The following is a 49,293-nucleotide window of genomic DNA, read 5'->3' as shown; positions in this document are numbered from 1 at the left end:
GCGGCCGCGCCGGGATCCGACGCGTGCTGTACATGGCCACATGGAGCGCCATCCGCGCCCAGCCAGCCCTCAAGCAGCGCTACCAGGACCTGAGAGCCCGCGGGAAATGCGCCAAGGTGGCCTTGGTTGCCTGCATGCGCGCCTTCCTGGGACAGCTCAACGCCATGCTCAGGGACGGCAAATCCTGGCAGCCAGCCTTGGACTAATCAAAGACAGTTGCTCCCACAGGAGTTATCGGTCGCACAGGATTCACGCAAAGAAAGCTTCCGCTCTATTCCGCCTAAATCCGCGGCCCATCCGCGTGAATCCTTGGCAAAAAAGCTCTCCCCCACCCGCCACAGCCACCCGACGCAAGCGATCAATGCACCCCGTGGCACACCGACGTCGGTCCGAAGGACTCGCCGAAGCGGTTGCCGTGACCATGGTGCTGCCAGTAGAACGTCGGCGCCGGTACCGCCTGGTTGCCGATCTCGGCCATGTCGGCGGCGACGTCGAACAGGCGGCCATCGACCATCACGTAGCGCGTGTCGGCGGTATGGCGGATGTTCTCCAGCGGGTTGCCGTCCAGCACCACCAGGTCCGCGCGCTTGCCCACTTCCAGCGAACCCAGCTGCGATGACATGCCGAGGTAGTCGGCACCATCGATAGTGGCCGCACGCAGCGCCTCGAAGTTCGAGAAGCCGCCCTGGGTCAGCATCCAGGTCTCCCAGTGCGTGGCCATGCCCTGCAGCTGGCCGTGGCCACCCACCTGCACCTTGACCCCGGCGTCGCGCAGCTTCTTCAAGGACTTCGCCACCTCGATGTGGTGGTAGTCCCAGTCCGGCGCGGTCTCGCGGCGGATCGCGCGCGCGTCGAGCGTCTCGCGCGGGAAGAAACGGTTGAGCTTGGGGTCCTCCCAGACGTTGTCGCGCGCGTACCACCAGTACTCGCCCGACAGTCCGCCGTAGCTCACCACCAGGGTCGGCGTGTTGCGCACGTCGGTTTCCTTCCACAGGTTCACCACGTCCGCGTACAGCGGCGCGACCGGCAGGTTGTGCTCGATGCCGGTGGCGCCGTCGAGGATCATGGTCATGTTGTGGTGGAAGGTGGAGCCGCCCTCCTCCACCACCAGCATGCCGAGCTCGCGCGCGGCCTGGTTGACCTGCTGGCGCTGCGCGCGCCGCGGCTGGTTGTAGCTCTTCACCGAGAACGCGCCGTGCGCCTGCATGCGCCGCAGGTGGCTGCGGGCGTCGTCGAGCGAATCGATCTCGGCCTTGAAGCCGCCGTCGGCGCCATAGAGGATCGTGCCGGTGGAGAACATGCGCGGGCCGACCATGCGCCCGGCCTGCAGCAGCTCCGACTGCGAGTACACGAACTCGCTGGTCGCCGACGGGTCGTGCAAGGTGGTGATGCCGAAGGCGAGGTTGGCGTAGTAGGCCCAGTTCTGCTGCGGCACCACGCCCTGGCCGAAGTTCGAGGCGTGCGCATGCACGTCGATGATGCCGGGGATGATGGTCTTGCCGGCAACGTCGACCACGCGCGCGCCCGCGGGCACCTGTACCGAACCCGCCGCGCCGATGGCGGTGATGGTGTGGCCGTCGACGACGATCGTGCCGCCCTCGATCACCTCCCGCGCGGTCTCCGCGTCGCGCATGGTGACGATGCGCGCGTTGGTGAACGCGACCACGTCGCGCGGCGCGTACACCGGCGCGTCCAGGCCGACCGGCGTGCCGCCGCCCGGTGCCGGCTCGGCAATCCCGGCCGGCGCGCCGGGCAGGAAGGCGAAGGTCTGGTCGAGCCGGCGCGAGTGGTAGCGGTCGCCGACCATCCAGTGCAGCGACTTCGAGTCGGCCGCCCAGTGCAGGTAGCTGCCGACGTCGGCGCTGACCGCGCGCACCGGCACCGCCTTGCTCTTTCGGTCCAGCGCGATGCTGCGGCCGGCCTCCGGCATCGGCGCCACGTAGGCGTTGAACAACTCGGTGAACGCGACCCACTTGCCATCCGGGCTCACCTGCACCGAGTCGACGTACTTGAGGTCGAACACCGCGCGCGGCTCCTCGCCGTGCAGGCCGACCGACATCAGCTTCTTCTCCATGCCGTTGCCGGCCAGGTACAGCACGCGCGTGCCGTCATGGCTGAACTGCGGCGACTGGCCGGTCTCGGCCACGCGCACCGGCGTGCCGCCGGCCACCGGCACCACGTAGATGCCGCGCTCGCCCGACCACAGGCTGCCGGTCAGCCCGCCGCCGCCGCTGCGGCTGTAGACCACGTGCTTGCCGTCCGGCGAAAAGCGCGGGTGGTAATAGAAGCCGGGCTCTGCGGTGAGCCTGCGGCCTTCTGCGCTGCCGCCGGCGCCGCGCACGTGGATCGCGCCCAGGCCTTCGTCCGACCAGGTCGTGTAGAGCAGCTGGCGGCCGTCGGCGCTGAAGCTCGGCTGGTACTCGTAGACGTCGCGGCTGCCGGTCAGGCGCACCGGCGTGCCGCCGGGCAGGGCCTTGCGCCACAGGTGGCCGAGCGCATGGAAGACCAGGCTGCCGCCGTCGGCCGACGTCGCCACGTCGCGGATCATGCGCGGGTTGAAGCGGCCCTCGGGCAGCTGCTGTGCAAACCGCAGCGGCTGCGAGACCACCTGCTCCACCTGCGCGGTGAACGGGATTTTCGAGGCCGCGCCGCTGGCCATGTCCACGCGCCACAGGCCGCCCTGCGCCCACAGCACCACCGACTTCGAATCCGGCGTCCAGTCGAAGCCGCTGTAGGGCCCGAAGATCGCCCAGGCCTCCTGCTGGTCGTGGCTCAGCCCGTCCCACACCGGACGCACCTCGCCGCTGGCGATGTCCATGCGGTGCAGCACGCTGGCATCGCGCACGCGCTTGACGAAGGCCAGCGTCCTGCCGTCCGGCGACACCTGCGGCCGCACCGCGCCGCCGGGCGTGGCGACCACGGTCTCGGTCTTGCCGGTCTGGCGGTCGAAGCGCTTGATCGCATAGATCACGCCGTGCGGATCGCGGTTGTAGTCGAAGGCGCCGCCGGAGCTCACGTCCTGCGAGAAGTAGACGTAGCGGCCGTCGGGCGAAACCGTCGGCTCGCCGATGTCCTGCTGCTCGTTGGCCTTCTCCACCAGCTGGATGCCGCCGCTGGTGCCGGCGGCGTGGTACAGCCAGAGCTCGCCCGCGCCCAGCGAGCGCGTGGAGGTGAAGTGCTTGCGGGCGACGATGTACTGCCCGTCCGGCGTCCACGCGGGATTGTTGAGCAGGCGGAAGTCTTCTTCGGTGACCTGGCGCGGATCACTGCCGTCGGCGGCGATGGTCCAGATGTTGTTGCCGCCGCTGCGGTCGGAGGTGAAGGCGATGCGGCGGCCGTCGGGTGACCAGCGCGGCTGCACGTCCCAGGCGCGGCCGGTGGTGACGCGCGTGGCGGCGCCGCCGCTGATCGGCATGCGGTAGAGATCGCCCAGCAGCGCGAACACCAGCTGGCGGCCGTCGGGCGAGACGTCGACGTCCATCCAGGTGCCTTCGCCGGTTTCGAAGCGGACGGTCTTCGGCGTGCCCTGGGTGGACTCGACGTTCCATTTGGCCGCTTCTTCGTCGCCGTTGGCGTCCTTGCGCAGGCCGCGGGCGCTGTCCAGCGGCGCCTCGGCCTGGTTGGCGGCGGCGGCGTCAAGCGACTCCTGCTCAAGCTCGACGTTGTCGCTGCGGTCGCTGTCCTGCGTATCGGCGCGGTCGTCCTGCTGCTGCGAGGGCTCCGGGGCCGGCGGCGCCGGCGGCGGGTCCTGGGCCAGCGCGGGGAAGGTGGCGAGTACGCCGGCAAGGGCGAGGGCAAGGGCGTTGCGGGTCATGCAGCGATATCCGTCTGGGCCAAACCACCCACGATAATCGCCGCGCCCGTGCGGGACATCGCTCGAAAGTCCCGGTCCGGCCCGGCTTGCCTTCGGCGATCAATGCCCCCCGGCCGCTGCGGGATCTGCCGCGCATTCCAGGCCGAGTCAAGCCCGGCGGTCTTCCCGTGTGAGCTTGAAATCGGCGCCGCGGCACGCATATCCGCAGCCTGCCTGCCGTTTTGCAAAGGACACGCGCCATGACCACGACCACCGAGACCCGCAAGTTCGAAGCCGAAGTCGCCCAGGTGCTGCATCTGGTCACGCATTCGCTGTACTCGCACAAGGAAATCTTCCTGCGCGAGCTGATCTCCAACGCATCGGACGCCTGCGACAAGCTGCGCTTCGAGTCGATCGCCAACCCGGAGCTCCTGGCCGGCGAGCCCGAGCTGCGCATCGACGTCAGCTGGGACAGGGACGCGCGCACGATCACCATCCGCGATACCGGCATCGGCATGGACCGCGACGAGGTGGTGGCCAACATCGGCAGCATCGCCAGCTCCGGCACCCGCCGCTTCCTGGAGGCCATGGGCCAGGAGCAGAAGGCCGACGCGCGCCTGATCGGCCAGTTCGGCGTCGGCTTCTACTCCGCCTTCGTGGTCGCCGACCGCGTGACCGTGCTCACCCGGCGCGCCGGCGCCGCGCCCGAAACCGGCGTGAAGTGGGACAGCGACGGCCGCGGCGAATACACGCTGGAAGACGTGACCCTGCCCGGGCGCGGCACCACCGTGGTGCTGCACCTGAAGGCGGACGAAGACGAATTCCTCGACGCCTGGCAGCTGCGTTCGCTGGTGCACAAGTACTCCGACCACGTCGCGTTCCCGATCCGGATGCCGAAGGACGTGGCAGCGGACGCGGAAGAAGATTCGGCGTCGCCGGCGCCCACGTGGGAAACCGTCAACGACGCCTCCGCCCTGTGGACCCGCCCCAAGGCCGAGATCAGCGACGAGGAGTACCAGAACTTCTACAAGTCGCTGGGTCACGACTTCAACGACGCCGCCGCCTGGTCGCACAACCGCGTCGAGGGCAGCCAGAGCTTCACCACCCTGCTGTACCTGCCGGCGCAGCCGCCGTTCGACCTGATGATGGGCGGCCGCGACGAGCGCAAGGGCCTGAAGCTCTACATCAAGCGCGTCTTCATCATGGACGCCGCCGAAGAGCTGCTGCCCAACTACCTGCGCTTCGTGCGCGGCGTGGTCGACGCCGACGACCTGCCGCTCAACGTCAGCCGCGAGATCCTGCAGCACAACCGCCAGCTCGAGCGCATCAAGGGCGCCTGCGTGAAGCGCGTGCTCGACATGATCGAGCGCATGTCGCGCGACGAGCCGGAAAAGTTCACCGCCTTCCTCAAGGCCTTCGGCAACACGCTGAAGGAAGGCATCGTGGAAGACGCCGGCAACCGCGAGCGCATCGCCAGGCTGCTGCGCTTCGCGTCCACCAGGGGCGAAGGCGATGCGCGCAGCGTCTCGCTGGACGACTACATCGGCCGCATGCAGGAAGGCCAGGACGCGATCTGGTACGTCACCGCCGACGGCTATCGCGCCGCCGCCGGCAGCCCGCAGCTCGAGGCCTTCAAGGCCCGCGGCATCGAAGTGCTGCTGATGTCGGACCGCATCGACGAATGGATGCTCGGCCAGCTGCGCGAGTACGACGGCAAGCCGCTGAAGCACGTCGCCAAGGGCGAGCTGCCGCTGGACGAGGCGGAGAAGAAGAAGCTTGAAGACGCCACCGGCGCCGCCGCGCCGCTGCTGGAGCGGATCAAGGCGCTGCTCGGCGAACGCGTCGAAGACGTGCGCGTGTCGGCACGCCTGACCGACTCACCCTCCTGCCTTGCCCTGTCGGAATGGGAAATGGCGCCGCACCTCGCCCACCTGCTGCGCGAAGCCGGCCAGGACGTGCCCGAGCAGAAGCCCACGCTCGAGATCAACCCGCAGCACGCCCTGGTGCGCAAGCTGCAGGGCGAAGCCGACGACGCCCGCGCCACCGACCTGGCCACCCTGCTGCTGGAGCAGGCCGAGCTCGCCGCCGGCGCCCCGCTGCCGGATCCCGCCGCCTTCGTGCAGCGCATGAACCGCCTGCTTACCAGCTGACCGGAACAGCTCGCCGCCGAAACAGCTGCTCCCCTGTAGGAGCAGCTACAGCTGCGACCCCTGCGAAGCCCGCACCCTAACCCAGCCTCGCCGCATAATCCTCCCGCACAAACCGGTTGATGTAAGTGTTCAACCCATCCCCCGCATCGGCCAGGCGCTGCATTTCCAACACATGCTCCGCCCCGGGATGCCTGTCGTCGTAGCGATAGGTTCCGCCGTGGTGGAAGCGGATGACGATCCAACCGGGGCCGGCGTCATACGCCGCCACTCCGGAGTCGCGCGCCGCGCCATAGCGCTTCATCGCGGTTCGACTCCACGGCGTGCGCGCAGCCACGACAGCACGCCGGGTCGCATGCCCTTGAACTTCGGGTCGTCGGCAAGGGGCGCGACCAGCAGACGCTTCGGATCGAAGCGCCGTTTGATCGCGTGGTAAACCTGCGATCGCGTCCGCACCGACTCGGTGAGGTACAGCCCCGGCGCCAGTTCGACAAGATCCGGCGACGGCTCCGGATGGCCGGCGACGTCGATGTCCAGGTGCACCAGGTACAGGATTGGCTCGTGCGTGCCCATCCGCACGACATTCGCACTGCGCTGCGCATTCGGACGTGAATCCGCGGATCAACACGCCGGCTGCACGAAGCCAAACACGCAGCGCATCGTTGTTCAGCCAGGGCCGGGATTGCACGGGAATTTCATGGGTCGGGGTGGAAAGTAGTGCTCACTTTCCGAGGAGACCCCCATGACCAACGAAAAGAAAATCCAGCACACCCTCAACGATCTGATCGAAATCGCCCGCGACGGCAGCGAGTTCTACACCGAAGCCGCCGGCAAGGTGGACAACGGCGAACTGTCCACCCTCTTCACGCAGATGGCCGGGCACAAGCGCGAGATCGTCAACGGCCTCACCGCCGACGTGGCCGCTGCCGGCGGCAATCCCGCCGACCACGGCACCATGGTGGGCTCGATGCGCCAGGTCTATGCCAAGGCCCGCGCCGCGATGGGCGACACCAGCTATGCCTATGTCGCCGAGCTTGAAGAGCTGGAAGACCGCCTGCTGCACGCGTTCAAGGACACCGTCAACGACGCGGATACCCCCGCCGCGGCCAAGGCCGCCGCGCAGAAGTACATGCCGCGCGTGGTCGAGTGCCACGACATCATGCGCAACCGCAAGATGGCGCTGAAGAACGCCAGCTGAGTTGCGTTGCGTTGCGCCGGGCCCCGGCACATGCCGGGGCCTTCTGCCATCCGCAAGGCGCCTTCATATGCTTTTACCCGTGGCGCCTGCACAATCGATCGCTCATCAAGCGGAGTGTTGAAATGGGCCTGTTCTCCAAGATTTCCGAACGCATCTTCGGCCGCAAAAGCGCGCCGGAATCCACCCCCGCTCCGGCCACTGGCAGCAAACCGGCACCGGTGATCTTCAGCGGCAGCCCGCAGGATCCGAAGGTGGCGCCGCCTGCACCCGCCCCCACCGCGGCCCCGCCGGCCGCGGCCCCGGTCGACGTTGAAGCGGTGCTGACCGCGATGGCCGACGAGAAGGGCGGCAAGAGCGACTGGCGCCATTCCATCGTCGACCTCTTGAAACTGCTCGACCTGGACTCCAGCCTCGACGCGCGCAAGGAGCTGGCGGCCGAACTCGACGTCAATGCCGGTGCCCACGGCAGCGCCGAGCAGAACATCGCCCTGCACCGCGCGGTCATGCGCAAGCTGGCCGAAAACGGCGGCAAGGTGCCGGACGACCTGAAGGACTGAGCCGCAGGCGCGGTCGCTGCAGTATCACCGCCACGACCGCACATGCATCCAGAGCGCCCCGGCCCCGACCGGGGCGCTTTGCATCCGTGACCCGCCGCGCTCCGGCACCGCCCCACGGACGCGTTACGATGCCGCCCTTCCCGCCGTGCGCTGCAGATCCCCCATGAAGGCCCGCACCTCCGACGCACCGCAGGCCCCATGAGCAGCGCCTTGCGCTGCCCCGCGACCGGGACTGAACCCCGGATCGAACACCTGCAGCCGTGGATCGCCGCGCTCCTGAGCGCGCTGCTGCACCTGCTGGTGCTGCTGCTTGCGATGTCGTCCGCCACCATCACGATGTCGAACCCCGAGGGCGCGGCCGGCGGCAGCCGGATCGACGTGACCTTCATCGATGTGGCGGACGACATCCCGTCGCCTCCCGAGCATCCGCCCTCTCCGCCGCAGCCGCCGCGCAAACCCGTGCCCCCCCGCGACGCGACCCGGCCTCCGGCAGCCTCGCCCCTGCAGGTCGTGGAGGTCGTGCAGGCGGACGAGCCGCTGCCGCCCCATGCCCACACGCCCCGTGAAGCCGCAACGCCTCCCGCAAGCGCCGCACCGCCGACCCGGTCCCGCCGCCACGTCCGCGGCCAGCCGCCGGGAATGCTCCCCGAACACCACGCGCCCGTGAACGCCGGCCCCGCACCCACCTCCGCCACCGATCGCGGCCGCAGGTACCACGCGTCCGCCTCTGAAACCAATATGGAAGCCGGCGGCTTCCAGGTCATCTACGACCTCCTGGGCGAAGCCAAGCTGCGCGAATGGCGCGACGAAGGCATGACCGAGCTCTTCCTGCCGCTGCCGGGCACGCGCCGGCTCATGGTCTGCCCGCTTGAAACCGCGCTCCGGCGCGAATCCGGCCCCTGCCGCCTGGTGGAACCGGACGACCCCGGGCTGGCCGACATCGGCGATGCGCGCAAGGTCATCACCATGGACCGCGTGTACCGGCAGGGCGAACTGCTGTGGAGCGGGCCGGGCCCATACCGGTGAACCATGCCGAACGGCACGTCCCCCGCGGGCGCTGCAGGCACACTCTTGCGCTGACGCCCTTGTCCCGCCCCCTCCGGAGCACCATTCCATGCTGCGTACACTGCTGCTGTCCTCCGCGATCGCCCTCGCCCTGGGCGCCTGCGACCGCACCGCCACCGAGCCGCCGATGCCGACTGCCACCACCACGCCCACCGCCCCCGCACAGGCCGAGAACCCGCTCCTGGTCGCCAGCACCCTGGCCTTCCAGGCCCCCGTGTTCGACCGCATCGAGGACGCGCACTACCAGCCCGCGATCGAAGAAGGCATGCGCCAGCACCTGGCCGAAGTGCGGAAGATCGCCGACAGCACCGAGGCGCCGGACTTCGCCAACACCATCGAAGCGCTTGAGCGCAGCGGCGCCCTGCTGACCCGCGCCGCGGGCATCTTCTTCGCCATGACCTCGGCCAATACCAACCCCGCGCTGCAGGCAGCCGAAGAAACCCTGGCGCCGAAGCTCGCCGAACACGCCGACGCCATCCACCTCGACCCGGCGCTGTTCGCCCGCGTGAAGACCCTGCACGACCAGCGCGCGGAGCTCGGCCTCACGACCGAGCAGCTGACCCTGCTGGAGCACACCTACGACAACTTCGTCCGCGCCGGCGCCGAGCTTGATGCCGACAGCCAGGCCGAGCTGCGCAAGCTCAACAGCGAAGAGTCCTCGCTGACCACCGCCTTCTCCAACAAGCTGCTGGCCGCGACCAAGGCCGGCGGCGTGCTGGTGGACGACGTGGCAAAGCTGGATGGCCTGGATGACGCCGCCATCGCCGCCGCTGCCGAAGCCGCCAAGGCCGATGGCAAGGACGGCCAGTGGCTGCTGGTGCTGCAGAACACCACCCAGCAGCCGGTGCTGGCCTCGCTGACCGACCGCAGCCTGCGCGAGCAGGTCATGGCCGCTTCGCTTGCGCGCGCCGAAAAGGGCGACGCCAACGACACCCGCGCCACCATCCAGCGCCTGGCCGTACTGCGCGCGCGCAAGGCCGAGCTGCTGGGCTACCCGAACTACGCCGCCTTCAGCATCGCCGACCAGATGGCCGGCACGCCGGACGTTGCGCTGAAGCTGCTGACCGACACCGTTCCCGCCGCCACCGCGCGCGCCCGCGCGGAGCTGGCGAAGATCCAGTCCGTGGTCGACGCCCAGGACGGCGGTTTCCAGGCCGGCGCCGCCGACTGGGACTTCTACGCCGAGCAGGTGCGCAAGGCCGAGTTCGATCTCGACGCCGAAGCCATCAAGCCCTACTTCGAGCTCGACCGCGTGCTGAAGGACGGCGTGTTCTTCGCTGCCGAACAGCTCTACGGCATCACCGCGAAGGAGCGCAGCGACCTGCCCGTCTACCACCCCGACGTGCGCGTATTCGACATCTTCGACGCCGACGGCACCCAGCTCGCCCTGTTCTACCTCGACCCCTTCCAGCGCGAGAGCAAGCAGGGCGGCGCCTGGATGGGCAACTTCGTCGAGCAGAACGGCCTGACCGGCGACATCCCGGTGATCTACAACGTCGAGAACTACACCAAGCCCGCGGAGGGCCAGCCGGCGCTCTTGAGCTTCGACGACACCACCACGCTGTTCCACGAGTTCGGCCACGCGCTGCACGGCATCTTCTCGAAGACCACCTACCCCAGCGTCGCCGGCACCAACGTGCCGCGTGACTTCGTCGAGTTCCCCTCGCAGTTCAACGAGCACTGGGCGCTGGATCCGAAGGTGTTCGCGAACTACGCCAAGCACTACCAGACCAGCGAGCCGATGCCGCAGGAGCTGGTGGAGAAGATGGTGCGCGCGCGCACCTTCAACCAGGGCTATGCGACCACCGAATACCTGTCGGCCGCGCTGCTCGACATGGCCTGGCACACGCTGCCGGCCGCTGACGCAAAGAAGGACGTGGACGCGTTCGAAGGCGAGGCGCTGGCGAAGTACAAGGTCGACATGGCCGCGGTGCCGCCGCGCTACCGCAGCAACTACTTCAGCCACATCTGGGGCGGCGGGTATGCGGCCGGCTATTACGCCTACTTTGGCGCCGAGGTGCTGGACCACGATGCCTTCCAGTGGTTCCGCGAGAACGGCGGGCTGACGCGGGAGAACGGACAGGTGTTCCGCGAGAAGATCCTGTCGATCGGACATTCCCGTGATCTGGCCCAGGCCTACCGCGAATTCCGCGGCAAGGAGCCGAGCGTGGAACCGCTGCTGGAGCATCGCGGGCTGAAGTAACCGCACCAGCCTGTCCCTCGGGATGAAAGAAAAGGCCCGCACTTGCGGGCCTTTTTTCCGGCTCTATCCGCGGCTACGTCGCTCACGGCGAGGTGCGCGAGTTCTCGATGCGCTCAAGACACTCCCGCGACATCTCCCGCCCCGAGGCGACCGGCCATGGGGCGCTGCCCGGATCCTGCGGTTCGCCGCAATCCGCCAGCAATGCTCCGCCACGCCGGGCGTGCCGAAGTCGTTGGCCTGGCTGCCGGTGGCGAGCACCGGCACCATCGGCACGCCACGCCGGGACTGGCACGTTGGGGTCAGCAGCGCTGGCACCGTAGCCGCCTGGCCGGTCCGCAGCACCGGCCCAAGGAATCGAATCGTAAAGAAACAGGTTCGCTTCGTCCTCCATCACCCTGCTGGAGTGCGGTTCGACGCGTGAACAGGCGCCTGTTATCGTTCTGGAACCGTAAAGAAACAACGGCTCCACATGGCCCGCCCGCCCTCCGCCACGCTTGCCGACCTGCTGGCCCTCCTGGCCAGTGGCCAGGCCGTGCGCGCCTCCCGCATCCTTCGTGAACTCGGCATCAGCCGGCCGGTGCTGGGACGGCTGGTGCGCGAGGCCGGAGACCAGGTCCTGCGCGTGGGTCGGGCACGGGCCACGGCCTATGTGGCCCGCGCCAGCAGCGACGCCGGCAGTGTGTGGCCGCTGTGGCGGATGCGACCCGATGCCACGCTGGAGGAGCTCGGCATGCTGTATCTGCTGAGGGGAGAACGGTTCCAGTTCGAACCGGCCGGCGGGCGACCCAACCTCAACCGGCCGGTGGATGACGTGCCCGGCCATTTCCCCGGTTTGCCGTGGTTCCTGGATGACCTGCGCCCGCAGGGCTTCCTCGGCCGCAGCCTGGCCCATCGCAGCGGCCCCGGGCTCGGCGTTCCCACGGACCTCAAGCGCTGGCAGCTGCGTGACAGCCTGCTCGCCATCACCCGTACCGGCGGCACCGCGATCGGTGACCTGCTGCTGGGCAGCCACGCCGTCGAGCTGGCATTGGCTGAACTGGACGCGCCAGCTGATGCCGTGGCAGCGGCCGGGCGGCGCACGCAGTACTCCGACTGGGCCGAAGCCGCCCTTGCAGGCGAAGAGATCGGCTCATCACCCGGCGGCGAGCAGCCCAAATTCACCAGCACCGTGCTCACGCCGGATGGCCGCTACGCCGCCCTGGTGAAGTTCGCCGTCCACGACACCGGGCAGGCGGCGGCCCGCTGGGCCGAGCTGTTGGCCTGCGAACAGATTGCGCTTGCCTGCCTGCGCGATGCCGGTCTCCCCGCCGCCGAGGCGGAACTGGTCGATGCCGACAGGCACCTGTGCCTGGAAGTGCGCCGGTTCGACCGCAGCCAGGACCGTATCGGCAGGCATGGTTTCGTCTCATTGCTGGCCCTGGATGCCGCTTTCGTCGGCACCGGAGGTCATGACTGGTCGCTGGCAGGCGAGCAGCTCGCCGCAGAAGGTCTGATCGACGGGCAAACGGCAGGCCAGATGGCCGCGCTGCACTGGTTCGGCCGCTTCATCGGCAATAGCGACATGCACGCCGGCAATCTCGGCTTCCATCTCGCCGACGCCGGCCCGCTCGCACTCGCACCCGCCTACGACATGCTGCCGATGTACCTGGCGCCATCACGCACGGGCGCCGCGCGTCCCGCCGTGCCGCTGGCCCTCGCGCCTCCGGAACGGACCGGACATACCGGCCACATCGCACGCGCGGCGGACGCGGCGATCCGTTTCTGGGACCGGGTGGCCGGGTCGGAGCGGATCCGCTCCGCTGACCTGCGGCAGGTGGCACTTCGCAACCATGAACTCGTGGCGCGGTATGCGCGCACGTTTGCGGCGGCCAGGGTCACGTCGCACCCGATCGCCAGGGCCTGAGGCCCACGCACATCCTCAACCCTTGACGCACACCACCTGCCGCAGCATGTGCACCACCTCCACCAGGTCCGCCTGCGCCGCCATCACCGCATCGATGTCCTTGTAGGCGGCCGGCGACTCGTCGATCACCGCCTGGTCCTTGCGGCATTCGACATGCGCCGTGGCCTCGCGGTGCTGCTTGAGCGTGATGCTGTTGCGGCACTCGGTGCCTATCTTGGAAACTTTCCGTCGACGTACAGCCAGCGACCTTCGACGCGTTCAAACCGGCTGACCTCGTGCAGCCGCACCGCGGGCGCGCCACCGGGCTTGCAGCGGGCGACGAACTCGACCACGGCGGTGTCGTCGCCCATCACGGCATGGCGCCTGATCTCCAGCCCCAGCCAGCGCAGGCCCGGGCGGTCGTCCAGCTCGAGCGGATCCGGCCGCGTGGCCGGGTGCCAGGTGGCCGCGAGGTAGTCGCGCAGGCCGAGCACGTAGGCGCTGTAGCGCGAGCGCATGAGCGCCTCGGCGGTCGCGGCGGGAGCGCCGTCGTGCAGCGGCTGGCAGCAGCTGGCGTAGGTGGTCGATGGGTTGCAGGGGCAAGGCATGGACATGGTGCGTGGCAGGGTACGACGGCAAGGCGCGAAGCCTGGTGGTGACAGCCGCCGCCCCCGGGAGACGTCAACGCTTGAGCCCGGCCACGATCTCCGACACGTCGAGGCCCAGTTCCAGCTGCACGCGCACGTACTCGCGCTCCTTGCGCGAGAGCGTGCGGCCGGCTTCGACACGCACGTCTTCCGCCTGCAGGATGCGGATGATCTGCGGCATGGCCGAACCGATGGCATCGGCGCCGTAGCCCGCTTCGCGGAGGGCGGCGCGGAGGAGGTCTTCAACGTCCATGGCAGGTCCTGACAGGTGCGAGGGGGGGCGTGCATTGTGCGACATGCGGCTCTCGCGCGAAGCCCGTGGCGTTCAGCCCTGCAGCCGCTGCAGCACGAAGTGCCACGCCGGCAGCGTCGCCAGCGACAGCACGATGCCGTAGCCGACCAGCGCGGCCGCCAGCCGCGGCGCCATGCGGTGCGAGATCGCAAGCGCGGCGGCGGTGACCATGGTCGGCATCGCCGATTCCAGCACCGCCACCTGGCGCATGTCGCCCTCCAGCCCGAAGCCCAGCGCGAGCGCGAGGGCCAGCGCCGGCAGCACCGCCAGCTTCAGCACCAGCCCCAGCGCCAGCGGCCGCACCTCGTCGCGCGGCAGCCGCAGCTGCACCGTCAGGCCCACCGCCAGCATCACCAGCATCAGCATCACCCCGGCCAGCTGGGCGAGCGCGGCGGCGATCCACGCCGGCGGGTGCTCGGGCATCAGCGTCAGGCCGAACACCAGCGCCCAGGCCGGCGGAAAGCGCACGATGCGCAGCGCGATCATGCGCGCCGTGGGCGGCTCGTCACCGCCGTAACGCGCCAGCACCACCAGCCCCAGCGTGGACAGCATCACGAAGGTGCCGAACTGGTCGTAGACCACCGCATAGGGCAGCGCCTGCGCGCCCAGCAGCGCCTCGACCATCGGATAGCCGATGTAGCTGGTGTTGCCCAGCATCGTGCACAGCAGCAGCACCCCGAGTTCGTCGCGGCGCAGCCGCAGGCGCGGCGCCAACAGGCGCAGCAACGCCCAGCTGGCCGCCGCAAGCAGCCAGGGCACCGCCACCAGGCCGAGCAGGTCCGGCTCGAAGCGCAGCCGCGGCACGTACATCAGGATTGCCGCCGGCAGGCAGACGTACAGCACCACCAGGTTGAGCGTGTCGGCCGCGCCTTCGGGAAACACCCGCAGGCGCGCGAACAGCATGCCCAGCGCCAGCATGGCGAGCATCAGGGCGAAGGCGTCGAAGGCCATCGAGGCCGTTATCCGTGGTGGGGAAGTGGACCATCATAAGAGTCGGGACCTGGCGCGCCATTCGCCATTGGGCGGTGGTCGCCCGATGTGTCCACGTGCGCCACCATGTCGGCCTGCCTACCGACGGGACGACACATGGCTCTGCTCTACATGCTGCTCGTGGTCGCACTCACCTGGAGCCTCGGCGCCCTGCAGCTGTGGCCGCGCATGCGCTGGGTCCGAGAGCTGCCGCTGTGGTTGGGCGGCGCACTGGCGGTGGGCGTGGCGGCCTGCGTGGCCTGGGGGTTCGTGGGCGTGCTGCGGATTGGCGACTGGCAGGCGCTGTCGATGGATCAGGCCATGAATCGTCTTTTCGGCACCGGATCGCTCTGGTTCCAGCGTTCCGGCTGGGCGATGCTCGACCGGGTCACGAACATTTACGTCACCCTCGATCTCGCGTTCACGCTGCTGGCTCTGAGCGCTGCTTCCATGCATGGCTACGTGTTCTGGGTCGGGGTGGCCGAGCGGCGGCGGCGGGCGGCGGTGCGACGCCTTCGTTGACAGCTACGGGTCGAGCAGTGCGTTTTGCGCCGCGTTCCAGCGGCAAGTGGGACAACCGCCGGAGCGCTATGCGCATGCGGGCAGCGAAGGGGCCTGAGCGGGTCAGTCCGCCGCTTCGGGCGGCCCGAGGTTGCCGCGGCTGTACATGCCGGAGCGGTCGAAGCAGCAGGCCCGGCGCTTGCCCGACGCCAGCTGGTCGCAGGCGGTGGCAATGCGCTTCACGCGCGTCTCGGCCTTCTTGCCCGAGGTCACCCACTGGATCCAGTCGCGGCGGGCGACGGGGGTGATGTCGTCCCAGGTGGTCTTTGCGGCGGGGTGCGCGGCCAAGGCGTCGCGCAGATCGGGCGGCACCTTCGGCTCGGGCTCCTTCGCCAATGGTGCGATCTCCAGTGCCACCGTGTCGCCGGGCTGCACCCCGGCGGCTTCGATCAGTGCCTTGTCGACTTTCAGCCAGTGGCTGCCCTGGCCATCCGGCTCCAAGGTGGTCTGGAACGTCGCCGAGGCGAAGGTGCCCTCCACCGTTACCTGGCTGCGGGTCGGGAGCTTGGCGCTCGCGGCTGCGGGAAGGATGAGGAAGGCCCAGGTGGCGGTCTTCGGCTGCGCGGGCCGGTGAAGGACTGCTTCGAAGCGAACGGCTGCGGGCACGGTCTTGACCATGTCGAAACCTTAGCACCGGGACGAATGCGAGCAAATTCAACGAATCAACGCGTTGTCGGCGCTGGGCCCGACGGTGTTCGCGAATTACGCCAAGCACCGCGAAGCCGGCGAAGCGATGTCGCAGGCGCTGGTGGACAAGTCGCCAAGAAGGAGCCGAGCGTGGAGCCGTTGCTGGAACACCATGGCCTGAAGTAGGCCCAGCCGCGTCCGCAGACACGAAGAAGGCCCGCATCGCGGGCCTTTTCTCTGGCCGAAAATCTATTCCACTTCGAATTCCCCGACCAGCACGGTCTCGCGCACGTCCGTCAGCCGGAGCGTCACAGCACGGTCGTGCTGGTTCGCCTGTCCGAAGTTGGTGGACAGCCACAGCTGCAGCGTGGTGGCGCCGGTCACGAGCTGCTGGCGGTCACCGAAGAAGTTCGCCTCGACCTTGTATGTCCCCCGCCTGGCCTTGCGAAGGGCGAATTCCTCCGGCCCGTATCCGCCGGTGAGGTCCTGCGACATGCGCCCGCCCTGGTAGGTCAGGCGGTTGCCGTAGTACGCCCGCTCGCCATCGGGATCGGTCACCCACAGGTCCATGTCGCTGTTGTCGGAGTCCCAGCTCAGCACCGTCCTCAGTGCGAGCGGCAGGTTGCGAAGCAGGCGGCGGTCGACGAACGACGTGTCGAGCGGCGACCGGGCGGTGGCGACGATGCCGTTGAGCTCCGCGAGCGCGATTTCCGACACTCCGCTGAAGCGCGGGTCCCATTCGCCCTCGACGACCTCGTACAGGCGCTCGATCGCCTCCTGCGGGCGGCCGGCCGCCGCGTACGCAAGCCCGAGGTCGCGGTACGTCTGCGGCTCCTCGCCACCCATCTCCTGCACGCGCTCAAGCACGTCGACGGCGAGCTGCGGGTGCCCGGCCTGCATCAGGCGATAGCCCAGCACGCGCAGCACGTGGCGGTTCTCCAGGTCCATCTCGGCCAGGTTGGACAGCACGCGCAGCGCCAGCGCCGGCTGCTTCTTCTCGAACAGGACATCGGCGACATCGAGGTAGAACGCCGTCCCCGACGCGTTGCGCGCACGCTCGTCGAGGTAGTGCGGATACACCTGGTCGGCGGGGAGCTGGCGCAGGCGTCGCGCCGCGGGTGCGTCGGAGCGCCAGGGCGCCAGCGTGATGGATGTGCCGGCCGCGGCCACGTCGCCCTCTTCGACCCGTGAGCCCGTGACTTCGATCCGATCGAGGGACGCCGGCGCGGCCGATGCGGGCGGGGCCGGCGGCGGCGCGGGCGTGTCGATCGGCGAGGGGGCGTCGAACACCACCGGCGGCTCGCCTGCTCCAACCGGCACCATCTCCCCCTGGTCCGGCCGCGAACCGCGGCCGTCCTTCGGGAACGGGGCTTCCCACCACGCCACGCGTGCATTCCAGGCCTCGGCGATGGCGTCGAGCCGCTGCTGCCGTCCCGCCGAATGCGTGCGTTCCCGCTCGCCCTGCAGCCGCGCGAACGCCTCGCGCAGTTCCGCGGGAGGCTGGATGTCGTAGCGGACGTAGTCCTCCACGTCGTCGAGCACCAGCAGCGAGGTCTGCGGCGTCACCATGCCGAAGTCCTTGCCCAGTCCGGCAATGGCGGCACGGTGCCGGCGCGGGTCGGACTGGAGCGCGGCGAGCCTGTAGCTCGCCCAGACGCGCGCCGCGAGATGACCCTCGACGAGGCTATCGAGCGGAACGTCGACCGACCGGTGGTTGCCCACGGCGTCGGTGACCTGCAGTCGCAGCGAGGACTGGGCCTCGACCAGGCGCCCTGCGATCCGGAACACCCCGTCGCGCGCGTGGATGGACGCGGCGACCAGGTCGGTCACGCCAAGGCCCTCCAGGGTCGTCAGCCGGGGCGCGTCATGAAGGAGTTCGCGTTCTGCCGCCGCCAGCCCGGAGCTGTCGCGCATGCCGATGAAGGCGCCCCCGCTGGCCTCGGCCAATGCCTGCAGGCGCGCGCTGTCGCCGCCGCTCCCCGCGTGTATGGCAAACAGGCGCTGCATCGCGCCGAGGCCAGGGAATCCCGACGCGCCATAGTTGAACAGGCCGTCGCCGAACAGCAGGTACTCGCCGACGGCCGGGTTCGGTTGCCAGCCATCGGCACGTGTCGCGCCGTCGTACACCGTGCGTTCCAGCGCGCGACGCAATGCGGACCAGTCGCCATTGCGCACGTTGAAGCGCTCGACCGGATCCGCGACATCGCGCAGCCGGACCAGCTGCACGTCGACCGTGCCCGCCTTGCGGAAGTAGACATCGAGCAGCGCGAACTCGAGATCGTGCGCGCGCCGCGCCCCGGACATCGAGGCATCCCAGAGCAGGCCGACCGAGCCGGGCAGCCGGCGTTCCACCGCGGCGCCACCGGCGGGAACCTCGGCCACGAAGTACGTGCCGTCGCCATGCCGCTGGCTGTGGAAGCGCGGCGCGGCCGCGCCCGGGAACTGCAGCGTGATGCCCTGGCCGGGACGCGTGCTGCCGCGCCCGACCGCGATGCGGTGGGCGCCGTCACTGCTCGACACGCGCACCGGACGCACGGTGCCGGTGACGACCGGCGCTTCGGCGGAACGCACGGTGACCTGCACCTCCGGCAATTCGCGCGCGAACTGCAGCGGCACGGTCGTCGACCACCCCGCGCTGTCGCGCCGGAGGGCTTCGGACACGATGACCCGCACGCGGCGCTCCCCACGCGGCGGAAGCGGATAGACCCGCACCCGGAAGAACTCGCCCTGCGTCTGCTCCAGCAGGCCCGGATCCACCTGGCGGCGCTCGATGGATTCGAACACCTGGCGGGCACGCTCCTTTTCGACCGGCACGGCATCGCGCATCCGTCCGTCGATGTCCAATGCAAACCCGACCACGCTCTGGCCCGGCTGCAGCGGGAACTCCAGATGCCCCTCCAGCACCCGCGCGTTGGGGTTGTGGAAGGTCATGTCGATGGTGGTCTGCACCAGACCGGCCGCGACATCGACCTCAATGGCCGCCGACGCGAGCCGGACCGGCACCTCGGCATGCTCGGCCTGCATGGCCATGGGCGGGAGGCCACGGGCGGGCGCCTGCGCAGGAGATGCACCCGACAAGCAGAGACCTGAAAGCAGGGCCACGGACAGCGCGAAAGACCGCATAGAGTTCCCCTCGCCCTCCCCGCGCAGTCGCTTGACCGCGCTCCCCTGGGTGACGCCCGTCGCAACAATAGCCGGAGCAGGCGGGGCCGGCGCAAGCCGGTGGCGCCAACGTCGCCCCGCCGCAGGCTGACGTCCGGCCCGCCACGACGTCACCCCCAGATGCGCACCGCCAACCGCCTGTACCCGCGGGAGCTGTACCAGGGCGTGTTCTGGATCGACAACCCGAAGCTCGTCTACCTGGGCATGCAGGACCAGTACTACACCTTCAACATGTTCGACGCCCAGGCGTGGGTGGCGCGCGACGTGATCCTGGGCCGCACCGCGCTGCCCGACACCGACGCCATGCGCGCCGACAGCGAGGCCTGGTTTGCGCGCGAGAACGCCTGCGCCGACGCCAACGACGACATCGATTTCCAGACGGCCTACGTGCGCGACCTGGTCGACCGCACCGACTACCCCGAGTTCGCGATCGAGAAGGTGGCCGAGATGCGCAAGGAATGGCAGCGCGACAAGCAGGCCGGCATCCTCGACTACCGCGACAAGAGCTACCGCTCCACGATCACCGGCACGCTGGCGCCGCGGCACCACACGCGGTGGATGGAGGCGATGGACGACTCGCTGCAGGCGTTTCTTGATGACTCGCGCGAGCTGGAGGACCAGCCTGAGGTGAAGCAGGTGCCGGTGTCTGCGGTGGCTGGAGCTGTCGGCTTCGCCGAACCGATCCGCCGCCGCGCCTGAACGCGGCAGTTGCGGTGGCCGGCTTCAGCGCTTGAGGCCGGCCACGATCTCCGACTCGTCGACGCCCAGCTCGAGCTGCACACGCACGAACTCGCGCTCCTTGCGGGACAGGATCCGGCCGGCTTCGAGGCGCACGTCTTCCGCCTGGAGGATGCGCATGATCCGCGGCAGCGCCGAGCCGACGGCATCGGGCCCGTAACCGGCTTCGCGGAGGGCAGCGCGGATGAGAGCTTCGACGTCCATGGGACATCCTGGCGATGCGGTGGGCGGGACATTGTGGGGCATGTGGGGAAGTGCGGGCGCCGAGGTTGAGTCGCGAGCCGAGTACGCCGGCGCGCCGGAGGCGGCAGCTCCTCCTCCGCGGCCTCGCCGTTCCTGCGTGACCAGGGGGGTCCCACAGAGTCACTCCCATGACATCTCATCCTGTGTTCTTGCAGCCGGCCATCGTGCTTGTCCCGCCTGCCTGCCTGGCGACTTACCACCCTCGTCGGCCCACGTGTCAGCAAGGAATGATCATGCGCTCGACACAGTGCTCATTCCCCGGCATCTGCGAGTTGCGACAAGGAGGCGTGCACCGTGGCAACGCCAGTCCGCGTGCCCACTATTGTCATGACACGCACGCGCGACAGCTAGGGGATTTAGCTACGGCCCATCAAGACTTCTGGTCGCAGCTGCTGCGAATGCCCCGAGACACAATCATGCACCTTGCCGACTAGTCATGGTGGTGCAACTTGCATAACTATGGTGCAAGATGCATCACTTCGCCAAGGAACGGACCTGCATGAGCGGCCACGCGAGTCACTCGGTCAGAACTTCTTTCACTCTTTCGCGCCTGCAGCACGAGCGGCTCAGCGAACTTGCACTCAGGAGCGGCGTATCCGTCGCATGGCTTATCCGCTACGCAGTCCAAGAGCTTTTGGACAACCCAGAAGCCGGCCAGCTGCCGTTGCCAATCAAGAGAGCGATGCATCGGGATGCTGACTAACCGCGTCGAACAGCCCCCCTATGGGCTGATTGCTCAGGGTTCATTTGCCAAGCCGCAACCGGGACGATCACTGGGTGGCGCCATCTTGGCGGCGCAAAAGCCCTTCAGGGCGGGAGTGGCGGCGCTAATTGAGTCGGCTGACGTCAAATGCGTCAGCGTAAATAGCATTTTTGACTGCACAGTACTCGGCCCAGGCGCCACAGTTGAGGCGACGCATATTCGCCTGGCGTGGCTACTCGTAAACGTGTCCTTCATCCATGCTGCGCTGGAGCAGCGCAAACATCTCTCGCCGATCACTGAAAGCGCTGAATGGTTCTTCAGAAGTAGGGAGCATGTTCAGAAGGCGCTAGCGACATTTTCACCCTTCTCAATCCGAGCGGCCGACGAGGCGCTTGCCAGCGTTAAGATTGACCAAGAGTTATGGGATTTGTATCCATATGTCATCGAACCACAGGGTCATGTTTCGCGATCGTGCCTCCAAAGGGAGGACGCACGTAACATCCGCAAGTCTAAAAAGGCTGACGGCGTTTACTACACTCCTAGCGATGTCGCGGACTTCATGGTCGCTCAGCTTGTGGGCGAGCCTGAGATTCGTGGTGCTTGGATCGACCCAGCCTGTGGTTCCGGAGTCTTTCTTCGCTCAATAATTACTCACGCAAAGAGCAGCAGAGCCTACGCTGCAACACGGGGCGTCGACCTCATTCTTGAACATGTCTACGGTATCGATAAGAGTGCGCTAGCTACCGATGCGTGCGCATTTGTCATGCTCGCAGAACTTGGACTAAATGATTTTCACGTAATAAGTCCGTTTGAACTCTGGAAACGTCTCAAACAAAACGTGGCTTGCATGGATGCGCTCAATATTTCGCCCAACAAGTCTGCCGGCGATCTCTTCTCCGAGCAGGGCGGAACTCGCAGTCTCTCATCGCTTTTTCCACGCAGCGCAACGAACAGTATTCGCTATCTAGTGATGAACCCACCCTACGCTGTTTCTAATAATCAAAACTCTGTAAGGGGCGCCTGGATCGCTCTGGAGGGTGGGGGTGGCAAAAAGGCGGACTTGCATCTCGCTTTTACGGAGATGATGTGGCGCCTTGATTCCATCGAGTCCGCGGCAGCCGTCCTCCCGCTATCCATTGCAACGAATACCACGCGCATTTACACCAAGGTTCGAAATGCCTTTGTGGGATCAAGCGGCCGCAAGGAAATGCTGTTTTTTGATAGGGAGCCTCAAGCTCTCTTCGGAGAGGACATAAAGACGCGCAATGCTATCTTCTTCCGCTTTGTGTCAGACACTAATTCCTTGCACACGAGCCAACTTCTAAAATGGACGGCTCCACAACGAGCGAGTATTTTCAATAGGGAAAGACTGGCCCCAGTGCAGTCACGACTCTGCAGGACACTTATTCCAAAGTTGGGTACTCCAAATGAAGCGTTTGCGTACGATCAAGTCCGCTCGCGCAACCTAGACCCGGTAACTAAGTATGCAACAACACTTTCCCGGCGCACACTCGCTCAGCTAGTTCACGGCCATAAAGAAGACCGAGCCTCGATCTCTATTGGTGGCACGGGCTACAATTTCCTTAATGTTTTCTTTTCTTCCGAGCTCGCAAATTATGTCTTGGATAGCGAGCGTCTTTCGTCTTCGCCCACGATATTTTTGACCTTCCCTGACGAGGAATTGGCCTTAGCAGCCTACGCCTTGCTTTCCAGCCGTCTTGCGTTCTGGATGTGGCGCGTGGAGGGGGATGGATTCCACGTCACTTCAGACTTCATCAAGAAGCTTCCATTTTGGAGTGTTCTCGAGGACAGATCCTTGCTAAGAGAGCTCGCGGAGAACGGCAAGGACATACGCGACGCATCCAGCTCTTCGATTGCGCGGAGTTTAAATGGAGGAAAGGAAACCTATTCCTTCCATTGCGGCTTTGATCGTGCGTCCAGCCAGCGCGCAGAAGAAATCGCTCTTACTCGTCTATTAGGAGAAACAACATTTTCCTCCGAGCTGGATCGAATTATCCATGTCGTTACGTCAATTGATGGCAAGAAGCGCCGCAATCACCATATGAAACTCGGACTTGAGCTATAAATGAAGAAGATCTCAAAAGAAGTTAAAGACAAGAGCGCACTGACGAAAGAGGAATGGAAGGAATATACAAAGACCGTTTGGAGTATTGCAAACGTAAGTCATCCAGAACACCCCGCGATCTTCCCAGATGAGCTGCCGCTGCGACTCATAAAGCTCTTCAGTTTTTGGGGTGAAACCATTCTCGACCCGTTCGGCGGAGTAGGCACTACGGCTCGAGTTGCCCTCTCGCTGGGCCGTAACGCAATCACGGTTGACCAGAACAAACGTTACTTAGAAGTTGCAAGCCAGCACTGTGAGGAGGCCGCGAAGTCAAGCGATAGCAAAGTTGTGTTCAAAGCGGTGTTAGGCGATTGCCGAAGCATGGATTTCATTGAAGACAACTCCATGTCTCTAGTCGTGACCAGTCCGCCGTACTGGGACAAGGCGGACTATGGCAAAGGCGCTAAGAACATCGGACGCGACGGGTCATATACAGCATTCTTGAGAGAGATGCGTGATGTCTTCGCGGAATGCTTTCGTGTACTTGAGCCAGGGCGCAAAATTTGCGTCAACACAGCTAACGTCAATCAGTTCACCGACCATGGGCTTTTGACTTTTCCGATTGCCGCAGACTTTTGCATGATCTTGCGCGATCTCGGGTTCGTTATGGTCAATGAACTTATTTGGTCCAAGGACAAGACTGGAGGACGATGGGGCTCCGCAGGCGCGCAGCGCCCCATCTTCGGTAGCTACCCGTACCCGCCAAATTTTCTATTCAAGAACGTCCATGAGTACATTCTCGTGTTCGCAAAGCCAAATGGTGAAAAGCGCAAGGGCGACAAAGTGCGCAACTATGCTGACATAATGGAGACAGGCGCCCCCGCAGCGTCGTCAAAATCGTTAGATGAAACGCCACCACGTCGAACTCGTAAGGTTGCTGGGAACCGTTAGCCTTGTCGGGTTAGTGACGCCAGAGACGAGACCGTTTCGCAGCGCAGTCATGATTGCGCTGCCTCGGGGAGACGAAGCGTCGTAAACCTCATACTGAATACCCGAGCTGGAATGATCAAAGCGCATGACTGGGTCAACCATCGTTCGCATTTCCGGAATCTCTAGTTTCAATGTGTTGATGCCTGACCCGCCGCTAGCCGCCGCGATAGATACGACATGCAGCTCTCCAGTGTGAGCGCTGGTGACGGACATAGCCCCGTTGAAGAATGCGGATTTCTGCACGGCGACTGGAATCTGAGTCTGCGTCGGCCGGTCTATGACATGAGCCTTTCGCACGCGCATTAGCAGAACTTGTCCAGTGGATGCGGGTGCTGCAGCTGGTGCCGCAGGGGTCGCCGATACTGCGGCGGTTGTAGTTGTCGACGTACCAGGTGCTGCAGGCGCATTAGGCAGCGGTGGCACCTCAGGGATCGTTGGCGCGGATACGTGGATTGAACTGAATAGCTTGACCGCTGCTGTCCCTGGCTTCTTTGCGGCTGCTCTACGGGCCGCTGACTCAGCCCTAATTGTCGCTTCTGATTTTATGTAGCCGTTATCTTCAAGCGCCTCAATCAGAGGCTCATCAAGCACGCGAACGAGACCCGTGGAAGCGTCCCGCCATGTATCGAGTGCATTAAGAGTGGCAAGGAGAGTTGGGTTATCGAGTGCGAGGTCAAATTGAAGCGCTGCCTCTGTATTTCGAAATAGACCTGCCTCAGTTATGTTGTTGGAGCCAATAATGATCCGAGCGGACTCGTTATTCCGCAGCAGGTAAAGCTTAGGATGGAAAATAGTTCCACTTTCGTTATGGTGAATGAAAGCCTCAGCTGACTTGCCGGCACCTAAGGCCAGAAGCGCACGAAGACCGTCACTACTCGTATTCTCAAGATCGACCCCAACTGTCGTGGAAAGAGCTCCCCCACGGTCGAGGAATCCTTCTAGAGCAGGGGCGAGGTGCGCCAGACCCGAAGCACGAATCCACGCAACCGCGATGTCTAGTTTTGTCCATACTCCGGAATTGAGTGCAGCGGTCAGTTCGTGACCAAGCCTAGTCGCTAAAGGTTGATTAAAGAGCATCGGTGTCCCCCCTAAGTGGAGGCCGCATGCTAGCAGGGGTGAGAAGCTTCCTCGTCACCGCAAGCTTAGAGAGCTGGTACACGCGCAGAGACCGCAGCGTCGACTGGGTCCGTCCTCCACTCCCCTCGCGTCAAGCACCTTCCGCCGTCGCGAGTGTGGCAGTTTGTCGCCGATAGGTTTCCAATCAAGTCGAGCCGAAAGCCCCGAGTTTTTGCGTCAATCCTTTGGCTCCCCGCATTTGTTAGCGCGGAAAAGCAGCTCGAGCTTTCTCTCGCATCAATTGTCGGACGAGACGTCTGGCGCATGGCGACTGCGCCAAGGTCCGCTCAGACCCAAAGCGGCGTCCTGTCATTCGGTCAATCGCCACCCCAACCCCGACCACCGCCCCGCATGCCACGCCAGCGCCTCCGCAGTGACGTCCGCATTCCCCGTCACATGCAGCACCCTTCGCGCCCGCGTCATCCCCGTGTACACCAACTCCCGCGACAGCACGCGGTTGAAGCGCTCCGGCAGCACCAGCCACACGTCGTCGAACTCCGAGCCCTGCGCTTTGTGCACCGTCATCGCGAACGCGCTGTCGTGCGCGGGCAGCGCGGTGGGATGGAACGGCCGCGGGTTTCGCGGGTCATCGCCGGGGAACCACGCCATCAACGTGCCGCTGTCATCCCGCAGGCAGATGCCGATGTCGCCGTTGAACAGGCGATGGCGGTAGCTGTTCTCGGTCACCAGCAGCAGCCGGCCATGGAAGTAGCGGCTGCCAGCGGACGCGGGGCCGGCGCCGCGGCGGGTACCAGCGAGCATGTCCTCGATACGCGCATTGAGCCCCCGCGCCCCCTGCGGACCTTCGCGCACGGCCGTGAGGATGCGCATGCGGCCAGCACGAGCGAGCGCTTCGGCGGGGTCTTTGGCGTCGGCAAGCGAAGCCCAATGCGCCAGCAGATGCTCGCGATGCGACTTCAGCGGGTCGGCATCGCCTTCATGGAAATGCACACCGGAAAGCTCGCGACCGCGCAGCAGTGACAGCGCGGTGGCGGTCTCGCCTTCGCGCACGGCAGCCGCCAGCGGCGAGAGGTCGAGCGCCGCACTCTGGCGATAGCCGCGCGTGAGATGGATGTGCCGGGCCGGGAACGTGGCGCTGGGCGCGGTGGCTTCGGCGGCGCGCAGGATGCCGGCGAGCACGTCGCCCGCTTCCACCGAGGGCAGCTGGTCGGGGTCGCCGAGCAGGACCAGGCGCGCGCCGTCGGGCACGGCTTCGACCAGCTTGGCCATCAGCGGCAGGTCGATCATCGAGGCTTCGTCGACCACCACCACGTCGAACGGCAGCGGGTTGTCGGCGTGGTGCCGGAAGCGCGGCGAGTCGGGGATGGTGCCGAGCAGGCGGTGCAGCGTGGTGCCGGTGGTGGGCAGCTGCGCGCACAGCGCGGGGTCGACGCCGAGCGCGGGCAGCGCCTGCACGGCGTTGCGCACGCTCTCAGCCATGCGTTCGGCGGCGCGGCCGGTGGGCGCGGCCAGGGCGATGCGCGGCGGTGCGGCGCCGGCTTCAAGCGCCTGTGCGATCAGCAGCACCAGCATGCGGGTGATGGTGGTGGTCTTGCCGGTGCCGGGGCCGCCGGTGACGAGCAGCAGGCGGTTATGGAGCGCGGCGGCGGCGGCTTGGGCCTGACGGTCCTCGAAGGGCGCCGCGAGGCTGCCCCCATCTGCCCTTCGGGCATCTTCCCCCGCATGCGGGGGAAGAGCGGCTTCGGGGAAGAGTTGGGTGAAGAGGGGTGCGAGGTGTGCGGGGAGCTGCGCGTCGTCGCGACCGGCTTCGCTCGCCCGGGTGAGCGCGTCTCCTGCCGCGATCGCGCCTGCGTGCGGCATGGCGCGGCCGATGCGGCGGAGGCCGTCGGCCAGGCGACGTTCGTACTCGCGGTAGCGGCGCAGGTAGATGAGGCCGTGTTCGTACACGAGTGGGGCGTCGGCGGCGGATTCGGCATCGCCGGCGTCGGGGCGGGCGACCCAGCGCGAGGCTTCGAGCGCTTCGCGCCAGGCATCGGGCGTGGGCCAGTCGATCGCGGCGTCGACCAGGCGCTGCGGCTCCGCGGGGTCGAAACCGGCGTGGCCGGATGCGACCGCGAGCGAGGCCAGCGCTGCCGCTGCGAGCACGCTATCCGGCGTGTCGGGGTCCAGCCGGCGCAGGCTCTGCGCCAGTGCGTGGTCGAGCGTGCGCAGCGCGCCGGCTTTGACGAGTTGTTGCAGCAGGCCCAAGCGGCGGGTGTCGTGCGCCTGCTCCTGCGGCAGCGCACCGCGCACGTCTGGCGCGATGGCATTCGCGCCACCGGCCGTGCCGGCCTTGTCGGCTGCATCGCCGGCCTGGCTCTCGGGAAACAGCGGAAGCGTGGTCATGCCGCAGCCTCCGCGACCTGGCCAGCAAACAACGCATCCAGCTCATCCACAAGCTTCGGCATGAACCGCCACGCCTGCACCCCCTTCGCGTCTTCGCGAGAGGCATCCAGCCCCCGACAGAACACGTACCGCACACCGCCGAAGTCCCGCGCGTAGTCATACGCATCACCCAGCCGGAAGCGCAGCCATCGGTGCAGCGCGAGTGTGTAAATCAGCGCCTGCAGGTCGTACTCGCTGTGCGCCATCGCCTCATCCAACTGCGCGGGGCCGTAGCCGGGCAGGCGGTTGGACTTGTAGTCGAGCACGTACCAGCGGCCGTCGTGCACGTAGGTGAGGTCGATCAGGCCGGTCATCAGGCCTTCAAGCCGGCGCCGCACGCCGAAGCCCTGGCGCGCGGTGAGCAGGCCGTGGCGGTGCAGCAGCGCGAGCAGCGCGTCGACGCGCGTGGGCGCGAGCGCGAACTGGAACTCGATCTCCGGGCGGCGCCGGTCCGCGGGCAAGTCGGCCAGGCGCACGCCTTCGGGCAGGGCCACGGTGAGCGTGTGGCCGATGAGCGGGGTGAGCACCGCGAGCCCGTCATCGATGTCTTCGGCCGGGTAGCCGCCGGCGCGCAGGCGGTCGGCGATGAGCTTTGCATCGTCGCTGCCGGGGGCGGGCGCGCCGGGCGTCCATGCGGACCAGCGCGCGAAGTCGGTGCGTTCCAGCACGTCGTGCAGCACCACGCCGAAGCGGGTGCCGGCGAAGCGCGGGTCGAAGGCTGCTTCCGCCGTGCCGTCCGCGGCGCCAGCGGCAGCCTCGCCGTTCGCGGCGTCGAACGCGGCAGCCGTGTCGCCGTGGTCGCCGGGCTCGTCCTGGCCGCCGGGCGCGGGCTGGGTGGCGCTGGCCGACGCGTCGCCTTGGCCCTCGGCGTTGGCGAGCTGGGTGAAGCTGTAGACCCACCAGTCGCTGGCGAGCGCGCGGGTGGCGATGCGCGCGGGCGGCACGGCGTCGGTGGATGCCGGCGCGAGCCAGGGCAGCGTGGCCGGCGGCGCGCTGTCGTCGATGGCGACCGCGGTGCCGAGTGCCGCGGCCAGCGCATCGGGCTTGGCCACCATATGCAGCAGCGGCGACTTGTCGTGGTTGCTGAACATGCCGCTGGCCAGCCACAGCGCGTGGCGCGCGCGGGTGAGGCCGACGTACAGCAGGCGTGCGTCCTCGGCGCGCTGGGCGAGGGTCCACGCATCTTTGGCTGCTTCCCAGCCGGAACGCGACGGCAGCAGCTTCCAGTGCAGCGCGCGGCCGCCCTCGCCGTTCACCACGGCGCGCTGCCCGGGGCTGCGCGTGGGCGAGCCGATGGCCGCGAACGGCATGAACACCAGCGGGTATTCCAGGCCCTTGCTCTTGTGCAGGGTGACCACCTGCACGCGCTTTGCGTCGGACTCCAGCCGCAGCAGCTGGCTCTCGTCGTTGGCATTGGCGTCGGCGATGGCGTTCGCCAGCCAGTCGACCAGGCCGTGCAGGCCGAGCGCGCGCGCCTGCGCGTCCTGCAGCAGTTCGGCCAGCTGCAGGTAGTTGGTGAGGCGACGTTCGCCGTCGAGCAGGCCGAGCAGGCGGCCGGCGTGTTCGGCGCAGAGCTCGTTGATCAGCGCGAGCGGGCCGCCGCGCTGCAGGCGGTCGCGCCAGGCGAGTGCTGCGAGCTGCCAGGTGCGCAGCGCTTCGCCATCTTCGTCGAGCGCGGCGATCGCGGTGGCGTCCAGGCCCACCAGCACCGTGGACAGCGCCATGCGCAGGCGGCCGTCGTCGGCGCCGTGCAGGAGCGCCAGCAGCAGCGCGTGCAGGTCGCGCGCTTCGGGCGTGGCGAACAGGCTCTGCTTGCCGGCGGCGACCGCGGGGATGCCGGCCATCGCCAGCGCGTGGCGGATGCGCGTGGCCTCGTTGTGCGAGCGCACCAGCACGGCGATGTCGCCGGGCTGCACGGGGCGGCCTTCGATGCTGGCGTGGCCGTCGCGGGCGTCGGTGAGCACGCGGTGGATGGCGGCGACGCAGGCCTGGGTGGCGAGTTCGCGCGACGGGCCGGCATTCCAGGGCTTCAGTTTGCCCTTGCTGTCGCGATCTTCCGGGAGCGGCGCCTGCCACAGCGTCAGCGCCGGCGCAGGCGCGCCGTGGCGCAGGAAGTCCTCGTCGCGGCGCACGCCGCCGGGCATGACTTCACGAAAGCCGATGCGCGGATCGATGAAGGGCGCCGGAATCTTCCTGGCGGGATCAGTAGCGGTATCCGCATCCGCCGCCGCTTGCGCCTGCGCGTAGAGCGCAGAGACCGCGCGCAGCACCGAAGGACGCGAACGGAAGTTGCTCGACAGCGGAGGGGCTTCGGCGGCCGTCGCGCGCGCGGCGAGGTAGGTCTCGACGTCGCCGCCGCGGAAGCCGTAGATCGCCTGTTTGGGGTCACCGATCACGTACAGCGCCGGCGCACCGCTGGCTGCGCCGAACACGCGGTCGAAGATGCGCCACTGGCGGGCGTCAGTGTCCTGGAACTCGTCGACCAGGGCCACGGCGTACTGGGCGCGCAGCTTGGCGGTGAGCGCTTCGGCCTGCCGGCCGTCGTCATGCGTGGGGTCGATGGCGTCGGCGACGCGGTCGATCAGGTCGTCGTAGGTCTGCACGCGCTGCTGCTGCTTGGCGCGGGCGACGCGCAGGCGGGCGTCGTCGCGCAGGCGGTGCAGCAGCTCGACGCGGCGCGCGTCCTTCCACTCGGCCATCGCGGTGAGTGCGTCGAGATAGCCGGGGACGGCATCGCAGATCGGCGAGTCCGGCGTGCGGCCGGCGCCGGCCTTGCTGGTGCGCAGCAACAGGGTGTCGCGGTGCAGCTGCGGGAGCTTTGCGTGCTCGAACGGCGCGCCGCGCTCGCCGGCGTGGCACCACTGGTGCAGCGAATCGAACAGCGCGGTGATCCAGTCGATCTTGTAGCTGCCGCCGTGCAGGATCTTGTTGTCCACCGCCGACACCAGCGCCGCGCGGAAGTCATCGCCATGCGCGCGGAAGGCGGTGGCCAGCGCTTCACCGGTCGCATGCAGGCGCGGCGCGGGATGGTCCGGCAGCTCGGCCAGCGCCGGGCGCAGCAGGGGTTCGCGCACCAGCGGTGCGAGATCCGCGGCGAGCGCCTGCGGGCCGCCCGGCCACAGCGCCAGCAGGTCGTCGGCGGCGTCGCGTTCGCTGCCGTGCGAGCGCCACAGGTCGGCGGCGATAGCCTCATACAGCGGCGTGTCGCTGGTGAGCAGCTCCGGCGCATCGAAGGCCTGGCCGACTTCCAGCGCGTGCTCGCGCAGCACGCGGGCGCAGAAGCCGTGGATGGTGAAGATGGCCGCGAGGTCGATATCGTTGGCGGCGGCGTGCAGGCGGCGGCGCAGGGCGTCGGCGGATTCGCTGCCGCGCGCCAGGTGGGCGTCGAGCACGGCGTGGGTGAGCGTGGCTTCGGGCGAGGCATCGGCGGCCGGCGCGGCACCGACCAGCTGCTCGGCCAGCAGCAGGCGCGCGCGGATGCGGTTGCGCAGCTCCTGGGTGGCGGCCTCGGTGAAGGTGACGGCGAGCACCTGGCCCACGCGCAGCCCGCGCTCCACCACCAGGCGCACCACCAGCGTGGCCAGGGTGAAGGTCTTGCCGGTGCCGGCGGAAGCCTCGATGGCGTGGACGCCTTCGAGCGCGAGGTCGAGGTACGGGTCGCGTCCGGATGCACGCGTGGCTCCACTACCGACGCCCGCCTGCGGAGCGCCGGAGTCCGGCCCCGTGCCTGCATCCGTACCTGCGTGCATGACGTTCTTGCCCGCGCTCATTCCGCATCCTCCAGGTCGAGCTTGGCGGCGATGTCGCGCAGCGCGCCGAGATCGGTGCCGGCGTAGACCTTGCCGGCCACGACCGCCGAATAGATCGCCATCGCCATATCCACGAATGCGACCTGGGTGGCCTCGTCGGTGAACGGGTCACGGCCGCGCAGCGCCAGCCGCAGGGCTTCGCCCGTGCCCTCGCCCCAGCTGCGGTCGCTGCCATGCCAGCGTTTGGCGGCGAGGTCCAGGCCGCGCTCGAGGCTGTCGGCGCGGAACAGCTCCCAGCCGCTGTAGGGCGCGAACGGCAGCGGCCGGCGCAGGCCCCTGGTGTGGAGGTCGATGAGCATGCGCAGCACGTCGCGCGCTTCGTCTTGATCGAGCGGCGCGCGCGGGTGCGGACCAACGCCGTGTTCGCCGCCGTCGTGGAATTCGACCAGCGGCACGTTTCGGCCGGCCGCACTCGCCAGCAGCCAGTCGAGACCGTTGCGGATCGCCGACTGCCCGGCGGGCGGATCGAAGCGCACGCGTGCGATACCGTGCGGGTAGGCATCAGCGACGCGACCGCGCAGGGTCAGGCTGCCCGAGCTGCCAGCACCGCCAGGACCGCCGGCACCGCTCTGCAGCGTGACGCCGTCGATCAGGACTTCGAGCCGCGGAGCATCGGCGTCGGTCGCACCACGCCACTCGGCGAAGGCGGCCGCATACGCATCCACCTGCCCGCGCACGTCTTCCAGCGTGCGCCGACCCAGCGGACCGGACGGCAGCAGCCCGCGCGCGCGCAGAAGCGCATGCGTCGCAGTGTCGTCATCGCCGCGCAGCGCGGCGTCGAACACCGCCTTCTGCAATACCTGGCGAGCGAAGCCACGGCCCGGCGCCAGCAGCGGCTCGACGTCCTCATCCACCGCTTCGACTTCGGCCAGGCGCAGGCCGAGGCGCTGCTTCAGGAACGTCTCCGCGGGCGCCTGCAGGAAGCGACGGAGTTCGTCGAGCGACAGCGTGGCCTCGTCTTCGCTCCCGCCTTGCGGCGGTTGCGCGGCGTTGCGCTTCACGGCGTCGCCAATCGGGTTGCCGATGCCGCCATTGGTGCTGGCCCCACTATCGCCGCTGTCGCTGTCGCTGCCACCCGTCATCGCCGCCAGCGCCTCATCGCCAAACCACGCCGGCAACGCCACCCGCTTCTGCGCCGGCTGCGACGCCGCCGGCCACCACTGCGCGTAATACGAGAACCGCCGCGGCTCATCCTCGCTGCCAAACGCCGCCGGCGCGAACGGCTGCAGCGTGTGCCGCACCACCAGCGCCTCGCCCGCCTCTGCCTCCGGCGCGTGCTGCGCATCGGCCGCGGCCAGCAGGTCGGCCACCAGCACCGAGGGCTCACGCGCGCTGCCGTCACGCGGGTCGGCGCCCTGGTAGCTGACGTAGAACACGTCCTGCGCGGCGGCGAACAGCTGCAGGAACAGGAAGCGGTCGTCGTCGCGCGTGGAGCGGTCGCCCTGGCGGCGCTGGCCGCCGGCGAGATCCGCGGTGAGGCGGTCCAGGCCACCGGCGGGATCGCGGCGCGGGAACTCGCCGTCGTCCATGCCCAGCAGGCAGATCGCGCGGAACGGCAGCAGGCGCATCGGCACCATGCGCGCGATGCTGACGCCGCCGGTCAGCAGCGGCGCGCGGGTGTCGGCCTCCGACAGCGCGGCCGTGAAGTGCGCGCGCACGATCCCGGCCGGCACCGGCAGCTCCACGCCGGCGCGGCGCGCATCGGCGGCGAAATCGTCGATCAGCGTGCGCAGGCGGTCGAGCGCGCGGCGCGTGGCCGGTGACGACGGCGGCTGCGGCAGCAGCGCATCGAGCAGGCCGAGCAGGCGCTCGCGCCAGCCGTCGGGCGTCAGCGCTTCATCGAGCACGCGGGCGTGGCGCGCGAGCACGCGCAGCAGCCGCACCAGGGTGTCGAGCGCATCGAGCGCGCTGCCTTCCAGCTCCGGCATTGGCGCGATGACCTGGCCACTGGCGGTAGTGATCGGCGCATCGCTGCCGGTGGCATGGCCGAGCAGCAGGCGGTCCAGCGCGAAGGCCCAGGTGTAGGCATCGTCGGCGGGGGCATCCAGGCGCGCGCGGTGCGCGGCGTCCAGGCCCCAGCGCGCGCCGGCGGCGTGCAGCCAGGCGTGCAGGCGGTCGAAGGCGGCGGCGTCGAGCCGCGCGGCCTCGGCCAGCGGCGGGCTGGCCAGCAGGTCCAGCGTTTCCACCAGGCCGAAGCGCGCCACCGGCAAGGCCAGCAGGCGCAGGAACACGTCGGCCAGAGGCTCGCCGGCCAGCGGGCTGGCGTCGGCCACGGCATAGGGAATCGCCTGGTTGAAGCCGGCCTCGCTGCGGCCGCGGCCGCCGAAGACGGCGTCAAGGTAGGGCAGGTAGGGATCGATGTCCGGCGCCAGCACCGCCACGTCGCGCGGCTGCAGCGGCGGATCGAAGCGCGGGTCTTCGAACAGCGCGCGCAACTGGTCGTGCAGCACCTGCAGTTCGCGCAGGCGGGTGTGGCAGGCGTGCACCTGCAGGCTGGGGTCGTCGCGGCGCAGCGCCGGCAGCCGGGTGCGCGCATCGTTCACGCTCGGCGCCAGCGGCGGCGACGATCGGCGATGGAACAGGTCCGACTGCAGGCGCCGCAGCAGGCTGCCGTGCATCGCGCCGCCGCCCTCGCCCGGATCGGCATCGCCGCGGAACTCGATGTCCGGGTGCACGACTTCGTAATTGCCCAGCACCGCCATGAAGTCGCGCCCGGCCGCCCCCCAGGCGCGCAGCAGCGGGTTCTCGCCAGCGGCGGCATCCGGATCGCCGCCGCGCACGCGCTGCAGATCACCCCAGTAGTCGCGGCTGGGTGAGGGCACGTAGAGATGCAGCGTGCCGACGCGCGCGACGGTCGCGATCACGCGCAGGACGTCCGGGGACACGTTGAGGATGGCGAAGGCGAACAGCCGCTTCGGCAGGCCGGCGGGCAGATGCGCATCGGGCGCCGCGAAGCCGCGCAGATAGGCATCGATGCGCCGCGCGCGGTGTTCCGTGCCGCCCGCCACGCGCCGCCACAGCGCGGCCTGCGGATCGCGCGGCGCCTCGCCGGCCTCCCATGCCAGCAGCCACTCGCGGCGCCAGGCCTTGTACTTCTCGAACGCCTGCGCGAGCTCGCCGGCCAGCGACCAGGCCTTCAGCGGGTCCGGTGCGGATTCCAGGTAGTCGCGCATGGGCTGCAGCGCGCGCTCGCGCAGCACCGCCGGGTCCGACAGCGCCGCGTGCACGCGCCAGCGCAGCGCGGCGGCGTCCAGGTCTTCGCCGCGCCCCGGCACGTTGGCATCCAGCGCGCGCTGCACGAACTCGCCCGGGGTCAGGAACTCGAGGTTGGCGGCTACGCCGTGCGCTTCGGCCAGCGTGGCCTGCAGCCAGCGGCGCATGGCGGGCTGGGGGATCAGGACGACGTCGGGTTCGAGCAGGCCCTGTCCCGGCGCCGGCACGCGCAGCTCGGCCGACAGCAGTCCGGCCAGCACATCCAGCGCGTTCGAGTGGTACAGGCGGAAATCGGACCGTCCACTCATCGCAGCGACCACCGCCACGCGCGCTCGATCCGCCCTGCATCCCTGGCCAGCGGCGTGCACAGGCGGCGCGGATCCGGACGGATGCCCACGCGCCCGAGATCGAGCGCCGGCACGCGTTCGTCCAGACCCAGTCCGCGGGCCAGCGAGACGCCGTGGAAGCGCACGCGCGCCCAGTGCGCCGCACCGTGGATGCCGTTCCAGTCGAGGCGGAACTCCTTCCGCAGATGCGCCACCAGCCCAAGCCCGCCCATTCCTGCCCCCCTGTACCGACCGCCATGATGCCGCAGGCCGGTCGCAGCGAGTGATACGGAGCGGAAGGACCCCTTTGGGAGCGGCTACGGCCGCGATCGCGCGCCATCGCGGCTGTAGCCGCTCCCACAAGAGCAGGGCCCTCCCGGACCGGGAGCCGCCCCCGCATGGCCCTCCGACACGAGCAGCCCCGGGCACCGCTGGTCCTGATCGGCGATAATCGACGACACGCCGCGCTTCACCTCCATTCAGCCGCTTCCGGCCAAGCTTTCGCGTTTGCCCCCGCCCGCAACTCCGGCAGCCCGATGCCCCATGCAGCGCCCGACACGCACGATCCCGCCGTCCGCCTCTCCGGCGTGCGACTGGACCGCGGTGCGCGCACGATCCTGGACGACATCGACCTGGTGGTCCCGCGCGGCAGCATCACCGCGATCCTTGGCCCCTCGGGCAGCGGCAAGTCCACCCTGCTCGCCGCGCTGACCGGCGAACTGGTGCCGGCCGCGGGCACGGTGGAGGTCTTCGGCCAGCCGGTGCCGCGCCGCCATCGCGAGCTGCTCGAGCTGCGCAAGGGCATCGGCGTGCTGCTGCAGGGCAACGGCCTGCTCACCGACCTCACCGCCGGCGAGAACGTGGCGCTGCCGCTGCGCGCGCACACGAAGCTGCCGGCGCCGGTGATCGAACAGTTGGTGCTGATGAAGCTGCACGCCGTGGGCCTGCGCACCGCCGCCGATCTGTACCCGCGCGAGCTCTCCGGCGGCATGGCGCGCCGCGTGGCGCTGGCACGGGCGATCGCGCTCGACCCGCCGCTGATGCTCTACGACGAGCCGCTGACCGGCCTCGACCCGATCGCCTCGGGCGTGATCATGAGCCTGATCTCGCGCCTCAACGCCACGCTCGGCCTGACCAGCATCATCGTCAGCCACCACGTGCGCGAGACGCTGCCGATCGCCGACCAGGTGCTGGTGACCGCCAACCGCGGCATCGTCTTCGCCGGCACGCCGGCCGAGCTTGAATCCAGCGACGACCCGCTGCTGCGCCAGTTCCTGCGCGGCGAGCCCGACGGCCCGATCGCGTTCGATCCGGCCTCGGCCGCGTTCTCCATCGCCGGGGCCTCCTGATGGCTATTGTCTCCAGCATCCGCTCCCTCGGCCGCGCCGGCCTGTTCTCTCTGTCGGTGTTCGCAGCCTCGAAGCCGACCCGCGATTTCTTCACCGAGCTCGTGCGCGAGATCTACAAGATCGGCGCGCGCTCGCTGCCGATCATCGCCGTCGGCGGCGCCTTCGTCGGCTTGTCGCTGACCCTGCTCGGCTACCGCGCGCTGGAAACCTACGGCGCCTCCAACCAGGTCAGCGTGCTGATCGGCCTCGGCCTGTACCGCGAGCTGGCGCCGGTGCTCACCGCGCTGCTGTTCATCGGCCGCGCCGGCTCGTCGATTGCCGCCGAACTGGCGCTGATGCGCGCCACCGACCAGATCCAGGCCCTGGGCCTGATGGCGATCGACCCGGTCGCCAAGGCCGTCGCGCCGCGCTTCTGGGCGGCGGTGATCTGCGTGCCGCTGCTGACCGCGATCTTCGTCAGCTTCGCCCTGACCGCAAGCTGGTTCCAGGCGGTGCAGGTGCTGGGCGTCGACAACGGCAGCTTCTGGCAGACCATGCGCGACGTGGTCGATTTCCGCGACGACTTCCTGGTCGCGTTCATGAAATCGGCCGTCTTCGGCGGCACCGCGGCCCTGGTCGCGGCCTACGTCGGCTTCCACGCCGAACCGACCATCGAAGGCACCTCGATCGCCACCACCCGCGCCGTCGTCAACGCTTCCCTGCTGGTGCTGATGTTCAACTTCGTCCTCTCCGCGCTGCTGTTCCGATGAGCCGCGGAAAGAGCATTTGCCTCGGATCTGCGCGGCAGAAAGGCTTTTCAAAGGTATGTCCCCTATGAATACATCCCGTGGCCCAAGACTCGAATTCGCCGTCGGCGCCTTCCTGCTGCTGGCGCTCGCCTCCGTGCTGGTGCTGGCCGTGGCATCGACCAACGGCAAGTTCGGCTTCGCGCGCGATACCTACGAGCTGACCGCGCGCTTCACCAATCTCGGCCAGCTGCGGCCCAACGCGCCGGTCAAGGTCGGCGGCGTGACGATCGGCAGCGTCTCGGGGATCGACCTTGATCCGGTGAAATTCGACACCATCGTGACCCTGGCGATCGAACAGCGCTTCAACGAGATCCCGATCGACACCTCGGCGCAGATCCTCACCGGCGGCCTGCTGGGCGAGAGCTACGTTGGCCTGCAGCCCGGCGGCGACATGGAAGTGTTCCTGCCCGGCGAGGAGCTGGTCTACACCCAGCCCGCCGTCGACCTGATGCAGATGGTCGGCAAGTACATGTTCAGCGGCGGCGGCAATGATGGCGCTGCCGGTGATGGCACCAGCGCGCCGGCAGCCGCCGCCGAAGACACCCCGTCCCCCACGGAGATCACCCCATGACCGTCCGCCCCCTGCTTCCCCTCGTGCTGGCCTCGGCCATCCTCGCCGCGGCGCCGTTTTCGGCGCTGGCCCAGGCCCCGGCCGCCAAGCCCGCAGCCGCCGCCACCCAGGGCGAATCGCCCAGCAAGATGGTGCTCGACAACAGCCAGCGCGTGCTGTCGACGCTGGAATCGCGTCGCGCCGAGTTCAGCGCCGACCGCGGCAAGCTCCAGGCCTTCATCACCAGCGAATTCGACCAGATGTTCGACCGCGACTACTCCGCGCGCCAGGTGCTCGGCCGCCACGGCCGCGGCGCCAGCGACGCCGACGTCAAGGTGTTCGCCGACGCCCTGGCCGAGAGCCTGATGCGCCGCTACGGCAGCTCGCTGCTCGACTTCAACACCCAGCTCCGGGTGCGTCTGAAGTCGGAAACGCCGCTGCCGCGCGGCCTGGGCGTGAAGGTCTCCAGCGAGATGCTGCGCTCCGGCGGCGAGCCGATCCCGGTCGACTACCTGTTGCGCCAGACGGCTGACGGCTGGCGCGTGTTCGACGTGATGGTCGAAGGCGTGTCCTTCGTGCAGACCTTCCGCCAGCAGTTCGACACTCCGCTGTCGCGCAAGTCGATCCGTGCGGTGGCGGCCGACCTGAGCGCCGGCCGCGTGCAGGCCGATGCCGGCACCAACTGAGCCCGGCGTGCGCCGCGATGGCGACGCGCTGCGCGTCAGCGGCGCCGTCGTGCGCGAAGCCGTGCCCGCGCTGTGGCGCGCCGCAGCGCCACAGGCGGCGGGCGCGCGCAGCCTGGACATCACCGCGGTGACCCGGCTCGACAGCGCCGGGTTGGCGCTGCTTTCCGCCCTGGCCAAGGCCACCGGGCACGGCGGCGCCATTGACGTGGCGGGTACACCGCCCGACCTGGCCGACCTGCGCGCAGCCTATCGGCTTGACGCGGCGCTCGGCTTCGCCTCCTAGACAAGGACGAGCACGCATGCGCACGGACAGCCAACCCCATTCCCGACTGCGCGCGGCCGCGCTCGCACTCGCCTTCGCGATGCTGGCCGCGTGTGCCGGCACCGCGCCGCGCGCCGACGCGCCAATCGGGCCTTCGGCGGCGGCTGGTCCGCACGCGGCGGTCGCAACAGCGGTGGCCGCAGAGCCGGCGACGGTGGTCGACCCGGCAGCAGGCACCGCAGATGTCGACACTGTCAGCGCCTCCGGCTCCAGCATCGATTCCGCCGCGGCCGCCGCAACCGGCGACGGCTTCGACGCCAACGGCACCATCGCCAACGCACCCACCGAGGCCGAACTCGACTACGCCGCCCTGTACGGCACCCGGGTCTACGATCCGATCGCCGACCCGACCCTGCCCACGCCCGCGCAGCTTCCGGGCGCGAGCTACGACCCCTGGGAAGGCTGGAACCGCCGCGTGCACGGCTTCAACATGGCGATTGATCGCACCGTCGCCGAGCCGCTGGCGCGCGCCTACATGAAGGTGACGCCGCGCCCGGTGCGCCTGGGCGTCGGCAACTTCTTCAACAACCTCGGCCAGCCGGTCAGCGCCCTCAACGCGCTGCTGCAGGGCAAGCCCAAGCAGGCCGGGCAGTCGCTGGGGCGCTTCCTGGTCAACGTCACCATCGGCGTGGGCGGCCTGTTCGACCCGGCCTCGCGCATGCACATCCCCAACCGCAGCGAGGACTTCGGCCAGACGCTGGGCGTCTGGGGTTGGGAAAGCTCGCGCTTCGTGGAGCTGCCGCTGTTTGGTCCGCGCACCGTGCGCGACGTGTTCGGCCTCATCGGCGATGGCCAGGTCTCGCCGCAGCGCCAGATCAACGACGACACCGTACGCATCGGCCTGCAGGGCCTGCAGCTGGTCGACCTGCGTACCCAGCTGTTCGCCGTCGATCGCCTGCGCGAAGGCGCGGCCGACGAGTACGCCCTGGTGCGCGACGCCTGGATGCAGCGCCGCAACTACCAGATCAACGGCGACCGCATCCGCGAGGACCAGGAAGACCTTCCCGACTACCTGCTCGATGACGAAGCCAACCCCACCGTGCCCGTGGACGTGATGCCCATCATCCCCGGCTCGTCCCCGAACTGACCCCGCTTTTGACCGGCCAGGCTTTTGACTGGCCCGGCCTTTGACTGGCCCGGCTTTTGTAGGAGCAGCTATAGCTGCGATTGCATCCGAGGGCACCTCTGCCACAGCAGATAGCGCTGGAGTGGTCGCAGCTATAGCTGCTCCTACATTGCGGTCTTGTGGGAGCCCCTGTTGTGGGAGCTGCTGTTGTGGGAGCCCCTGTTGTGGGCGCCGCTTTTGTGGGAGCAGCTATAGCTGCGATTCACGCCGCCGGATCGTCCCCGTTCGCGCCAATCCCCTCCCCCAACAACTCCTGCACCCCCACCTCCGCCCCCGGCAGCGACTCCACGCCCTTGAGCTGGCGCTCGATCGCGCGCGTGCGCACGCCGGCCTGCTTGATGCTGTTCTGCACCGTGTCCAGCTGCCCGTGCGCCCGCTCCAGCACCGTGGCGAACTTGCCGAACTCGCTCTTCACCGCACCCAGCACCTGCCAGACCTCGCTTGAGCGCTGTTCGATGGCCAGCGTGCGGAAGCCCATCTGCAGGCTGTTGAGCAGCGCCAGCAGCGTGGTCGGTCCGACCATGGTCACGCGGAAGTCGCGCTGCAGCGCTTCAAACAGTCCCGGGCGGCGCAGCACTTCGGCGTACAGGCCTTCGGTGGGCAGGAACAGCAGCGCGAAGTCGGTGGTATGCGGCGGCGCAAGATACTTGTCGCGGATGCGCTTGGCCTCCAGCCGCACCTGGCGCTCCAGCGCCACAGCGGCCTGTTTGGCGGCATCGGCATCGGCACGGTCCTGCGCGTCGAGCAGGCGCTCGTAGTCATCGCGCGGGAACTTGGCGTCGATCGGCAGCAGCACCGGCTGGCCCGGCTGCGAGCCGGGCAGGCGGATCGCGAACTCCACGCGCTCGCCGCTACCGGGCACGGTGGCGCAGTTGGTTTCGTACTGCTCGATGGTCAGCACCTGTTCCAGCAGCCCCGCCAGCTGCACCTCGCCAAAGATGCCGCGGGTCTTGACGTTGCCCAGCACGCGCTTGAGATCGCCGACGCCAGCGGCCAGTTCCTGCATCTCGCCCAGGCCGCGCTGCACCTGCTCCAGGCGCTCGGACACCAGCTTGAACGATGCGCCCAGGCGCGCCTCGAGCGTGGTCTGCAGCTTTTCATCCACGGTCTCGCGCATCTGTTCGAGCTTCTGCGCGTTGTCGGCCTGCAGCGACTTCAGCTGCGACTCCAGCGTGGCGCGCATCTCGCCGATGCGCTGCTCGTTGCGCTGGGTGAGTTCGGTCACCCGCTGGCCAAGCTGGTCGGCGAAGCGCTGCTGCGCCTCCGCGCCCTCGCTGCGCGCCTTGCGCGCGTCCTCGCCCAGCGCCTCGCGCAGCACGTCCAGGCGCTGGTCGGTGCGGGCGCTGAATTCGGTCAGCCGCGCACCGAAGCCGTCGATGCGCTGGCCCTGCGCCATGCCCAGGCTGTCGAGCTGCAGCCGCAGCTCCCCGCGCCCGTCGCGCTGCTCAGCCCGCAGCACCTCTTCCAGCTCCTGGCGCAGCGCCACCAGCGCCGCCTCCGGCCGCCGCAGCAACAGCACCACAAGCAACACGATGGCCACCGCCACCGCCGCCAATACCAGCATCAACAAGGTCTGAACATCCATGCGCGCAGTGTAGCCGGCAGCGTCGCACCCCTTGCGACCCAAACTCGGCGACCCGGCATAACGGATTCCCCAAGCCGGGACTACCGTCCCGGAGCCCGCGCCGGAACCCTGTGGGAGCAGCTATAGCTGCGATGGCGAAGTGGCCCCAGCGCAGGTCGCAGCTGTAGCTGCTCCCACAGAAGCAGAGGAGCGATGCCGGAGGAGGCCATATGCAAATCCACACCCGCCGCGTCTACGCCGAGCCAGCCAGCCACGAAGGCCACCGGGTGCTGGTCGACCGCCTGTGGCCGCGCGGCAAGTCCAAGGCCGATCTCGAAGGCGTGCCCTGGGTGAAATCAATCGCCCCCAGCGACGAACTCCGCCACTGGTTCGATCACGATCCGGAAAAATGGCCGGAGTTCAAGCGCCGCTACTTTGGCGAGCTCGATGCCAACTCCGAAGGACTGGCCGAGCTGCGCAAGGCGCTGGGTCGCGGTGCCCATGCCACCCTGCTCTACGCGGCGCACGACGAGGACCACAACAACGCCGTCGCCCTCGCCGAATATCTCGGCAAGCACCCGTAGGGCCGTCTTCCGCCTTCCTCCTGCGGGAGCGGCTATAGAGATCCTGTGTGGGAGCGGCTATAGAGATCCTGTGTGGGAGCGGCTATAGCGATCTTGTGTGGGAGCGGCTATAGCCGCGACAGCATCGCGACAGCGCGGCAATCGCGGCTATAGCCGCTCCCACAAAAAAAGCGCGTCAGTCCAGCACCCTGCAGAACACCGCCTTCAGGTAGCGCGATTCCTGCGCGTTCGCCATGAACGGATGATCCGGGCCGGCGCCCGACACCTTCAGCACCTGCACCTTGCGGTTGGAGAAGAACGCCGCCCGCCGCAGCATGTCCAGGAACTGGTCCTCGGCCACCAGCCCGGTGCACGAGAACGTCGCCAGCAGCCCGCCGGGCTTGACCACCGACAGCGCCAGCTTGTTCATGTCCAGGTACTTCTTCAGCGCCGGGATCACCTGCTCGCGGTCGCGGGTCATCTTGGCCGGGTCCAGCACCACGACATCGTACTGCTCGCCCGCGTTCGACGCGTCGCGCAGCCAGGGGAAGATGTCGGCCTGGACGAAGCGCGGGCGCACGCCGTTCAACTTCGCGTTGCCCTTGGCCAGCTCGATCACGTCGGCGTCGATGTCCACGCCCACCACGTCCGCCGCGCCGCGCACCGCCGAATACACCGCGAAGCCGCCGGTGTTGCAGCACAGGTCGAGCACGCGCTTGCCGGCCACCTGGCGGCTCAGCCACTCGCGGTTCTCGCGCTGGTCGGCGAAGAAGCCGGTCTTGTGCGCGCCCGAAGGGTCGGCGCGGAAGCGGATTCCGTGCTCGGTGATGATCGCGGGCTCGGTGCCGCGCGTGGTGTGGAAGTCGAAGCTTTCCTGCTTCTGCACGTGCTCGTCGGCGAAGGCGTGGAAGCGGCAGCCCGGGAACTGCTCGCGCAGCGCCTCCATGATCCACTCGCGGTGGCGGAACATGCCGGCGCTGAAATACTCCAGCACCAGCAGGTCCGCGTAGCGGTCGACCACCAGGCCGCTGAGCCCGTCGCCCTCGCTGTGCACCACGCGCCAGGCGTCCGACACCTCGTCCAGGCGCAGCACCTCGCGGCGCAATGCCACCGCCTCGGCGATCCTGCGCGAGAACCAGCCGGCGTCCACCGGCACGTTCGGATCCGTCTCCAGGATGCGCACCGCGATCCGCGAATGGCCGTTGTAGAAGCCGCGGCCGATCCACTCGCCGTCGATCCCGACCACGTCGACGATGGTCCCGGGCTTGGGCCGCGGGGTCGGCTTCTCCACCAGTTTCTGGAAAATCCACGGGTGGCTTGAGCGCCAGGCGTTGCGCAGGCGGACGACGGGGAGTGCTTCGTTCATGGCGCGATTCTACCGGGTCGCCCACCCTCAGGCCTTGCGTTGCCGCCATCCGCCGCCATGCTTCCTGCCATGGACCTGCCCGCCCACGACCATCCGCCCGACTCCGCCGCCCAGCGCGCCGCCGACTGGCGCCGCTTCCGCCGCGCCGCCGGTGCATCGGCACTGTTCGTCGCCGTGCTGGCCATCGTCTACGCCGCCCAGGCCGGCTTCAGCGCGCGCGCGTTCGCCGTCGCCCCCGGCAGCGCGGCCGGCCTGTTCGGGCTGCTGACCGCCCCCCTGCTTCACGGCTCGCTGGAACACCTGGTCGCAAACGGTGTCGCCGTGCTGTTCCTGGGCACCCTGGCCGGCTGGGTCTACCCGCGCGCCACCCTGCGCGGCCTGCCGCTGATGTGGCTCGGCTCGGGCCTCGGCGCATGGCTGCTGGGCGCACCGGGCTCGTACCACCTGGGCGCCAGCGGCGTGACCCACGGCCTGATGTTCCTGGTGATGGCGCTGGCCGTGCTGCGCCGCGACCGCGCCGCCATCGCCGCCAGCATGATCGGCTTCATGTTCTACGGCGGCATGCTGCTGACCGTGCTCCCGCGCGAGCCCGGGGTGTCCTGGCAGTCGCACCTCGGCGGCGCCATCGGCGGCATCGTCGCGGCCTGGCTGTTCCGTCGCCTCGATCCCGCCGCGCCGCGCAAGCGCTACAGCTGGGAGCTCGAGGAAGAACAGGCCGCCGCCGACGCCGAACGCATCGCCGCCGAGCGCGGACAGTTCGAACCCGGTGCCCCCGAAGACGTGCCCGTCCTGTGGAATCGCCCCGAGCCGTCCGGGGAGGAGCACGGCACCATCCTGCAGTTCCCGCCGCGCGATCGGCGATAGACTCGGGGCATGGACATCCGCCCCACGACCCTGTTGCTGCTGGCGATCCTGCCCTTCGCCGCCGCTGACACCGCCACCGCAGCCACCGCCGCGAACGACGCCGCCGAGAACAGCGCCATGGCCGAAGTCGAGGCCCGGCTGCAGCCCTATACCGGCGACGTCCCCGGCGCCGCACTGCTGGTGCTGCGCGACGGCGAACCCGTGGTGCGTCGCGGCGTCGGCCTGGGCGATGTCGCCGCCGGCACTCCGGTCACGCCGGCCACCAGTTTCCGCCTCGCCTCGGTGAGCAAGCAGTTCACCGCCGCCGCCGTGCTGCTCCTGGCCGAAGACGGCCGCCTGCGCCTGGACGATCCCGTGCGTCGCTGGCTGCCGGCGCTCCCCGCCAGCGCCGACGACGTGACCCTGCACCACCTGCTCAGCCACACCTCCGGCCTGCACGACTACGAAGACATCATGGCCGCCGATTTCGAAGGCCAGGTGCACGACGCCGACGTGCTGTGCCTGCTGGCGACGGGCCGGGCCTGCGACGACGGCAGCGACCTCGCGGGCGCGGCGGCCCCCGTGCCCGCCCCGCCCTACTTCCCGCCCGGGACCGCCTACCGCTACAGCAACAGCGCCTACGCCCTCCTCGCCCTGGTGGTCGAAAAGGCGTCCGGCGTGTCCTACCCCGGCTTCCTCCGCGAGCGCATCTTCGCCCCCCTGGGCATGGACCACAGCCTGGCCTTCGTCGACGGCGTCAACACACCCGCCAACCGCGCCTACGGCCACAGCGCCGGTGCCGACGGCGAGGGCTGGACCCGCAGCGACCAGTCCACCACCAGCGCCGTGCTCGGCGACGGCGGCATCTACTCCTCCATTGACGACCTCGCCAAATGGGACGCCGCCCTCTATGACGACCGCCTGCTGTCCGACGCCTCGCGCGCGCTGGCGTTCTCGGCGCAGACCCGCACGTCCACCGGCGAAGACGACGTCGCCGCCTACGGCTACGGCTGGCGCCTGGACGGCGGCCTGATGTGGCATTCCGGCGAGACCATGGGCTTCCGCAACGTCATCCTGCGCTGGCCGGCCCAGCGCCTGACCGTGCTCATGCTGACCAACCGCAACAGCCCCGAACCCTACGCCGCCGCCCGCGCGATCGGCGATGCCTGGCTGCGCGAGTCCGCCGCCACGCGCTAGGCTTGCGCCCCCGCCAACCACAGGCCACGCCATGTCCTTCGACGCCCGCCGCATGACGCCGGCCGCCCTCGTGTTGAGCCTGCTGCTGGCGCTGCCTGCATGCAACCGCAGCCCGGCGCCTGGTGCCGACGCGCCGCCACCAGCGTCCACCGCACGTTCGCAGGATCCCGCCGCGAACCGCATCGAAGCCGACGTCCGCGCACTTGCCGACGACCGGATGCAGGGTCGCGAGACCGGCACTCCCGGCCACGACCTCGCCGCGGATTACGTCGCCGCGCGCTTTGCCGAAGCCGGCCTCGTCCCCGGGGGCGAAGACGGCGGCTGGTTCCAGCGCGTGCCGCTGCTGCGCGCCACCATCGCCGCCCAGGGCGCGCGACTGGAAGTCCATCTCGACGGCCAGTCGCGCTCCCTGGCGTTCCAGGACGAATTCCTGCCGATGGCGAACTTCAACCGCCCCGATGCCGCGGTCGAAGCAGCGGCGGTGTTCGTCGGCCAGGCCATCCACGCGCCGGAGCTTGGCCATGACGACTTCGCCGGACTCGACCTGCGTGGCAAAATCGCCGTGATCTTCGGCGGCGCGCCGGAGCGCTTCGACAACACCCGCCGCGCATTCAACAGCTCCCTCCACGAAAAGCTGCGCAGCGTGGCTGAACGTGGCGCCGTGGGCGTGGTCCTGGTCGGCACCGCCGCCGACGAAGTGCGCTCACCCTGGAGCCGCGGCGCCGCTGGCTGGGAGCGGCCCTCCATGCGCCTGCGCGACACCGACGGCCTCGGCATCGACACCTGGCCCGGCCTCGACGTGGTGGCGCGCGTCAGCGCCGCCGCCGCCGACGCCCTGTTCGCCGGCGGCGACCGCAGCGCTGCCCAGCTCGCCAACGCCGCCCGCACCGGTACGCCGGGGGGCTTCGACCTCCCCGTGCGCCTGTCGCTCGCCGTACAGACCCGGGTCGAACGCCTGGACTCGCGCAACGTCGTGGGCATGCTTCGCGGCAGCGACCCCGCCCTCGCCGACGAGTACGTGGTCCATACCGCCCATCTCGACCACGTTGGCCTTGGCATCGAAGTCGACGGGGATGCGATCCACAACGGCGCCATCGACAACGCCCTGGGCGTCGCGATCATGACCGAGGCCGCCCGCGAACTCGCCGCCGGCGAAACGCGACCGCGACGCTCGCAGCTGTTTGTCGCCGTGACCGCCGAAGAGCAGGGCCTGCTCGGTTCGCAGTGGTTCGCCAGCCGCCCGACCGTCCCGCGCGATGCACTGGTCGCCAACATCAACATCGACATGCCCGTGCTCACCGCGCCCAGTCGCGACGTGGTGCCGATCGGCGTCGAGCACTCGTCGCTCAAGGCCGTCGTCGACCTTGCCGCCCGCGAGATCGGCGTCAAAGTCTCACCCGACCCCTTCCCCGAAGAAGCCGTGTTCGTGCGCAGCGACCAGTTCTCCTTCGTGCGCGAAGGCATCCCCGCCGTCTATCTGGACGCCGGCATCGAAGCCGCCGACCCGGAGCGCGATCCCAAGGTCTCCGCCACCTGGTTCATGCGCAACTGCTACCACCGACCCTGCGACCAGGCCGACCTGCCGATCCACTACGACGACGCCGCCCGCCTGGCGCGCGTATCGGCACGCACCGCCTGGCATATCGCGGCCGCCGATGAGCGACCATCATGGAACGAAGGCGATTTCTTCAGCCATGGCGACGGTGCGCACCTGGTCCCGACGCAGAAGACCGGCGAGCGTCCCGGACAGTAGCGTTCCCATGGCGGAGTGGCCGCGGCCATCCGCGAACATGGAAGCGCGTGCGGCCGGGCCGTGCCGCTTCACTCGCCCTGCGGTATCCCGGTCATCAGCGCCTTCATCATCTTCTCTTCGCTGAGATGACTGTCCAGGTCCGCCATGGCCTTTGTAACGGCAGGATCCGTCATCAGCCCGCCCACCGCCGTGGCTCCAAGCGTCTCGAACGCACTCTTGTACCCGGCCATTCCCTCATTGAGAATTGCGTCGCGTGACTCGCTCGCGCACTTGTCGGCAATCAGCTTCTCGAACACGGCTGCGCTTCTCCGGGATATTTCATCCCAGGATCCAGGCGTCAGGCCCGAGATATCCGCCACCTCCGGATGACTGGCGACCGCGCCGAATATCCAGCGGACAAGCGCTGTCTTGTCCTCGGCAGTGACGGATGCCACAAGGCACGCTGACAGACGTTCGGAATATTCGCCGGCCATTGCCAGGTTGCTCGCCAGCAGAAGCGCGGCGATTGAAGCTGATCTTGCGAAGTGCATGGAATTCCCCGTTTGTTGGACCGGCTTGAACACATCGTCAGGCCGCGCTGCCACCGAGGATGCCGGCCAGCGAGCCTATGATCAGCGCGAGAATTGGAAGCATGGACAGAGCGAAGCCCAGAGCACGGCTGGTCGGAGCTGCCGTATAGCTGCGCCAGTAGATGAGCCGGCCGACCAGGTATACCGCACCGGCAACGGCAACATAGCTGTGCGGCCAGTACTTTGCGGCCAGGAACAAAGCCGGTAGAAATGCGACCATGAGTTCCAGCGTGTTCATTTGAACGCGATACGCACGATCAAACATCTCATGACCGCTAACGGCGGGAGCCTTGACTCCGTAGCGGCCGCGGGCGCGCCCCACGAGTACGCTGAAGAAAACGAGTTGGATTACCGCGAGAACAGCTACTAGATCGACGTAGTTCATGTTTCCCCTGGCGAGAAGTGGTCTTGGGGGGCCTGACGCCCGATTCAAGCCGAGCCGCGAAGCGGATGCCGAAGGCATCTGGCATCCGCGGGATGAGTGCAGGTGCTGGCTGTTGCAGAAGCGACATGGCGGAATCGCGCGGCCAGAACTTGGCGCCGCGATCGCCGTGGAAGTTCGCTAGGGATTAGCCGTTGAGGGGTCGATAACCGCACTCACCGGGGTGATCTTGTTGGCAGGAAACCCGGACTTCTCGGCATGCTCCCGAATGAGTTGCTCATTCGGCGCGTTGTACACACAGTAGATCTTGTCGCCGGCCACATAGCTATGCACCCATTGGATTTCGGGGCTCATCTCCGCGAGCACGGCATTGGAATGTCTGGATGCATCACGGAGCGCCTGCTCCGACATGTCTCCGGCACCGGCTATCTCGCGCTCGATCAGATACTGGGTCATCGTCTTTCTCCTGAGCTGCAGTTGTCCCAACCGTGGACCTGACACCAAGGAAGAACGATACCTGATCTCCAAGCTCCGCAAGACACGGCACGGCGTGGCCCGGATCGCCCAGATTCTGGGCCGCCACCGGAGCACGATCTACCGCGAGATCAAGCGCAAGCTGACGCCCGGCTGGCTCGCCGACATGAACACTCCGGTAGGCCACTATCGGCCTTCTTGTAAGTGTCCGTGAAAACGGGGGTGAACCCGATGAAGGCGCACTACCAGCAGCTGTGAGCACGCGGGAAGCTTGGCAAGGTGGCTCTGGTGGCGTGCATGCGGAAGCTGCTCGGAATCATCAATGCCAGGCGCCGTGACGAGCTTCGCGACGAGGCTCTGGCACTGGCTTGAGCGGCACGCTTCAAGACAGTTGCTAAGTTAAGCCGAGACGCGTAGTGAAGCGAAGCACATGGCAAGCTGTACTGCTATGTGCTTTGCATAACGATGCGGCTTCGGCTTGAACGCATTGTTAGGCTTCACGCCGCCCCGCCTTGGAAGTGCTCGCGGAATCCTTGTCTTGCCTCCCCGGTCAAGATCAACAGCTCCGACCCCTGCACTGAGACCACCTCAATTCCGTGGCGCTTCGCCTCTGCCGGCAATACCGACTGATACTTCCCCTTGGGGATAAAAAGCGCGGCTGGATTGCAGTTGCTGCGCTCTAAACTCGCTTCGAACAGCCGGCGTACTTCAAGCGGGGGCGGCTCGTGCTCGGCTACAGACACGAACGCGGTACCGAAGATGAATCCAGTTGCCGCGTCCATAAGCGCCACGCAGTTGAAATCACCATCGTGCTCAGTACGAACGGGGTCGTCATTAAGCTGGAAGGCGACCCACGCCTCATTCTCTTCGAATTGGTTGGGTTCTAGCATGAACGTTCCAAGTGAGGCCTAACACCAGAGTTAGGCCGTGCCGCGAAGCGGCATCGGCTTGAACGAATCGTTAGGCCTGCCCTGCATGGGCTGGCGACGTGTGAAGCTCCACCCCGAGCGCACGGACAAGCTTGATGACAGTGTCGTAGCGAGGCTTCGCCCCCGGAGCGAGTGCCTTGT

General features: G+C 68.2%; 40 protein-coding genes and 5 pseudogenes. 24 read left to right on the top strand and 21 right to left on the bottom strand.

All coding sequences use genetic code 11. The features are described from left to right. Window positions 1-206, top strand: a pseudogene (locus tag WCD84_RS11330) (IS110 family transposase); the annotation flags it as partial. A gap of 152 nt (window positions 207-358) precedes the next feature. Here the strand turns inward: WCD84_RS11330 and WCD84_RS11325 are convergent. After that, on the bottom strand, window positions 359-3,814 hold the full coding sequence (locus WCD84_RS11325; RefSeq protein ID WP_343281442.1) for an amidohydrolase family protein: 3,456 nt from the start codon (window positions 3,812-3,814) through the stop codon (window positions 359-361). A gap of 239 nt (window positions 3,815-4,053) precedes the next feature. On the opposite strand from WCD84_RS11325, the gene htpG reads away from it, so the two are divergent. Beyond that, window positions 4,054-5,943 carry a molecular chaperone HtpG gene (gene htpG, locus WCD84_RS11320; protein WP_343281441.1) on the top strand — a complete coding sequence of 630 codons (1,890 nt, stop codon included), beginning with the start codon at window positions 4,054-4,056 and terminating at the stop codon, window positions 5,941-5,943. Window positions 5,944-6,019: 76 nt separating this feature from the next. On the opposite strand, the gene WCD84_RS11315 is transcribed toward htpG, so the two are convergent. After that, window positions 6,020-6,244: a hypothetical protein gene (locus WCD84_RS11315; RefSeq protein ID WP_343281440.1), complete on the bottom strand. Its 225-nt coding sequence runs from the start codon at window positions 6,242-6,244 to the stop codon at window positions 6,020-6,022. Beyond that, entirely contained in the window at window positions 6,241-6,513 is a 273-nt protein-coding gene (locus WCD84_RS11310; RefSeq protein WP_343255200.1) for a hypothetical protein, read from the bottom strand. Before WCD84_RS11310 ends, WCD84_RS11315 begins: the two co-directional genes overlap by 4 nt. Before the next feature lie 169 nt (window positions 6,514-6,682). Between WCD84_RS11310 and WCD84_RS11305 the strand changes: the two genes are divergently transcribed. The 5 genes from WCD84_RS11305 to yjjJ all read left to right on the top strand — a co-directional run bounded on the left by WCD84_RS11305 (window position 6,683) and on the right by yjjJ (window position 12,866). Continuing rightward, window positions 6,683-7,138, top strand: a complete 456-nt coding sequence (locus WCD84_RS11305) for a PA2169 family four-helix-bundle protein (RefSeq protein WP_343281439.1) — start codon at window positions 6,683-6,685, stop codon at window positions 7,136-7,138. Window positions 7,139-7,260: 122 nt separating this feature from the next. Beyond that, entirely contained in the window at window positions 7,261-7,695 is a 435-nt protein-coding gene (locus WCD84_RS11300; protein ID WP_343281438.1) for a DUF3597 domain-containing protein, read from the top strand. Window positions 7,696-7,893: 198 nt separating this feature from the next. Then, complete coding sequence (locus WCD84_RS11295) at window positions 7,894-8,721, top strand: type II toxin-antitoxin system RelE/ParE family toxin (protein WP_343281437.1); 828 nt, start codon at window positions 7,894-7,896, stop codon at window positions 8,719-8,721. A gap of 88 nt (window positions 8,722-8,809) precedes the next feature. Continuing rightward, window positions 8,810-10,963 (top strand): peptidyl-dipeptidase Dcp, encoded by a 2,154-nt coding sequence (dcp, locus tag WCD84_RS11290; RefSeq protein ID WP_343281436.1) that lies wholly within the window; start codon window positions 8,810-8,812, stop codon window positions 10,961-10,963. 469 nt (window positions 10,964-11,432) lie between these two features. Beyond that, entirely contained in the window at window positions 11,433-12,866 is a 1,434-nt protein-coding gene (gene yjjJ, locus WCD84_RS11285; RefSeq protein WP_343281435.1) for a type II toxin-antitoxin system HipA family toxin YjjJ, read from the top strand. Window positions 12,867-12,881: 15 nt separating this feature from the next. Here the strand turns inward: yjjJ and WCD84_RS11280 are convergent. The 4 genes and pseudogenes from WCD84_RS11280 to WCD84_RS11265 all read right to left on the bottom strand — a co-directional run. Further along, window positions 12,882-13,073 (bottom strand): annotated as a pseudogene (locus WCD84_RS11280) (RtcB family protein); the annotation flags it as partial. A 2-nt stretch (window positions 13,074-13,075) separates the two neighbouring features. Further along, window positions 13,076-13,459 (bottom strand): YchJ family protein, encoded by a 384-nt coding sequence (locus WCD84_RS11275; protein ID WP_343255206.1) that lies wholly within the window; start codon window positions 13,457-13,459, stop codon window positions 13,076-13,078. 67 nt (window positions 13,460-13,526) lie between these two features. Continuing rightward, entirely contained in the window at window positions 13,527-13,745 is a 219-nt protein-coding gene (locus WCD84_RS11270) for a polyprenyl synthetase (protein WP_343281434.1), read from the bottom strand. Window positions 13,746-13,817: 72 nt separating this feature from the next. Continuing rightward, window positions 13,818-14,735 carry an AEC family transporter gene (locus WCD84_RS11265; protein WP_343281433.1) on the bottom strand — a complete coding sequence of 306 codons (918 nt, stop codon included), beginning with the start codon at window positions 14,733-14,735 and terminating at the stop codon, window positions 13,818-13,820. A gap of 135 nt (window positions 14,736-14,870) precedes the next feature. Here WCD84_RS11265 and WCD84_RS11260 point away from each other — a divergent pair, with 135 nt between their 5' ends. Continuing rightward, a complete protein-coding gene (locus WCD84_RS11260) occupies window positions 14,871-15,275 on the top strand; it encodes a hypothetical protein (RefSeq protein ID WP_343281432.1) in 405 nt (134 codons plus the stop codon). 102 nt (window positions 15,276-15,377) lie between these two features. Here the strand turns inward: WCD84_RS11260 and WCD84_RS11255 are convergent, their stop codons facing one another. Together WCD84_RS11255 and WCD84_RS11250 are read right to left on the bottom strand one after the other, a co-directional pair. Beyond that, window positions 15,378-15,932, bottom strand: a complete 555-nt coding sequence (locus WCD84_RS11255) for a YdeI/OmpD-associated family protein (RefSeq protein WP_343281431.1) — start codon at window positions 15,930-15,932, stop codon at window positions 15,378-15,380. Window positions 15,933-16,190: 258 nt separating this feature from the next. Beyond that, a complete protein-coding gene (locus tag WCD84_RS11250) occupies window positions 16,191-18,971 on the bottom strand; it encodes a VIT domain-containing protein (protein WP_343281430.1) in 2,781 nt (926 codons plus the stop codon). A gap of 252 nt (window positions 18,972-19,223) precedes the next feature. Here WCD84_RS11250 and WCD84_RS11245 point away from each other — a divergent pair, with 252 nt between their 5' ends. Continuing rightward, window positions 19,224-19,802: a hypothetical protein gene (locus tag WCD84_RS11245; protein ID WP_343281429.1), complete on the top strand. Its 579-nt coding sequence runs from the start codon at window positions 19,224-19,226 to the stop codon at window positions 19,800-19,802. A gap of 24 nt (window positions 19,803-19,826) precedes the next feature. Here the strand turns inward: WCD84_RS11245 and WCD84_RS11240 are convergent, their stop codons facing one another. Beyond that, window positions 19,827-20,045, bottom strand: a complete 219-nt coding sequence (locus tag WCD84_RS11240; RefSeq protein WP_343281428.1) for a polyprenyl synthetase — start codon at window positions 20,043-20,045, stop codon at window positions 19,827-19,829. A 508-nt stretch (window positions 20,046-20,553) separates the two neighbouring features. Between WCD84_RS11240 and WCD84_RS14380 the strand changes: the two genes are divergently transcribed. The 3 genes from WCD84_RS14380 to WCD84_RS11230 are packed head-to-tail and all read left to right on the top strand — an operon-like array spanning window position 20,554 to window position 23,803. Beyond that, window positions 20,554-20,787, top strand: a complete 234-nt coding sequence (locus WCD84_RS14380; RefSeq protein WP_449280108.1) for a ribbon-helix-helix domain-containing protein — start codon at window positions 20,554-20,556, stop codon at window positions 20,785-20,787. Continuing rightward, a complete protein-coding gene (locus WCD84_RS11235) occupies window positions 20,777-22,873 on the top strand; it encodes an N-6 DNA methylase (protein ID WP_343281427.1) in 2,097 nt (698 codons plus the stop codon). Before WCD84_RS14380 ends, WCD84_RS11235 begins: the two co-directional genes overlap by 11 nt. Beyond that, window positions 22,874-23,803, top strand: a complete 930-nt coding sequence (locus WCD84_RS11230) for a site-specific DNA-methyltransferase (protein ID WP_343281426.1) — start codon at window positions 22,874-22,876, stop codon at window positions 23,801-23,803. A gap of 1,464 nt (window positions 23,804-25,267) precedes the next feature. Here the strand turns inward: WCD84_RS11230 and recD are convergent. The 4 genes from recD to WCD84_RS11210 all read right to left on the bottom strand — a co-directional run bounded on the left by recD (window position 25,268) and on the right by WCD84_RS11210 (window position 34,906). Next, on the bottom strand, window positions 25,268-27,166 hold the full coding sequence (gene recD, locus WCD84_RS11225; RefSeq protein ID WP_343281444.1) for an exodeoxyribonuclease V subunit alpha: 1,899 nt from the start codon (window positions 27,164-27,166) through the stop codon (window positions 25,268-25,270). Window positions 27,167-27,300: 134 nt separating this feature from the next. Beyond that, window positions 27,301-31,113 carry an exodeoxyribonuclease V subunit beta gene (locus tag WCD84_RS11220; protein ID WP_343281425.1) on the bottom strand — a complete coding sequence of 1,271 codons (3,813 nt, stop codon included), beginning with the start codon at window positions 31,111-31,113 and terminating at the stop codon, window positions 27,301-27,303. Next, window positions 31,110-34,673 carry an exodeoxyribonuclease V subunit gamma gene (recC, locus tag WCD84_RS11215; protein WP_343281424.1) on the bottom strand — a complete coding sequence of 1,188 codons (3,564 nt, stop codon included), beginning with the start codon at window positions 34,671-34,673 and terminating at the stop codon, window positions 31,110-31,112. Before recC ends, WCD84_RS11220 begins: the two co-directional genes overlap by 4 nt. Next, a complete protein-coding gene (locus tag WCD84_RS11210; protein WP_343281423.1) occupies window positions 34,670-34,906 on the bottom strand; it encodes a hypothetical protein in 237 nt (78 codons plus the stop codon). Before WCD84_RS11210 ends, recC begins: the two co-directional genes overlap by 4 nt. Window positions 34,907-35,227: 321 nt before the next feature. On the opposite strand from WCD84_RS11210, the gene WCD84_RS11205 reads away from it, so the two are divergent. The 6 genes from WCD84_RS11205 to WCD84_RS11180 all read left to right on the top strand — a co-directional run bounded on the left by WCD84_RS11205 (window position 35,228) and on the right by WCD84_RS11180 (window position 39,473). After that, the gene (locus WCD84_RS11205) at window positions 35,228-36,040 is read left to right on the top strand and encodes an ABC transporter ATP-binding protein (RefSeq protein WP_343281422.1); all 813 of its coding nucleotides are present in this window, start codon (window positions 35,228-35,230) and stop codon (window positions 36,038-36,040) included. Then, window positions 36,040-36,789 carry an MlaE family lipid ABC transporter permease subunit gene (locus WCD84_RS11200; RefSeq protein WP_343281421.1) on the top strand — a complete coding sequence of 250 codons (750 nt, stop codon included), beginning with the start codon at window positions 36,040-36,042 and terminating at the stop codon, window positions 36,787-36,789. The genes WCD84_RS11205 and WCD84_RS11200 overlap by 1 nt, the downstream gene beginning before the upstream one ends. Before the next feature lie 64 nt (window positions 36,790-36,853). Further along, complete coding sequence (gene mlaD, locus WCD84_RS11195; protein ID WP_343281420.1) at window positions 36,854-37,399, top strand: outer membrane lipid asymmetry maintenance protein MlaD; 546 nt, start codon at window positions 36,854-36,856, stop codon at window positions 37,397-37,399. Further along, window positions 37,396-38,064: an MlaC/ttg2D family ABC transporter substrate-binding protein gene (locus WCD84_RS11190; RefSeq protein ID WP_343281419.1), complete on the top strand. Its 669-nt coding sequence runs from the start codon at window positions 37,396-37,398 to the stop codon at window positions 38,062-38,064. Before mlaD ends, WCD84_RS11190 begins: the two co-directional genes overlap by 4 nt. Beyond that, window positions 38,048-38,347, top strand: coding sequence for an STAS domain-containing protein (locus tag WCD84_RS11185; RefSeq protein ID WP_343281418.1), 300 nt, complete (start codon window positions 38,048-38,050; stop codon window positions 38,345-38,347). Before WCD84_RS11190 ends, WCD84_RS11185 begins: the two co-directional genes overlap by 17 nt. Window positions 38,348-38,363: 16 nt before the next feature. Further along, entirely contained in the window at window positions 38,364-39,473 is a 1,110-nt protein-coding gene (locus tag WCD84_RS11180) for an MlaA family lipoprotein (RefSeq protein ID WP_343281417.1), read from the top strand. Window positions 39,474-39,714: 241 nt separating this feature from the next. Here the strand turns inward: WCD84_RS11180 and rmuC are convergent, their stop codons facing one another. Next, window positions 39,715-41,043: a DNA recombination protein RmuC gene (rmuC, locus tag WCD84_RS11175; protein WP_449280110.1), complete on the bottom strand. Its 1,329-nt coding sequence runs from the start codon at window positions 41,041-41,043 to the stop codon at window positions 39,715-39,717. Window positions 41,044-41,306: 263 nt separating this feature from the next. On the opposite strand from rmuC, the gene WCD84_RS11170 reads away from it, so the two are divergent. Beyond that, entirely contained in the window at window positions 41,307-41,660 is a 354-nt protein-coding gene (locus tag WCD84_RS11170) for a DUF488 domain-containing protein (RefSeq protein WP_343255227.1), read from the top strand. Between the two features lie 175 nt (window positions 41,661-41,835). Here WCD84_RS11170 and WCD84_RS11165 read toward each other — a convergent pair whose 3' ends face one another. Next, a complete protein-coding gene (locus WCD84_RS11165) occupies window positions 41,836-43,005 on the bottom strand; it encodes a class I SAM-dependent rRNA methyltransferase (protein ID WP_343281415.1) in 1,170 nt (389 codons plus the stop codon). 57 nt (window positions 43,006-43,062) lie between these two features. Between WCD84_RS11165 and WCD84_RS11160 the strand changes: the two genes are divergently transcribed. Genes WCD84_RS11160 through WCD84_RS11150 form a run of 3 tightly spaced genes read left to right on the top strand, consistent with a single transcriptional unit; the run spans window position 43,063 to window position 46,798 of the window. Further along, window positions 43,063-43,869 carry a rhomboid family intramembrane serine protease gene (locus WCD84_RS11160; RefSeq protein ID WP_343281414.1) on the top strand — a complete coding sequence of 269 codons (807 nt, stop codon included), beginning with the start codon at window positions 43,063-43,065 and terminating at the stop codon, window positions 43,867-43,869. A gap of 15 nt (window positions 43,870-43,884) precedes the next feature. Next, on the top strand, window positions 43,885-45,045 hold the full coding sequence (locus tag WCD84_RS11155) for a serine hydrolase domain-containing protein (RefSeq protein ID WP_449280109.1): 1,161 nt from the start codon (window positions 43,885-43,887) through the stop codon (window positions 45,043-45,045). A gap of 31 nt (window positions 45,046-45,076) precedes the next feature. Then, window positions 45,077-46,798 (top strand): M28 family peptidase, encoded by a 1,722-nt coding sequence (locus WCD84_RS11150; protein ID WP_343281413.1) that lies wholly within the window; start codon window positions 45,077-45,079, stop codon window positions 46,796-46,798. A 68-nt stretch (window positions 46,799-46,866) separates the two neighbouring features. Here the strand turns inward: WCD84_RS11150 and WCD84_RS11145 are convergent, their stop codons facing one another. From WCD84_RS11145 to WCD84_RS11135, 3 genes are all read right to left on the bottom strand, one after another. Continuing rightward, on the bottom strand, window positions 46,867-47,361 hold the full coding sequence (locus tag WCD84_RS11145; protein WP_343281412.1) for a hypothetical protein: 495 nt from the start codon (window positions 47,359-47,361) through the stop codon (window positions 46,867-46,869). Window positions 47,362-47,365: 4 nt separating this feature from the next. Beyond that, window positions 47,366-47,752, bottom strand: a complete 387-nt coding sequence (locus WCD84_RS11140) for an MAPEG family protein (RefSeq protein ID WP_343255232.1) — start codon at window positions 47,750-47,752, stop codon at window positions 47,366-47,368. 177 nt (window positions 47,753-47,929) lie between these two features. Next, window positions 47,930-48,205 carry a DUF4242 domain-containing protein gene (locus WCD84_RS11135; RefSeq protein ID WP_343255233.1) on the bottom strand — a complete coding sequence of 92 codons (276 nt, stop codon included), beginning with the start codon at window positions 48,203-48,205 and terminating at the stop codon, window positions 47,930-47,932. 10 nt (window positions 48,206-48,215) lie between these two features. Between WCD84_RS11135 and WCD84_RS11130 the strand changes: the two are divergent. Beyond that, window positions 48,216-48,362, top strand: a pseudogene (locus WCD84_RS11130) (helix-turn-helix domain-containing protein); the annotation flags it as partial. A gap of 125 nt (window positions 48,363-48,487) precedes the next feature. Further along, window positions 48,488-48,595: pseudogene (locus WCD84_RS11125) on the top strand (IS110 family transposase); the annotation flags it as partial. Between the two features lie 125 nt (window positions 48,596-48,720). Here WCD84_RS11125 and WCD84_RS11120 read toward each other — a convergent pair. Together WCD84_RS11120 and WCD84_RS14375 are read right to left on the bottom strand one after the other, a co-directional pair. Continuing rightward, entirely contained in the window at window positions 48,721-49,113 is a 393-nt protein-coding gene (locus WCD84_RS11120; protein WP_343281411.1) for a hypothetical protein, read from the bottom strand. 70 nt (window positions 49,114-49,183) lie between these two features. Beyond that, a pseudogene (locus WCD84_RS14375) lies at window positions 49,184-49,293 on the bottom strand (transcriptional regulator); the annotation flags it as partial.

This window comes from Luteimonas changyuni (assembly GCF_039548395.1).
Taxonomy (GTDB): Bacteria; Pseudomonadota; Gammaproteobacteria; order Xanthomonadales; family Xanthomonadaceae; genus Luteimonas.
The sequence above is the reverse complement of the archived record's forward strand: the minus strand, read 5'-3'. Positions and strand labels throughout refer to the sequence as shown.

Bases quoted from the DNA above. Each gene is read 5' to 3' on its own strand.
- WCD84_RS11160 (WP_343281414.1), top strand. From the start codon at position 43,063: ATGCTTCCTGCCATGGACCTGCCCGCCCACGACCATCCGCCCGACTCC.
- WCD84_RS11200 (WP_343281421.1), top strand. From the start codon at position 36,040: ATGGCTATTGTCTCCAGCATCCGCTCCCTCGGCCGCGCCGGCCTGTTC.
- htpG (WP_343281441.1), top strand. From the start codon at position 4,054: ATGACCACGACCACCGAGACCCGCAAGTTCGAAGCCGAAGTCGCCCAG.
- WCD84_RS11300 (WP_343281438.1), top strand. From the start codon at position 7,261: ATGGGCCTGTTCTCCAAGATTTCCGAACGCATCTTCGGCCGCAAAAGC.
- WCD84_RS11220 (WP_343281425.1), bottom strand. From the start codon at position 31,113: ATGAGCGCGGGCAAGAACGTCATGCACGCAGGTACGGATGCAGGCACG.
- WCD84_RS11305 (WP_343281439.1), top strand. From the start codon at position 6,683: ATGACCAACGAAAAGAAAATCCAGCACACCCTCAACGATCTGATCGAA.
- WCD84_RS11265 (WP_343281433.1), bottom strand. From the start codon at position 14,735: ATGGCCTTCGACGCCTTCGCCCTGATGCTCGCCATGCTGGCGCTGGGC.
- mlaD (WP_343281420.1), top strand. From the start codon at position 36,854: ATGAATACATCCCGTGGCCCAAGACTCGAATTCGCCGTCGGCGCCTTC.
- WCD84_RS11270 (WP_343281434.1), bottom strand. From the start codon at position 13,745: ATGGACGTTGAAGACCTCCTCCGCGCCGCCCTCCGCGAAGCGGGCTAC.
- WCD84_RS11230 (WP_343281426.1), top strand. From the start codon at position 22,874: ATGAAGAAGATCTCAAAAGAAGTTAAAGACAAGAGCGCACTGACGAAA.
- WCD84_RS11120 (WP_343281411.1), bottom strand. From the start codon at position 49,113: ATGCTAGAACCCAACCAATTCGAAGAGAATGAGGCGTGGGTCGCCTTC.
- yjjJ (WP_343281435.1), top strand. From the start codon at position 11,433: ATGGCCCGCCCGCCCTCCGCCACGCTTGCCGACCTGCTGGCCCTCCTG.
- recC (WP_343281424.1), bottom strand. From the start codon at position 34,673: ATGAGTGGACGGTCCGATTTCCGCCTGTACCACTCGAACGCGCTGGAT.
- WCD84_RS11295 (WP_343281437.1), top strand. From the start codon at position 7,894: ATGAGCAGCGCCTTGCGCTGCCCCGCGACCGGGACTGAACCCCGGATC.
- WCD84_RS11245 (WP_343281429.1), top strand. From the start codon at position 19,224: ATGCGCACCGCCAACCGCCTGTACCCGCGGGAGCTGTACCAGGGCGTG.
- WCD84_RS11150 (WP_343281413.1), top strand. From the start codon at position 45,077: ATGTCCTTCGACGCCCGCCGCATGACGCCGGCCGCCCTCGTGTTGAGC.
- WCD84_RS11235 (WP_343281427.1), top strand. From the start codon at position 20,777: ATGCTGACTAACCGCGTCGAACAGCCCCCCTATGGGCTGATTGCTCAG.
- WCD84_RS11315 (WP_343281440.1), bottom strand. From the start codon at position 6,244: ATGAAGCGCTATGGCGCGGCGCGCGACTCCGGAGTGGCGGCGTATGAC.
- WCD84_RS11310 (WP_343255200.1), bottom strand. From the start codon at position 6,513: ATGGGCACGCACGAGCCAATCCTGTACCTGGTGCACCTGGACATCGAC.
- WCD84_RS11205 (WP_343281422.1), top strand. From the start codon at position 35,228: ATGCCCCATGCAGCGCCCGACACGCACGATCCCGCCGTCCGCCTCTCC.
- WCD84_RS11185 (WP_343281418.1), top strand. From the start codon at position 38,048: ATGCCGGCACCAACTGAGCCCGGCGTGCGCCGCGATGGCGACGCGCTG.
- WCD84_RS11260 (WP_343281432.1), top strand. From the start codon at position 14,871: ATGGCTCTGCTCTACATGCTGCTCGTGGTCGCACTCACCTGGAGCCTC.
- WCD84_RS11170 (WP_343255227.1), top strand. From the start codon at position 41,307: ATGCAAATCCACACCCGCCGCGTCTACGCCGAGCCAGCCAGCCACGAA.
- WCD84_RS11190 (WP_343281419.1), top strand. From the start codon at position 37,396: ATGACCGTCCGCCCCCTGCTTCCCCTCGTGCTGGCCTCGGCCATCCTC.
- WCD84_RS11275 (WP_343255206.1), bottom strand. From the start codon at position 13,459: ATGTCCATGCCTTGCCCCTGCAACCCATCGACCACCTACGCCAGCTGC.
- WCD84_RS11135 (WP_343255233.1), bottom strand. From the start codon at position 48,205: ATGACCCAGTATCTGATCGAGCGCGAGATAGCCGGTGCCGGAGACATG.
- WCD84_RS11250 (WP_343281430.1), bottom strand. From the start codon at position 18,971: ATGGCCATGCAGGCCGAGCATGCCGAGGTGCCGGTCCGGCTCGCGTCG.
- WCD84_RS11165 (WP_343281415.1), bottom strand. From the start codon at position 43,005: ATGAACGAAGCACTCCCCGTCGTCCGCCTGCGCAACGCCTGGCGCTCA.
- dcp (WP_343281436.1), top strand. From the start codon at position 8,810: ATGCTGCGTACACTGCTGCTGTCCTCCGCGATCGCCCTCGCCCTGGGC.
- WCD84_RS11140 (WP_343255232.1), bottom strand. From the start codon at position 47,752: ATGAACTACGTCGATCTAGTAGCTGTTCTCGCGGTAATCCAACTCGTT.
- WCD84_RS11240 (WP_343281428.1), bottom strand. From the start codon at position 20,045: ATGGACGTCGAAGCTCTCATCCGCGCTGCCCTCCGCGAAGCCGGTTAC.
- WCD84_RS14380 (WP_449280108.1), top strand. From the start codon at position 20,554: ATGCATCACTTCGCCAAGGAACGGACCTGCATGAGCGGCCACGCGAGT.
- WCD84_RS11325 (WP_343281442.1), bottom strand. From the start codon at position 3,814: ATGACCCGCAACGCCCTTGCCCTCGCCCTTGCCGGCGTACTCGCCACC.
- WCD84_RS11180 (WP_343281417.1), top strand. From the start codon at position 38,364: ATGCGCACGGACAGCCAACCCCATTCCCGACTGCGCGCGGCCGCGCTC.
- WCD84_RS11255 (WP_343281431.1), bottom strand. From the start codon at position 15,932: ATGGTCAAGACCGTGCCCGCAGCCGTTCGCTTCGAAGCAGTCCTTCAC.